This window comes from Bradyrhizobium sp. JR4.3 (assembly GCF_040547695.1).
Lineage (GTDB): Bacteria > Pseudomonadota > Alphaproteobacteria > Rhizobiales > Xanthobacteraceae > Bradyrhizobium > Bradyrhizobium canariense.
In genome coordinates this window covers 1-57,671 of sequence record NZ_JBEPQF010000042.1, presented here as the reverse complement: position 1 = coordinate 57,671, position 57,671 = coordinate 1, and the positions used below count along the sequence as shown (strand labels likewise).

Annotated in this window: 47 protein-coding genes and 7 pseudogenes (1 of these 54 running past the window's edge); 30 read left to right on the top strand and 24 right to left on the bottom strand. The window is 59.5% G+C overall.

The features are described 5' to 3' along the window. The 3 genes from ABIB91_RS36705 to ABIB91_RS36695 all read right to left on the bottom strand — a co-directional run. Positions 1 to 2,781 carry the 5' portion of an NAD-glutamate dehydrogenase gene (locus tag ABIB91_RS36705; protein ID WP_354171719.1) on the bottom strand. It extends 2,046 nt beyond the left edge of the window, so 2,781 of the gene's 4,827 nt are visible here — the first part of the coding sequence; it begins with the start codon at positions 2,779 to 2,781; its stop codon lies beyond the left edge, outside the window. Positions 2,782 to 2,950: 169 nt separating this feature from the next. Continuing rightward, a complete protein-coding gene (locus ABIB91_RS36700) occupies positions 2,951 to 3,370 on the bottom strand; it encodes a CBS domain-containing protein (RefSeq protein WP_354171727.1) in 420 nt (139 codons plus the stop codon). A 233-nt stretch (positions 3,371 to 3,603) separates the two neighbouring features. Next, positions 3,604 to 4,074 (bottom strand): aminoacyl-tRNA deacylase, encoded by a 471-nt coding sequence (locus ABIB91_RS36695; protein WP_354171717.1) that lies wholly within the window; start codon positions 4,072 to 4,074, stop codon positions 3,604 to 3,606. 406 nt (positions 4,075 to 4,480) lie between these two features. Here ABIB91_RS36695 and ABIB91_RS36690 point away from each other — a divergent pair, with 406 nt between their 5' ends. After that, positions 4,481 to 7,213: a UPF0182 family membrane protein gene (locus tag ABIB91_RS36690; protein ID WP_354171715.1), complete on the top strand. Its 2,733-nt coding sequence runs from the start codon at positions 4,481 to 4,483 to the stop codon at positions 7,211 to 7,213. Positions 7,214 to 7,354: 141 nt separating this feature from the next. Here the strand turns inward: ABIB91_RS36690 and ABIB91_RS36685 are convergent, their stop codons facing one another. From ABIB91_RS36685 to ABIB91_RS36675, 3 genes are all read right to left on the bottom strand, one after another. After that, positions 7,355 to 7,522, bottom strand: coding sequence for a helix-turn-helix domain-containing protein (locus ABIB91_RS36685; protein ID WP_354171713.1), 168 nt, complete (start codon positions 7,520 to 7,522; stop codon positions 7,355 to 7,357). A 90-nt stretch (positions 7,523 to 7,612) separates the two neighbouring features. Then, entirely contained in the window at positions 7,613 to 8,476 is an 864-nt protein-coding gene (locus ABIB91_RS36680; RefSeq protein ID WP_354171711.1) for a complex I NDUFA9 subunit family protein, read from the bottom strand. Positions 8,477 to 8,509: 33 nt separating this feature from the next. Continuing rightward, entirely contained in the window at positions 8,510 to 9,406 is an 897-nt protein-coding gene (locus ABIB91_RS36675; protein ID WP_354171709.1) for a DUF2189 domain-containing protein, read from the bottom strand. A 531-nt stretch (positions 9,407 to 9,937) separates the two neighbouring features. On the opposite strand from ABIB91_RS36675, the gene coxB reads away from it, so the two are divergent. From coxB to ABIB91_RS36645, 6 genes are all read left to right on the top strand, one after another. Continuing rightward, entirely contained in the window at positions 9,938 to 10,771 is an 834-nt protein-coding gene (gene coxB, locus ABIB91_RS36670) for a cytochrome c oxidase subunit II (RefSeq protein WP_354171707.1), read from the top strand. Between the two features lie 74 nt (positions 10,772 to 10,845). Further along, positions 10,846 to 12,621: a cytochrome c oxidase subunit I gene (gene ctaD, locus ABIB91_RS36665; RefSeq protein ID WP_354171705.1), complete on the top strand. Its 1,776-nt coding sequence runs from the start codon at positions 10,846 to 10,848 to the stop codon at positions 12,619 to 12,621. Then, positions 12,618 to 13,322, top strand: coding sequence for a cytochrome c oxidase subunit 3 (locus ABIB91_RS36660; protein ID WP_354171703.1), 705 nt, complete (start codon positions 12,618 to 12,620; stop codon positions 13,320 to 13,322). The genes ctaD and ABIB91_RS36660 overlap by 4 nt, the downstream gene beginning before the upstream one ends. Before the next feature lie 15 nt (positions 13,323 to 13,337). Further along, positions 13,338 to 14,060 carry a heme-copper oxidase subunit III family protein gene (locus ABIB91_RS36655; protein WP_219684592.1) on the top strand — a complete coding sequence of 241 codons (723 nt, stop codon included), beginning with the start codon at positions 13,338 to 13,340 and terminating at the stop codon, positions 14,058 to 14,060. A gap of 9 nt (positions 14,061 to 14,069) precedes the next feature. Continuing rightward, positions 14,070 to 14,471 carry a cytochrome C oxidase subunit IV family protein gene (locus ABIB91_RS36650; protein WP_354171701.1) on the top strand — a complete coding sequence of 134 codons (402 nt, stop codon included), beginning with the start codon at positions 14,070 to 14,072 and terminating at the stop codon, positions 14,469 to 14,471. Positions 14,472 to 14,505: 34 nt separating this feature from the next. Further along, entirely contained in the window at positions 14,506 to 14,799 is a 294-nt protein-coding gene (locus tag ABIB91_RS36645; protein ID WP_219684590.1) for a GYD domain-containing protein, read from the top strand. Between the two features lie 106 nt (positions 14,800 to 14,905). Here the strand turns inward: ABIB91_RS36645 and gspG are convergent, their stop codons facing one another. Continuing rightward, entirely contained in the window at positions 14,906 to 15,379 is a 474-nt protein-coding gene (gene gspG, locus ABIB91_RS36640) for a type II secretion system major pseudopilin GspG (RefSeq protein ID WP_354171698.1), read from the bottom strand. Between the two features lie 136 nt (positions 15,380 to 15,515). Then, a complete protein-coding gene (locus ABIB91_RS36635) occupies positions 15,516 to 15,821 on the bottom strand; it encodes a hypothetical protein (protein WP_354171696.1) in 306 nt (101 codons plus the stop codon). Positions 15,822 to 16,068: 247 nt separating this feature from the next. On the opposite strand from ABIB91_RS36635, the gene ABIB91_RS36630 reads away from it, so the two are divergent. Further along, positions 16,069 to 19,419 carry an AAA family ATPase gene (locus ABIB91_RS36630; RefSeq protein WP_354171694.1) on the top strand — a complete coding sequence of 1,117 codons (3,351 nt, stop codon included), beginning with the start codon at positions 16,069 to 16,071 and terminating at the stop codon, positions 19,417 to 19,419. 117 nt (positions 19,420 to 19,536) lie between these two features. Here ABIB91_RS36630 and ABIB91_RS36625 read toward each other — a convergent pair whose 3' ends face one another. Continuing rightward, complete coding sequence (locus ABIB91_RS36625; RefSeq protein ID WP_354171692.1) at positions 19,537 to 20,811, bottom strand: patatin-like phospholipase family protein; 1,275 nt, start codon at positions 20,809 to 20,811, stop codon at positions 19,537 to 19,539. 1,102 nt (positions 20,812 to 21,913) lie between these two features. After that, positions 21,914 to 22,090 carry a hypothetical protein gene (locus ABIB91_RS36620; protein ID WP_354171690.1) on the bottom strand — a complete coding sequence of 59 codons (177 nt, stop codon included), beginning with the start codon at positions 22,088 to 22,090 and terminating at the stop codon, positions 21,914 to 21,916. Between the two features lie 1,352 nt (positions 22,091 to 23,442). Between ABIB91_RS36620 and ABIB91_RS36615 the strand changes: the two genes are divergently transcribed. After that, positions 23,443 to 23,664 carry a hypothetical protein gene (locus ABIB91_RS36615; protein ID WP_354171688.1) on the top strand — a complete coding sequence of 74 codons (222 nt, stop codon included), beginning with the start codon at positions 23,443 to 23,445 and terminating at the stop codon, positions 23,662 to 23,664. A 141-nt stretch (positions 23,665 to 23,805) separates the two neighbouring features. On the opposite strand, the gene ABIB91_RS36610 is transcribed toward ABIB91_RS36615, so the two are convergent. Both ABIB91_RS36610 and ABIB91_RS36605 read right to left on the bottom strand, forming a co-directional pair. Then, on the bottom strand, positions 23,806 to 23,961 hold the full coding sequence (locus tag ABIB91_RS36610) for a hypothetical protein (protein WP_354253293.1): 156 nt from the start codon (positions 23,959 to 23,961) through the stop codon (positions 23,806 to 23,808). 809 nt (positions 23,962 to 24,770) lie between these two features. Then, entirely contained in the window at positions 24,771 to 24,914 is a 144-nt protein-coding gene (locus tag ABIB91_RS36605; protein WP_354171725.1) for an alpha/beta fold hydrolase, read from the bottom strand. 62 nt (positions 24,915 to 24,976) lie between these two features. On the opposite strand from ABIB91_RS36605, the gene ABIB91_RS36600 reads away from it, so the two are divergent. The 3 genes from ABIB91_RS36600 (at position 24,977) to ABIB91_RS36590 (ending at position 27,401) form a co-directional block, all read left to right on the top strand. Beyond that, positions 24,977 to 25,174, top strand: a complete 198-nt coding sequence (locus ABIB91_RS36600) for a hypothetical protein (RefSeq protein WP_354171683.1) — start codon at positions 24,977 to 24,979, stop codon at positions 25,172 to 25,174. Positions 25,175 to 25,415: 241 nt separating this feature from the next. Continuing rightward, a complete protein-coding gene (locus ABIB91_RS36595) occupies positions 25,416 to 26,012 on the top strand; it encodes a phasin family protein (protein WP_354171681.1) in 597 nt (198 codons plus the stop codon). Positions 26,013 to 26,999: 987 nt separating this feature from the next. After that, entirely contained in the window at positions 27,000 to 27,401 is a 402-nt protein-coding gene (locus ABIB91_RS36590) for a response regulator transcription factor (RefSeq protein ID WP_502917068.1), read from the top strand. A gap of 123 nt (positions 27,402 to 27,524) precedes the next feature. Here the strand turns inward: ABIB91_RS36590 and ABIB91_RS36585 are convergent, their stop codons facing one another. After that, complete coding sequence (locus ABIB91_RS36585) at positions 27,525 to 28,289, bottom strand: outer membrane protein (protein WP_354167009.1); 765 nt, start codon at positions 28,287 to 28,289, stop codon at positions 27,525 to 27,527. Between the two features lie 951 nt (positions 28,290 to 29,240). Further along, on the bottom strand, positions 29,241 to 29,432 hold the full coding sequence (locus tag ABIB91_RS36580; protein ID WP_007601712.1) for a hypothetical protein: 192 nt from the start codon (positions 29,430 to 29,432) through the stop codon (positions 29,241 to 29,243). A 527-nt stretch (positions 29,433 to 29,959) separates the two neighbouring features. Here ABIB91_RS36580 and ABIB91_RS36575 point away from each other — a divergent pair. After that, a complete protein-coding gene (locus ABIB91_RS36575) occupies positions 29,960 to 30,109 on the top strand; it encodes a hypothetical protein (RefSeq protein WP_354171679.1) in 150 nt (49 codons plus the stop codon). Between the two features lie 705 nt (positions 30,110 to 30,814). Here ABIB91_RS36575 and ABIB91_RS36570 read toward each other — a convergent pair. Then, entirely contained in the window at positions 30,815 to 31,207 is a 393-nt protein-coding gene (locus tag ABIB91_RS36570) for a hypothetical protein (protein ID WP_219681328.1), read from the bottom strand. Positions 31,208 to 31,515: 308 nt separating this feature from the next. Here ABIB91_RS36570 and ABIB91_RS36565 point away from each other — a divergent pair, with 308 nt between their 5' ends. Further along, complete coding sequence (locus ABIB91_RS36565; protein ID WP_219681330.1) at positions 31,516 to 31,815, top strand: hypothetical protein; 300 nt, start codon at positions 31,516 to 31,518, stop codon at positions 31,813 to 31,815. Between the two features lie 386 nt (positions 31,816 to 32,201). After that, positions 32,202 to 32,402 (top strand): cold-shock protein, encoded by a 201-nt coding sequence (locus tag ABIB91_RS36560; RefSeq protein WP_007601715.1) that lies wholly within the window; start codon positions 32,202 to 32,204, stop codon positions 32,400 to 32,402. Between the two features lie 104 nt (positions 32,403 to 32,506). Here the strand turns inward: ABIB91_RS36560 and ABIB91_RS36555 are convergent, their stop codons facing one another. Next, the gene (locus ABIB91_RS36555) at positions 32,507 to 32,719 is read right to left on the bottom strand and encodes a hypothetical protein (RefSeq protein WP_354171674.1); all 213 of its coding nucleotides are present in this window, start codon (positions 32,717 to 32,719) and stop codon (positions 32,507 to 32,509) included. A 1,568-nt stretch (positions 32,720 to 34,287) separates the two neighbouring features. On the opposite strand from ABIB91_RS36555, the pseudogene ABIB91_RS36550 reads away from it, so the two are divergent. Together ABIB91_RS36550 and ABIB91_RS36545 are read left to right on the top strand one after the other, a co-directional pair. Beyond that, positions 34,288 to 34,524: pseudogene (locus tag ABIB91_RS36550) on the top strand (DDE-type integrase/transposase/recombinase); the annotation flags it as partial. Between the two features lie 357 nt (positions 34,525 to 34,881). Further along, on the top strand, positions 34,882 to 35,391 hold the full coding sequence (locus tag ABIB91_RS36545; protein ID WP_354171672.1) for a hypothetical protein: 510 nt from the start codon (positions 34,882 to 34,884) through the stop codon (positions 35,389 to 35,391). A 596-nt stretch (positions 35,392 to 35,987) separates the two neighbouring features. Here the strand turns inward: ABIB91_RS36545 and ABIB91_RS36540 are convergent. Continuing rightward, positions 35,988 to 38,477, bottom strand: coding sequence for a bifunctional diguanylate cyclase/phosphodiesterase (locus tag ABIB91_RS36540; RefSeq protein WP_354171670.1), 2,490 nt, complete (start codon positions 38,475 to 38,477; stop codon positions 35,988 to 35,990). Between the two features lie 371 nt (positions 38,478 to 38,848). Here ABIB91_RS36540 and ABIB91_RS36535 point away from each other — a divergent pair, with 371 nt between their 5' ends. Further along, positions 38,849 to 39,652 carry a PstS family phosphate ABC transporter substrate-binding protein gene (locus tag ABIB91_RS36535; protein WP_354171668.1) on the top strand — a complete coding sequence of 268 codons (804 nt, stop codon included), beginning with the start codon at positions 38,849 to 38,851 and terminating at the stop codon, positions 39,650 to 39,652. A gap of 30 nt (positions 39,653 to 39,682) precedes the next feature. On the opposite strand, the gene ABIB91_RS36530 is transcribed toward ABIB91_RS36535, so the two are convergent. Together ABIB91_RS36530 and ABIB91_RS36525 are read right to left on the bottom strand one after the other, a co-directional pair. Continuing rightward, on the bottom strand, positions 39,683 to 40,693 hold the full coding sequence (locus ABIB91_RS36530; protein WP_354171666.1) for a 2Fe-2S iron-sulfur cluster-binding protein: 1,011 nt from the start codon (positions 40,691 to 40,693) through the stop codon (positions 39,683 to 39,685). A gap of 147 nt (positions 40,694 to 40,840) precedes the next feature. After that, positions 40,841 to 42,547: an ethylbenzene dehydrogenase-related protein gene (locus ABIB91_RS36525; RefSeq protein WP_354171664.1), complete on the bottom strand. Its 1,707-nt coding sequence runs from the start codon at positions 42,545 to 42,547 to the stop codon at positions 40,841 to 40,843. A 404-nt stretch (positions 42,548 to 42,951) separates the two neighbouring features. Here ABIB91_RS36525 and ABIB91_RS36520 point away from each other — a divergent pair. The 9 genes and pseudogenes from ABIB91_RS36520 to ABIB91_RS36480 all read left to right on the top strand — a co-directional run. Beyond that, positions 42,952 to 43,083: pseudogene (locus ABIB91_RS36520) on the top strand (SOS response-associated peptidase); the annotation flags it as partial. Further along, a complete protein-coding gene (locus ABIB91_RS36515; RefSeq protein ID WP_007601725.1) occupies positions 43,080 to 43,340 on the top strand; it encodes a hypothetical protein in 261 nt (86 codons plus the stop codon). The pseudogene ABIB91_RS36520 and the gene ABIB91_RS36515, both read left to right, overlap by 4 nt. Positions 43,341 to 44,397: 1,057 nt before the next feature. Then, a complete protein-coding gene (locus tag ABIB91_RS36510) occupies positions 44,398 to 44,619 on the top strand; it encodes a hypothetical protein (protein ID WP_007601727.1) in 222 nt (73 codons plus the stop codon). Positions 44,620 to 44,636: 17 nt separating this feature from the next. Then, complete coding sequence (locus ABIB91_RS36505; protein WP_007601728.1) at positions 44,637 to 45,059, top strand: hypothetical protein; 423 nt, start codon at positions 44,637 to 44,639, stop codon at positions 45,057 to 45,059. Positions 45,060 to 45,451: 392 nt separating this feature from the next. Next, positions 45,452 to 46,315: pseudogene (locus tag ABIB91_RS36500) on the top strand (transposase); the annotation flags it as partial. A gap of 1,017 nt (positions 46,316 to 47,332) precedes the next feature. Then, entirely contained in the window at positions 47,333 to 47,707 is a 375-nt protein-coding gene (locus ABIB91_RS36495; RefSeq protein ID WP_007601732.1) for a response regulator transcription factor, read from the top strand. 175 nt (positions 47,708 to 47,882) lie between these two features. After that, the gene (locus ABIB91_RS36490; protein WP_198288278.1) at positions 47,883 to 48,053 is read left to right on the top strand and encodes a hypothetical protein; all 171 of its coding nucleotides are present in this window, start codon (positions 47,883 to 47,885) and stop codon (positions 48,051 to 48,053) included. Between the two features lie 604 nt (positions 48,054 to 48,657). Continuing rightward, positions 48,658 to 49,185: a hypothetical protein gene (locus ABIB91_RS36485; RefSeq protein WP_007601733.1), complete on the top strand. Its 528-nt coding sequence runs from the start codon at positions 48,658 to 48,660 to the stop codon at positions 49,183 to 49,185. A 303-nt stretch (positions 49,186 to 49,488) separates the two neighbouring features. Continuing rightward, positions 49,489 to 50,877, top strand: coding sequence for an OpgC family protein (locus ABIB91_RS36480; protein ID WP_354171660.1), 1,389 nt, complete (start codon positions 49,489 to 49,491; stop codon positions 50,875 to 50,877). A 207-nt stretch (positions 50,878 to 51,084) separates the two neighbouring features. Here the strand turns inward: ABIB91_RS36480 and ABIB91_RS36475 are convergent, their stop codons facing one another. The 4 genes from ABIB91_RS36475 to ABIB91_RS36460 form a co-directional block, all read right to left on the bottom strand. Then, positions 51,085 to 52,083 carry an ABC transporter substrate-binding protein gene (locus ABIB91_RS36475; RefSeq protein ID WP_219681342.1) on the bottom strand — a complete coding sequence of 333 codons (999 nt, stop codon included), beginning with the start codon at positions 52,081 to 52,083 and terminating at the stop codon, positions 51,085 to 51,087. A gap of 301 nt (positions 52,084 to 52,384) precedes the next feature. Further along, positions 52,385 to 53,434 (bottom strand): HD-GYP domain-containing protein, encoded by a 1,050-nt coding sequence (locus ABIB91_RS36470; RefSeq protein WP_354171658.1) that lies wholly within the window; start codon positions 53,432 to 53,434, stop codon positions 52,385 to 52,387. A gap of 86 nt (positions 53,435 to 53,520) precedes the next feature. Further along, a complete protein-coding gene (locus ABIB91_RS36465) occupies positions 53,521 to 53,844 on the bottom strand; it encodes a PilZ domain-containing protein (protein WP_354129119.1) in 324 nt (107 codons plus the stop codon). Further along, positions 53,841 to 54,917: a DUF2336 domain-containing protein gene (locus ABIB91_RS36460; protein ID WP_354171655.1), complete on the bottom strand. Its 1,077-nt coding sequence runs from the start codon at positions 54,915 to 54,917 to the stop codon at positions 53,841 to 53,843. Before ABIB91_RS36460 ends, ABIB91_RS36465 begins: the two co-directional genes overlap by 4 nt. A gap of 787 nt (positions 54,918 to 55,704) precedes the next feature. Here ABIB91_RS36460 and ABIB91_RS41825 point away from each other — a divergent pair. Both ABIB91_RS41825 and ABIB91_RS41820 read left to right on the top strand, forming a co-directional pair. Then, a pseudogene (locus ABIB91_RS41825) lies at positions 55,705 to 55,971 on the top strand (IS110 family transposase); the annotation flags it as partial. Between the two features lie 9 nt (positions 55,972 to 55,980). Beyond that, positions 55,981 to 56,298, top strand: a pseudogene (locus ABIB91_RS41820) (transposase); the annotation flags it as partial. Positions 56,299 to 56,386: 88 nt separating this feature from the next. On the opposite strand, the pseudogene ABIB91_RS36450 reads toward ABIB91_RS41820, so the two are convergent. Next, positions 56,387 to 56,574: pseudogene (locus ABIB91_RS36450) on the bottom strand (hypothetical protein); the annotation flags it as partial. A 799-nt stretch (positions 56,575 to 57,373) separates the two neighbouring features. Between ABIB91_RS36450 and ABIB91_RS36445 the strand changes: the two are divergent. Then, positions 57,374 to 57,576: pseudogene (locus ABIB91_RS36445) on the top strand (DDE-type integrase/transposase/recombinase); the annotation flags it as partial. Positions 57,577 to 57,671 lie beyond the last annotated feature (95 nt).

The following is a 57,671-nucleotide window of genomic DNA, read 5'->3' as shown; positions in this document are numbered from 1 at the left end:
GGCGATGTCGGAGAAGGTCGCGGTGCCCTTGTCGGCGGCGACGACCAGATAGGGGTCGTCGCCGTCATGCCGCACGGTCGAACCGGGCGGCACGATGATGTCGCCGTCGAGATTGTCGGTGAGTTCGAGCAGCGAGCGAACGAAGATGCGATAGGCTTCGGTGCCCTCCGCGAGCCAGGCGTCGCGATTGGAAGGCGGCGGCAGGCGCTTGGGCACGAAGCCGCCCTTGGCGCCGACCGGCACGATTACGGCGTTCTTGACCTGCTGGGCCTTGACCAGGCCGAGGATCTCGGTGCGGAAATCCTGCGGCCGATCGGACCAGCGCAAGCCACCGCGCGCAACCTTGCCGAAGCGCAGGTGAATGCCTTCGACACGAGGCGAATAGACGAAGATCTCGTAGAGAGGTCGCGGCGCCGGCAAATCGTCGATCCGCCGCGCGTCGAACTTGAAGGAGATTACCGGACTCGGATGACCATCCTCGCCGATCTGCCACAGATTGGTGCGGATGGTCGACTGCACCAGATTGGTGAAACGGCGCAGGATGCGGTCTTCGTCGAGCGAGGCGACGGATTTGAGCTGCTCCTCGATCTCGGCAAGGAGAGTTGTCTCGCGCGCGGAACGCTCGCGATCGGTAAGGTCAAGGCGCGGATCGCAGCGGGACTGGAACAGCGCGACGAGGTTGGCTGTGATCCCGGCGTTCTTGCGCAAGGTCTCCCACATATAGTCCTGGGTGAACGGGGCGCGGATCTGGTGCAAATAGCGCGACAGTGCCCGGATGGTCGAGACTTCCCGCCAGCCGAGGGGCGTGCGCAGTATCAGGGCGTTGTATCCGTCAGATTCGGCGCGATCGGCGACCACCGCCATGATCGAGGCTTCCAGGCGATGGCTGAAGTCCGGGCTGATCTCGATCGGCTCGCCGTCGCTGGTCTCGATCGTCATGTCGTGCAGCCAGACCGGCTCGGGCCTGTTACCGGGCACGATCTGATAAGTGCGTTCGTTGACCACGCGCAGGCCGTGATTTTCGATCACCGGTACGCGATAGGATAGCGATAACGGTGCGGCGTCGGAGAACACCTTCAGGCCGAAGCGCCTGGGATCGTCCTCGCCCTTGTCGCGGTGCACCGAAATCGTCACCGGGCGGGCTGGGGTCAGCCTTTCGATGGTCGCGATATCGGCGATGGCCTGCTCCGCTGTGAAAACCTCGGTATAACCGCCGCTAAAGGATTGGGCATAGCGGTTGGCGAGCATGCGCGCCCGCATGCCGTCGGTCGACGCGGTGAGCGCGGCTTTCAGCTTGTCGGCCCAGGTCGCGGCAATGGCGCTGATCCCGGCTTCGAGCGTGGCGCGCTCGACGACGGGCGTCTTGCCATCATAGCGCCCGATGATGAAGTGGACGCGCGCAAGCGCGCCTTCAGGGAACGATACGTAGGAAGCCGACAGGGTCCCCTTGTAGACCTGCGACAGGAAGGCTCCGACGCGCGTGCGGACGTCGGTGTCGTATTTGTCGCGCGGAATGAAGGTGAGGATGGAGACGAAGCGATCGAACTTGTCAACGCGCGCTAGCGCCCGGACGCGTGGGCGCTCGTAGAGGATCAGGACCTCGATGACGAAATTGTAGAGCGAGTCGACGTCGATCTGGAACAGCTCGTCACGCGGATAATCTTCGAGGATATGCATGAGCGCCTTGCCCGAATGGCCGTTCGGGTCGAAGCCGGCGCGCTGCAGCACCCGCGAAACCTTGTGGCGCACATAAGGGATCTGCCGCACCGAGCGGGTATAGGCCCCTGAGGTAAACAGGCCGAGGACGCGCAATTCGCCCTCGAGCCGGCCGTCGGGTGCATAGAGCTTGATGCCGACATAATCCATCCGGATGCGGCGATGGACGAGGCTTGAGACATTGGCCTTGATGACGATCAGCAGCGTCGGCTCGTGCATGAACTCGCGAATTTCCGATGTCATCACCACCATTTCGTTGCCGCGTCGCAGGACCTTCGTATCCGGATCGCGGAGGATGCCGAGGCCTTCGCCGGTCGTGATGTCGTCCGACGCATCGCTGTCGGGCGAGAAGCGATATTCGCGCACGCCGAGGAAAGTGAAATTGTCCGCGCAGAGCCATTGCAGGAACTGGTTGGCTTCGGCGACCTCGTCGATCGGCAGCGGCGGCGGATTGGAAGAGAACGTCTTGATCGCTTCCTCGACGCGGTCACGCATGGCGCGCCAGTCGGTGACGCAGGCGCGGACGTTGTTCAACGCCCTGGCGAGTCCGTCGATCAGCTTCTGGCGATCGGCGTCGGCGTCCAGGCGGGTGATATGGAGGTGAATCAGGCTTTCGCGTGCGCCCCTTGCTCCCTCTGGCAGTGCTTCGCCGTAGAAGCGCAGCAGCTTGCCCTCAGCATCGCGCTCCACGGCGATGATCGGGTGGGCGACGAGTGTGACTTCGATACCCTGCTCGGCGAGCTCCGCCATCGTGGAGTCGTACAGGAAAGGCATGTTGTCGTTGAGAATCTCGAGCACGGAAATCTCGCGCCCGTTCGGCAACGTCGGATTGACCACGCGGATATCGGCGCAGCCCGACGTGCGCCGCTGTACATGCTCCCAGGCGTGCTCCGCCAGGAGGGCAAGCGAGGCGGCATCGTAATTGTCGAGATCCTCGATATTGCTGTAGCCGAACAGAGGCCCGGCAAAGGCCCGGGGGCTCTTTCCCGGCGGCACGCTGCCTGCTGCGTCGCGGATCAGGGTTGCGCGGGCCTTGTCGTCACGCCACGCCATCGTGTCCTCCATTTGCCGCGCCGTGTCCGCATCATTATCATTTTGCGGTCACACCGACGCAAAGTAGAGCACGTCGGGCCGCCGCTTTCGGGCCGCGCGATGGGTCCTTGTTAAACGCATGGCTCGGGCTCAGCTCAACGTCGGACCGAGCGGCGATCGCGAGAGGAGCCCTGGCCCTACTTCAGTGATGCGCCGCAACACTCCTGACGGTGTCGGTCAGCACATCACCGGACGCGGAATGGCTGACGTCACCCAGACTGATGATGCCGACCATCCGCTTGCTCTTGTTGATCACCGGCAGCCTGCGGACCTGCAGCTTCTCCATATGATGCATCGCCTTCGCGAGGTCATCGTCCTCCCTGCAGCAATGGATGCCTTCGGTCATCACATCGCGCGCTGTCGCGCGGCCGGCATCGAAGTTGTGGCTTGCGAGCCCTTTGCAGACGATGTCGCGGTCGGTCACCATCCCGACCAGCTTGTCGTCCTCGCCAACCGGAATGCAGCCGATGTCGTGCGCCCGCATTAATTTGGCAAGTTCGGTGATAGGGGTGTCAGGGCTGACCCAGTCGACACCCTTGTGCATCACGTCTTTGACCTTCATGGCGAGTCTCCGTTCCTGGGTTTCAGGTGCGTTGATGCAATGCAGCAGCGCCGCCATTTTCTGAACTGTACAACCGATCGGGTGCGGGGTCGCAGGAGAAAGCATCACTCCTTGGCGATCCGGCAGACAAACGCCGACGCTGTCGCCGTCACCCTTCCCAACGATTTAACGGCGACGTCGCGAGCCGCGTTCCCGCCCAGGATTGCAAAGGCATTGGGCGGTGCGCAGATTCCTCAGTCGTGCGCGCTAAAACGCCCGTGCGGTGCGTTGCTCGTCAGGCGCGCAAACTGCGCGTGACCCATATGAAGCAGCGTCTCATGATCGCCGGCTTCCATATAGATGTCCTGCTGTGCCTCGATGCTGTCGTCGACGATGATATCCAACCCGTAGCATTTGCCGACGGCAGGAACGGCACCGTGTGCACAGTCACTGAACAGCCGATTGATCTCGGTTGCATCGGCAATGTGGACGTTGTCGCCGAGACTTGTCCTCAGGTCCGACAGGCGAAGGTGATGCGATGCGGGCAAGATGGCCAGCATGTATTCGCCGTTGCGCCGCAACACGATGCCTTTGGCGAGGCGGTCGCCCGAGATATGGCAGGTCTCAGCCGTTCGCGTGGACGTCATGCTGAGTTCGTGCGGGATCAGCTCGTATTGGATGTTTTCAGCGGCCAGGTATTTCTGGAGCGTGGGAGCAATCGCCATGACATCACCTCCGATGCAGAATGCAAACCATCCACCCCCGGCAGACTCTCGCCATAGGATGGGCGGCTGCCTATAGACCCAACACGGGTCTTCCGTCCGCAATTATATACGGGTTCGCAATTTTATACAGGGTGGCGCGCCAAGTTGCGCTATTCCGATATGATGCGGTGCGGCGCCGCTTCGAGAGCGCCATGTTGCCTGACGACCGACTGGCAGCGCCGGCTGCTTCAGCCGACCTCGCCCATTTGCGCTGCCGCGATGGCGGCGATGCAGGTTCTGGCAGCCCTGTCCTCGCTCGAGGCGCTAATCCCGAATCGGGCGGGCGGGCGTCTCTCATTTCCGCTATAATGAAACCATGACGATCGGGATTACCGGACCCGGAGGCAAGATACCGAGGCAACGTGCCATGGTCGGGTTGATTGTTGCGGCCGTCGTCATTGGGATTTGCCTCGTCCTGCTTGCGCTCGCGAGCGACCTCCTGGTCGACTGGCTGTGGTTTGCCTCGATCGGTTATCTCCAGGTCTTTTGGACCACAATCGGCGCCGAAGCCGTCGTCTTTCTTGCAGTCTGGATCGGAACCACCGTCATCCTCTGGCTGAATGGATGGCTCGCGCTACGCTCTGCCCGACAGCGGCCGACGCAGTTCGTCGCCGCTCCGGCGTGGAGCGCCGCGGGCAACGCGCCGCCGGATCTGCTTGTGCTTGCGCGCGATCGATTGTCGTGGCCCTGGTTGATCACAGGCGTTGCGGCTTTGCTCGCTCTTCTTGTGGCGGCAGCCCAGGCCGGCAACTGGGGCGTCTTCCTGCGATTTGTCTATCAGGTGCCCTACGGCGCAGACGATCCGCTCTACAACAAGGACATCGGCTTCTACCTCTTCTCACTGCCCGCCTATATCCTCATCAAGAACTGGATGATGCTCGCGCTCGTTCTGAGCGGGCTTTTCGCCGCGGCGATCTACTGGGTGCACGGCGACATCGAATACGACGTTTACCGTCGATCAATATCGCCGACAGCGATCGCTCATGGTTCCGCTCTGCTTGGTTTTCTCTTCGCGGTAAAAGCCTGGTCCTGTGTTCTCGACCGCTATCTGCTGCTCTACGGCGACAATAGCGTCGTCGTCGGCGCAAGTTACACCGACGTGCATGTGGGGCTGCCGGCGTTGTGGCTAATGATCGGACTTTCGATCATCGCGGCGCTTACCGCCTGGGCGAACATCCGGGTTCGCACCTACCGGCTTCCGGCCGTGGCGATTGTGCTCGTCAGCGCCGGTACGTTCGTGCTGTCCGGCGTCGTCCCTGGGCTGTTCCGGCAGTTCTTCGTCAAACCAAGCGAGTTGGAGCTGGAGAAGCCCTACATTGAACACAACATCGCGCTCACCCGGCAGGCATACAATCTCGATCAGATCGCAGCCAGGCCGTTTACCGCCGAGCAGAAGCTTACCCCCGAGGCGCTCGAAGCCAACAAGGCGACAATTGAAAATATCAGGCTGTGGGACTGGCTGCCGCTGTCGGATACCTACGCGCAACTGCAGGAAATCCGCACCTACTACAAATTCCATGACCTCGACGTCGATCGTTACTGGCTCGATGGCTCCTACCAGAGCGTGATGCTCTCCGCCCGCGAACTGCGGTCCTCCCTGCTGCCGCCTAACGCCCAGACTTGGGTCAATCGCCACGTGCTGTTCACCCACGGCAATGGCGCGGTGATGAGTCCGGTCACACGCAAGAGCGCCGAAGGACTGCCGATCTTCTATCTGCGGAATATTCCTCCTGTCGCAGACGTCGGCCCCAGGATCGACGAGCCGCGCATCTACTTCGGCGAGCAGACCGACGACTACGTCGTCGTCAAGAGCAGCATCCCGGAGTTCGATTATCCGAAGGGCAAAGAGAACGCCTATGCGGCCTATGGCGGCGCCGGTGGCATCTCGATCGGGGCAATGGCCACGCGAATGCTGTTTGCTTACTATTTCAACGATCCGAACCTGCTTCTCTCAGGCTACATTACGATCGACAGCCGGATCATGATCCGGCGCAATATCAAGGAGCGGGTGAGCACGATCGCGCCGTTCCTCAGGCTCGATCATGATCCTTATCTGGTCGTCAGCAGTGGGCGCATGTTCTGGATGCAGGACGCCTACACGACGAACGCCTATTTCCCGTATGCAGAGCCCGCACAGGGGCTCGATCTCAACTACATTCGCAATTCGGTGAAGGTTGTCATTGATGCTTATAATGGGACTGTCGACTTCTACCTTATTGATTCAGGCGACCCGATTGCAGCGACCTACCAGCGCATCTTTCCGAACTTGTTCAAGCCGTTCACGACGATGCCGCCGGACTTACGGAAGCACGTTCGCTATCCGGAAGACCTGTTCATGATTCAGGCCCGACTGTACCAAGCCTACCACATGGAGGCGGCCGACGTTTTCTACAACCGCGAGGATCTCTGGCAATTCCCTCGCCAGCCGGGCGGCGACGGCATCTCGACGATGACCCCCTATTACATCATCATGCGCTTGCCCGGCGAACCGCAGGCCGAATTCTTCCTCATGCTTCCCATGGTACCGAGCCGCCGCGACAACATGATCGCGTGGCTCGCCGCGCGCTGCGACGCGCCCGACTATGGCAAATTGATTGTCTACGAATTCCCCAAGGAGAAGCTCGTCTACGGACCGTTCCAGATCGAGGCGCGGATCAATCAGAATACGGAGATCTCGCAACAGCTCACGCTGTGGAATCAGATGGGCTCGCGGGTGATCCGCGGTGCCAATTTGCTTGCGATTCCGATCGAGAACTCGATCCTTTACGTATCACCGCTCTATCTGCGGGCACAGCAAGGACACCTGCCTGAGCTGAAACGCGTGATCGCAGCCTACGGCGAACGTGTGGTGATGAAGGAGACGCTCGACGAGGCCTTGTCAGCGCTGTTCATCGAGCCTGGCGCGATGCGGCCGTTGTCGAGCTCGAAGGAGGAAATGCTTGTCACACGCCCGTCGGCAAGTCAGGCCCGGGAGGCGCTCGATCGCTACAATCAGGCCGTTGAACGATTGAAGTCCGGCGACTGGAAAGGCTTTGGCACGCAGTTCGACGCGATGCGCGAGCTTCTGGAGGACATGAGCCGGCACTCCACGGGCCATTAGCGCCGCGGCTCCTTTGGCGCCGGAATGACGAACGCGACGCCGCGCTTGGGCTCTGCTCGAAATCATGTTGTGATTTCAATCGCATAAGAGTTCGCAGTTTTGTTCTGGGTGGCGCGCCATTTTCCCAAACACGTGCCCGTCTCATGTTTTCCCATCACCGAAGTCGACCGCCTCCGCGACGCGTTCGACCGGTTCTGCAGTTGTCTCTATGTGGCCTCGCGCCAGATCGGCGCGGAGGCGTTCAACCGTGCGCGCGGGTGTGGCGCCGGTCCGCGCCCGGAATGCGCGGTTGAACTGGCGCCGGCTCATGGTCCAACAGCCCAGCTGCCGCGAGCGCGAATGCGCCCGTGCAGACGCTCGCCACGCGCCGTTAAAGCTGGATTAGCTGGGACGCTTCTCTCATCTTCGATTCGATAGCATCCCCTGAAGGATTTCCTCGATCGAATGTGGCGAGATGCCAAGCTCGGCAAATCCAGACATCTCCGGTGATGACACCGAGTCGATCCGCATCAGCTCCACTTGGTTACGCGTAAGGGGCAGGCCAGGGAGTATCTCGGAGGCCCAGGCCAGCGCGTGCCAAACGGCAAACGGGATTGGAATCAGGCGTGGCGAGAGGCCAGCCTGTTGCGCGATCGCTCTGAGCAGTTGCTCGTAGGAATAGCGGTTCGGGCCGCCGAACTCAAAGACCGTCGGGTGGGGCTCGGCTCGCTCGATGATTCGGACAACCGCCTCCGCAACATCTTCGACATGGGCCGGTTGCAATCTGGTGCGGCCGCGGCCGAACATCGGATAGATCGGAAGCCGACGAAGGAGCTTGAGGACGGTGCCGAGAAACGCGTCATCCGGTCCGAACATCACAGCCGGGCGGACGATAAACGCATCGGCGAATTCCGCGCGGACCGCCCGTTCACCTTCACCGCGCTTTCTGATGTAGAGGGATGGCGAGGCGGCGTCGGCCCCGATCCCCGAAACGTGAACAAGCCGTTCGACTCCCGCCCGGCGGGCCTGGGCTGCTACAAGTTGGGCCGCCTCGACGTGAACAGAGTGAAATGTCTCCCCTCCGCGCTCGCGATAAAGGCTGACCGCGTTCACGGCGCCGTAGGCGCCGACCAACGCATTCGCGACGGATCGCTCGTCATGAATGTTGGCCGCTACGGATTGAAGTTGCACGTCCGGATGCCGTGACGCGATCCGGACGGGAAATTTATGACTGCACAGATGGCGAGCGATGCGGCTGCCGAGAAAGCCGGTTCCGCCGAACACAGTGATGGTGCGACCGTTCGTTGCTGCCTCCGGCTAGCGTTCGCGGCTCCACGGGAAGAGTGAGGCCGGGAAATCCGCCGCATAGCGGTGACCAATCGGCGGGCGCGGCTGTTCTTCCGGCGGGTTCGGGTCAGGCTCAATGACCTTCCGATAAAGATGCCAGGTGGCATGACCGAGCACCGGCAAAACGACGGCGAGACCGACGAAGAACGGTAGCGAACCGATCGCCAGCAGTGTCGCAACAACCAGACCCCATACCGCCATCTCAATTGGATTTTCCCTCACGGCCCGCAGCGACGTCCGGATTGCGTCGATCGCAGTCGCATGCCGGTCGAGCATCAGCGGAAACGACACGACACTGACGCACAGGGCCACGACGGCGAACAGGGAGCCGACGCCACAGCCGACGATGATAAGCGACCATCCTTCCGGCGTCGTCAAAACACGCGTTGCGAAGTCAGGGATGCTTGCAGCCGGGGCGTGGCCAAAGGTTGCAACGTAGATCGCGTTCGCGGCGCCGATCCACACCCCGAACAGAACCAGCAGGAGGATGCCGAGTTCGAGCATGGCGCCGAAAGACGGTGCGCGCAGCACCTGCATGGCATCCCAAGCCGCTGCTTCCTTTCCGCGCTCGCGGCGGCGGCTGAGCTCGTACAGGCCGAGCGCGGCAAAGGGACCGATCAGCGTAAAGCCCGCAGCCAGCGGAAACAGCAGCGGCAGCACGGAATAGCCGATGACAAGTCTAAATAGGACAATTCCGAGGACGGGATAAATCGCGCAAAGGACGATGGCGTGAGTTGGGATGGCGTTGAAGTCTTCCCAGCCCAGTCGCAACGCGTTGCCCAAATCGGAAAGGCTGATCTTGCGTACGACAAACGGGGTGGAGACGCCAAACACTTGCAGTCTGGGTCTTGCGAATACGGTGGTCATGGCGCCGGCCTCCTTGCTTCTGATCGCAGGGGAAATGGCGCGCCTTCAAGTCGCGCACATTCGCCTCATGCGCGAAAATCGCGATTGAGCCCGGCAAACCAGATTCGACGAGAAGGAGCTTTGCCGGACGACACCTGTCGCGACCGGTGCCCCCAGCTTAGCGCGATGGGTGGAAGAAACAAGACAGCGCTTGCGGCTGGGTGAATTGTGCATCTGCACAGTTCGTTTTGTTGCGTTGCGTCACCAAGCGATCGCTGCCGGCCTCTACCGCCGGCTTGAAATGATGCCGGAGACGCTCGCGGTGCGACACACTCTACTATTGACGCCCGGCTCGACGCGGACCATGTTGAATCCAACGCCCCCAGCTCCGTTGAGACTTGTGCGGTCGTAACGTGCACTCGGCGTCGCGACCGATTGAATGGGCGAGGCAAGAGGCATGACGGCGGCGGATGTGATTCCGCCATCGCAGCAGACGTGAGCTCCGCCCTCTGGTTCGTATCCGCAGCCTTTAGCGGCAAGGATGCATGAGGGATGGCTGTAGCAATCATACTGCTGTTGGTCGCAATCGCCTCGGTGCTGTTTCACATTTTCAGCCCGTGGTGGTGGACCCCGCTCGCCTCAAACTGGCGCTACATCGACGACACGATCACCCTGACATTCTGGATAACCGGGGCGGTTTTCTTCGCGGTCGTCGCGTTCATGGCCTATTGCGTCTTCCGCTTTCGACACACGGAGGGAAGGCGCGCAGCCTACAATCCCGAAAACAAGAAGCTCGAATGGTGGCTCAGCGTCGGTACTGCAATCGGCGTCGCAGCCATGCTGGCACCCGGCCTGGTCGTCTGGCACCAGTTCGTCACAGTGCCGGCCAATGCGACCGAGGTCGAGGTCATGGGACAGCAATGGCAATGGAGCTATCGGCTTCCCGGAAAGGACGGCCGGCTCGGGACTTCCGATGCCCGCAATGTCAGTGCCGAAAATCCCATGGGGTTGAATCCCGACGATCCCGCCGGCCAAGACGATGTCGTCATTCAAAATGACGACTTGCACCTGCCGCTCGGGAAACCGGTGAAGGTGTTGCTCCGCTCGATTGACGTCCTGCATGATTTCTATGTGCCCGAGTTTCGGGCGAAGATGGATATGATACCGGGCTCGGTCACATATTACTGGTTCACGCCCACGCGCACCGGAACATTCGAGGTTCTCTGCGCGGAACTCTGCGGTGCCGCGCACGCGCAGATGCGGAGCAAGGTCGTCGTAGAGGAAGAGAAAGACTATCACGCGTGGCTGGACAAGCAGCGGACGTTCGCCGAGCTTTCCGGGCAGCGGGATGTCGCGAAAGCGGCTTACACGAGAGAGAGCGAATGAAAACATCGGCGAGGAGCGCCGCATAGCAGAGGGCGAACTCTTCGTTGAAGAGAGAGACCAAGGAGGGGATTCCGATGGTCGATGTCCCGTTTGACACAGTCGCAGGCGTCCCGCCCGCCGAAGTGGGCGAGGTCGAGCTCTATCATCCGAGAAGCTGGTGGACGAGATACGTCTTTTCGCAGGACGCCAAGGTCATCGCCATCCAGTACTCGATCACGGCGATGTCCATTGGGATGGTTGCGCTGGTGCTGTCATGGCTGATGCGGCTGCAACTCGGATTCCCCGGCACGTTTTCGTTCATCGATCCGAACCAATATCTCCAGTTTATCACCATGCACGGCATGATCATGGTGATCTATCTTCTCACCGCGCTGTTCCTTGGTGGCTTCGGCAACTACCTTATCCCGCTGATGGTCGGCGCCCGGGACATGGTGTTTCCCTATGTGAACATGCTGAGCTACTGGGTCTACCTGCTCGCGGTCGTGGTGCTGGCCTCGACCTTTTTCGTACCCGGCGGGCCCACCGGCGCCGGCTGGACGCTGTACCCGCCGCAGGCGATTCTCTCCGGTACTCCCGGGCAGGATTGGGGCATCGTTCTCATGCTGGCCTCCCTGATCCTGTTCATCATCGGCTTCACCATGGGCGGGCTGAATTACGTGGTGACAGTGCTGCAGGCGCGCACGCGCGGCATGACGTTGATGCGTTTACCCTTGACGGTGTGGGGCATCTTCACGGCCACCGTCATGGCGCTGCTGGCCTTCCCGGCGCTGTTCGTCGCTTCGGTGATGTTGCTGCTCGACCGCCTGCTGGGAACCAGCTTCTTCATGCCGACGCTAGTCGAGATGGGCACGCTGACGAAATACGGGGGTGGTAGCCCGATCCTGTTCCAGCATCTGTTCTGGTTCTTCGGTCATCCCGAGGTCTACATCGTCGCCTTGCCGGCCTTCGGCATCATTTCCGATCTGATCAGCGTCCATGCCCGGAAGAACATCTTCGGCTATCGCATGATGGTCTGGGCGATCGTCGCGATCGGCGCCCTCAGCTTCGTTGTGTGGGCGCACCACATGTATGTGAGCGGCATGCACCCGTATTTCGGGTTCTTCTTCGCCACCACGACGCTCATCATCGCCATCCCGACTGCGATCAAGGTTTACAATTGGGTGCTGACCCTTTGGCGCGGCGACATTCATCTCACCGTCCCGATGCTGTTCGCGCTGGCGTTCATCATCACCTTCGTAAACGGCGGCCTGACCGGCCTGTTTCTCGGCAACGTGGTCGTAGACGTTCCGTTGTCCGACACGATGTTCGTTGTCGCTCATTTTCACATGGTGATGGGTATTGCGCCGATCATGGCGGTGTTCGGCGGAATCTATCATTGGTACCCGAAAGTCACCGGACGAATGCTCAATGAGGCGCTTGGACGATTCCACTTCTGGGTCTCGTTCCTCGGCGCCTATGCTATTTTCTTCCCCATGCACTATCTGGGCCTGTTGGGTATGCCCCGCCGCTATCACGACATCGGCGAAACGGCCTTCGTTCCGGCATCCGCCCATGACCTCAATGCGTTCATGAGCGTCGCGGCCCTGATCGTCGGCTTCGCCCAGCTCGTGTTCCTGTTCAATCTGATCTGGAGCCTGTTCAAAGGAAAAGAGGCCGGCGGCAATCCCTGGGGCGCCGCGTCGCTGGAATGGCAAACGCCAGAGACCCCGCCGGGGCATGGCAACTGGGGCAAGGAGCTCCCGATCGTCCATCGCTGGGCCTACGATTACAGCGTCCCCGGCGCCGCCTTGGATTTCGTGCCGCAAAATGAACCGCCGGCAGGATTGTCGGCGCAAGGGCCCCACGCATGAGCGCCATCATCCTGTTCATGGCTGGAATAGCCGCAATTGCGGGATGGTGGCTCTCGCAACAGCGGCTGGCAGCCAAGCCATGGCTGGAGGAAGGCGTGATGGTCGATCTTCGCGAGGAGAGTACCTCGTCCCTGCCGGCGGCGAAGCTCGGATTGGGCGTATTTCTCGCGGTCGTCGGCTCGCTATTCGCACTCTTCATCAGCGCCTACTCGATGCGCATGAACATGGTGGACTGGCGGACGCTGCCGGTGCCAGCGCTGTTGTGGTTCAACACCGGCGTCCTGGTCTTGAGCAGTGTGGCACTGCAATGGGCGTATATGGCCGCGCGCCGCGACGACATCGACGGCATAAGCATCGGCCTGTGCGCGGGTGGAGCGTCCGCCATTACATTCCTTGTCGGGCAACTGCTGGCGTGGCGCCAGCTGAGTGGCGCCGGATACTTCCTGGCGTCCAATCCAGCCAATTCGTTCTTCTACCTGATCACCGCTGTGCACGGGCTGCATCTGATGGGCGGTCTGGTGGCGCTCGGTAGAACGACTGCCAAGGTATTGCGTGGCGCCGAGGCGAGCCAAATTCGTCTGAGCGTGGAACTCTGCACTATCTACTGGCACTTCCTGCTGTTGGTCTGGCTGGTCCTGGTCGGCCTGCTGACAGGTTGGACAGACAATTTCGTCGACATCTGTCGCCAGTTGCTGAACTAGGGAGGCAAGGACCAGATGGCAGAAACGGCGCTGATAAACAACGTAGAACCGCCGGCGCGGCCTGCAGGTTGGCGAGGCATCGCCGCCGATTGGTCCTCGGATCAGCGCGCCTTCAAGAACGTTTCCTGGGGGAAAGCCATGATGTGGATCTTCCTCCTCAGCGACACCTTCATCTTCAGTTGTTTCCTGTTGTCGTACATGACGGCGCGAATGTCCACGACCGTGCCGTGGCCCAATCCCAGCGAGGTCTTCGCCCTCACGATCGGGGAAAAGAAAATCCCGCTCATCCTGATTGCGATCATGACCTTCATCCTGATCAGCAGCAGTGGGACGATGGCGATGGCCGTCAACTTCGGTTATCGCCGCGACCGCGTGAAGACGGCGGCCTTGATGTTGGCCACAGCAGCATTCGGCGCAACGTTCGTCGGAATGCAAGCCTTTGAATGGACCAAGCTGATCGTGGAAGGCGTCCGGCCCTGGGGCAATCCCTGGGGTGCGGCGCAGTTTGGTTCGAGCTTCTTCATGATCACCGGCTTCCACGGCACCCATGTGACGATCGGCGTGATTTTCCTGATCGCCATTGCGCGAAAGGTTTTACGGGGAGACTTCGATGTCGAGAGGCGCGGTTTCTTTACGAGCAGAAAAGGGCATTACGAGATCGTCGAGATCACCGGCCTCTACTGGCACTTCGTCGATCTCGTGTGGGTGTTCATCTTTGCACTTTTTTATCTCTGGTGAGGTCGCAGCATGACAAACGTCGCGGTACATCTGGAAGCAAAGCAACACGCGCTGCAAGCTCACATGGATGACGCATCTGCATCAGGAGCCACGCACACAAAGGGCCAGCAGCATCCGATCAAGCTTTACCTCGTGGTCTGGGGATGGTTGTTCGTTCTCAGCACCTGCTCCTATCTCGTCGACTATTTTGGCCTCCACGGCCATCTGCGATGGTCGCTGATCCTGCTGTTCATGGTGTTGAAGGCTGGCCTGATCGTTGCGGTCTTCATGCACATGGCCTGGGAGCGGCTGGCTTTGGCCTACGCGATCCTGCTGCCGCCGGTGCTGGTGCTGGTCTTCGTGACGATCATGGTGTTCGAATCCGACTACACGCATCTGCTCCGGGTCTTGTTTTTCGCCCCAACGGCGTAGCTACCATTGCTTTCGTGCCAGAAGGAGGACGGCAATGACCACCTATGTCATGCTTGCAAATTGGACCGAGCAAGGCATCCAGAAGGCGAAGGACTCGCCACGCCGTCTGGACGCTGCGAAGAAGGCTCTCAAGGATATGAGCGGCGAGATCAAATCCTTCTTCCTGACCATGGGTGACTATGACATGGTCGTGATCCTGGAAGCCCCGGACGACGCTGTCGCAGCGCGTTTCAGCCTGCAGCTGGGGATGCAGGGAAACGTTCGGACGCGCACGTTGAAGGCGTTTCCCGAAGCCGCCTATCGGGAAATCATCAACTCGCTCGGCTAGTCGGCTCGGGGACTATCCCGGCCGGATGAAGTTCGCAAGGACGCGTAACGCGGACGATGTCGTCCTGGACGCAGAGGACGCGCTCGCGGCCACGGTGCGGCGCTCACTATTTCTGCCAGTTAGCGATATCGGCTGCCTGCTCGGTGCCTCCTTCGCGACCGTCGGCTCCAAAGGACGCCAGGTCGTAGGCTAGCCCATGCGTCCCCGGAGATGCATACTCATATGGTTTGCCCCAAGGATCGTTCGGAACCACGCTGCCTTTCAAGTAAGGCCCGTTCCAGCGTTCGACGTTGTTTGGCTTCTGCACGAGCACGGCCAATCCAACACCCGTCGCCGGATATGAGCCATTGTCGAGATAGTACAGGTCGAGCGCCTGCGCAAAGCCCTCGATCTGAATCCTGGCCGCTTTGGTTTTCGATTCCGACAGATGGTTGAGCACACGCGGGCCCACCAGACCCACGACGAGACCTATGATGGTAATCACGACGAGCATTTCGACGAGCGTGAAGCCGTCCTGCTCCAACAAAACACGCTGGAGGGAGCGGTTCGACCGATTAAAACTAAGCTGATGCTGGCGCATTGCTCAACCTGGACTTGCTCTTCCTCTCGTATCGTCAAAACATCAAACGACCAAGATGGCGGGCTATCAGGGCGCGAGGTCGGGAGTTAAGCTGCCCTCCGGTAAGAGAACAGCGCCTCCACAGTAGTGGGTCATCTCAAGCCTTGGCGTCCTTGATCTCATCGTGGTGAGACAGGCTCGAGACGTGGTTCGGAAACCGTGGGCACAACGAGAAGGATACGTATTGACCGATCCTTCGATTGACGGCCGGGTATCGCAAATCCCAGATCAAACTCTTGAACGTGCGGACGGCTAAAGCGGGGCTGATGCAATCGTTCCTCTCGGCGAACAGATGAGCCGCCGCAAGCACTGCCTTATTTTTGGCAAGCATCGCATTTCGGGGAACGACGACGCTCGCCATTGATCCCGGGGCGCCATCGATTTCGATGGCCAGTGCCTTCAAATGCCTGCATCTCCGGCGCTACGGCTTCCGCTTCTGGCGCCTCAGACGTGGAAGAGCGGAAGGTGATCGGCATCAAGGCGAACGCCACCATAGACCTTCAGACCGTGCTTGACCGCGCCGAGCCTTAGCCAGGAGGAGTGCCGGTTTGCGTTGCGGGAAGATCCGGGCTTCATGCCTTCGTCTCAGATGTGCCTACGCTTACGTTCTTGACGTGCTATGCTAATTATAAACAGCCAATAGGTGTGCCATGTCCGGTATTGCAGAATGGCTATCATCGATCGGTTTGGGAGAGTACGCTCAGCGCTTTGGCGAGAACGCCATTGACCTATCAGTTGTTGGGGATCTCACCGAGCAGGACCTGAAGGACCTCGGTGTCCTGCTCGGCCATCGCCGCAAGATGTTGCGTGCTATCACGGAGCTCAAGGGCGACATTGCGCGCACGCCTCAAGCGGGCGGCAAGGCGGCGCGGGACGGAGCCGAGCGGCGTCAACTCACGGTTATGTTTTGTGATCTGGTCGGCTCGTCGGCGCTCTCGGCCCGTCTTGATCCCGAAGATTTGCGAGGGGTTATTGGCGCCTACCACAGCTGCATTGCGGAGGTGATCGCTCGGAATGAGGGTATCATCGCGCGATACATGGGCGACGGAGTGCTCGCCTATTTCGGTTATCCACATGCCCACGAGGATGATGCCGAGCAAGCGGCGCGCGCCGGGCTGGCGCTGGTCGATGCCGTGGCCAACCTCCAGACATTCCCGTCCACGCAACTTCGGGTCCGCGTCGGGATTGCTACCGGGATGGTGGTCGTAGGCGATTTGACGGGAGAAGGCGCGGCGAAAGAGCAGGCGGTTATTGGCGAAACACCAAATTTAGCTGCGCGCTTGCAGACGCTCGCCGATTCGGGCGCCGTCCTGATCTGCGAGAGTACTCACCGGCTAACCGAAGGACATTTTGAATTCCGGAATCTTGGCCCCGTCATCCTGAAAGGTTGGGCGGAGCCAACACAAGCATGGCAGGTGCTGGGCACCACCGGCATCGACAGCCGCTTCGAGGCCCAGCACAAAACTCAGTTGACGCAGCCAATTGGACGCGAGGAGGAGATCGAGTTGCTGTTGCGTCGCTGGCAGCGCGCCATGAGCGGCGAGGGTTGCGCAGTAATGCTTACCGGAGAGGCGGGCATCGGTAAATCGCATATCGCCTTGGCGCTCGACGAGCGGCTGCAAGGAGAGGAGCACATCACGGTGCGCCAATTCTGCTCGGCGCATCATACTAATAGTGCGTTGTACCCGTTTATCCGGCAACTCGAACGAGCCGGCCGGTTCGAGCGGAGTGATTCGCCGACGGCTAAATTCGCCAAGCTTGAGGTCCTGCTCGGTCGATCCGGAGCTGACGCAGATCGCGTAGTCCCTCTGGCCAATCTCTTGTCCTTGCCACTCGGTGAGCGTTACCGGCTGCAGGAGCTGAGCCCGCAAAAGAGCAAAGAAATGACATTAGCGGCGCTATTGGCTCAGCTGAAAAGCCTGGCAGCACTGCAACCAGTGTTCGTCATTGTTGAGGATGTCCATTGGGCGGACCCGACTTCTCTCGAGCTCCTGACGATGACCTTGGAACAAGTACCACGGCTTCGGGTGCTGCTGCTCATCACCGCGAGACCGGAATTCACGCCGCCCTGGCCTGGTCATGCGCATGTTACGACGCTCTCTTTGACGCGACTTAACCGTCGCAACGGAGCGGCGCTGATCGAGCGGGTCACCGCCGGCAAGGCGCTCCCGAAGGAGGTCTTGGATCAGATACTCGCCCGTACTGATGGCGTACCACTCTTCGTAGAGGAACTGACCAAGACCGTGCTCGAAACCGGGTTCTTGCAAGAGCGGGACGATCATTACACCCTAAGCCGCCCTCTCCCAGCGATGGCGATTCCGACCACGTTACAGGCATCGCTGATGGCCAGACTCGATCGATTGGCCCCGATAAGGGAGGTAGCTCAGGTCGGCGCCGTGGTGGGTCGCGAGTTTTCGTACGAACTGCTGAGCACGGTGGCCGGGTTGCCAAGAGAGAGACTGGAGGAGGCTCTTGCCCAGTTGGTCCGATCGGAGTTGATCTTCCGCCGCGGCGAGTTACCGCAGGCGGTGTATACCTTCAAGCATGCACTTGTGCGGGACGCTGCCTATTCAGGGCTCCTGAGGAGCCGACGCGCAGCGCTGCATGCCACGATCGCGGAGGCCTTCGAGCAACGGTTCCCGGAAATTGTGGATGCTCAGCCCGAAACGCTCGCGCACCACCTCACTGAGGCCGGACTGTTCGAAAAAGCGGAGGCATACTGGCTGCAAGCCGGCAAGAAGGCAGCCATGCGCTCCGCCAATCTTGAGGCTATTGCGCACTTGCAACGAGGGATCGAGGCCACGAGCCATCGGCCCGATGACGCACGAAATGACAGGCTTGAACTTGACCTCCAGTTCGCTCTGGGGCCTTGCCTGATCGCTACCCAAGGGCCAGCCTCCAACGATGCGATGGCTACCTTTGCTCGCGCGCGAGAGCTATGCGAGCGCCTGCGAGATCCTCCCGAGCAACTTCAGGTCATGTTCTGGTTAACCACTGCGAGCGTCATTCGCGGTGAACTGCCGCTGGCCCAGGAAACGATCGCCGCTTTACTTCATCTCTCCCAAACGCGCGGCGATCGGCCAGCCTTGCTCAATGCGATGCGCGGGCAGGCGATGATCCGCCTGTTCATGGGACAGATCACCGGAGCCCAGGAAGCGATCGAACGGGCTTTCGAAGCCTTCGAGGCGAGCAGCGAGGAGGATAGACTGGCAGCGCGTGTGGCCGGCCAGGATGCCGGCGTGGCCGACCTTGCGCTGATGTCGTGGCCACTCTGGCTGCTTGGCCGCGATGATACGGCCACCATGCGAATGAACGCTGCAATTCAGCGCGCCGATGCCATTAGCCATCCGCATTCGCAAGCATACGCATTTTATTATGCGTGCATTCTCCAAGCTCTCCGCGGCGAGTTCCTGATAGCGCAGAGTTATGCCGAGCGCTGTATCGCCCTGTCGGAGGAGCATGGATTCCGCCAGTGGCGTTTGGCCCGCGCCGTTCGCGGCATATGCATGGCATCGCTCGATCGCTCACCCAACGCGCTTGGGGAAATCCGTGCTGCGTTGGACGAGTACCGTCACGCAGGTTATCAGTTGGCCATCACCGCACTCTTGGTACTTTTGTGTCAGCGCCTGTTGATTGATCGCGACTACGAGCCCGCGCTGGAGTTGATCGAGTCGGGCATCGCTATAAGTACCCGCAACAGCGAACGAATTTTGGAAGCCGAATTGTACCGACTCAAGGCACGGGTGCTCATAGGCCGCGGTGGGCCAGATGCCGAGGCTGTGGCACAGTCACTGCTCGAACAGGCATTGGCGATGGCAAGAGGCCAACGCGCCAAGGCCCTTGAGCTTCGGGCCGCGACAGATCTTGCGGCGCTGTGCATCGATCAGCAAAAACGCGAGCAGGCGCTCGATTTACTTGCCCCGATCTATGAATCCTTTACCGAGGGCTTCGACACGAGAGATATGAAGCAGGCGAAGGCGCTGCTCGACAAGCTGCGGTGACTATCGCAAAGCGCCCGGTCGTTGCGTCTGGCCCGGATGATTGGCCTCAAATCATTATTTCGAGGTTGAGGAGTTCCGTTCGGAAGACTTCCGCCTGTCCATATCATGCTCGAGCCTTTATGCAGCGGCTCGCTTCAGCTCCTTGTGATATTCACACACGCTTTGCCAAGCCGGCCCCTCTGGTTTCTCGTTGATGAAATGCGGCCCGTTGTGCGCAGGGAGCGCCTGATGCCTTCCGAATGCCTCGATCGCCTGCTCTGCAGCGGCCTTTCCCAGCTTGCGTCCATTATCGAGATTGCTGTGATTCCATTTGAAATTGATGTGACCCGGAACGTGAATCTCTATGATCTTGATTTTCTTGCGCCGTACCTCCTCCTGTTTCGACGTTTTGTCACATCGGATGTGGTATTTGAAAAGCTTGACGTCATCCTCGCCAACTGTCGAGGCGAATAATTGGCAAAGATTTGCCAGCGCGTCATGAAGGTTCTCCGGCTTGCGGATTTGCTTTGAATCCACGATCCGGCTCACCCATATCTCTTCCACGTCTGGGTGCTCCTCCAGCATGCTTTCGAAGTTGACAGTATCGACAAGCGCCCCTTCGCAGTAGGTCACTCCGCCAATCTCTACGGTACCTTCGACGAAGGGAAGAGCCGAACACGCACACAAGGTGCTTGCGTCGATAGGGCCCTCAAACATAAACTTTTCGCTCGCCCTTTTCATAGGACGATTGGAAAATAATGCGAGCTTCTGCTGATCAAGGTTCCAAGCGTTATGGAAAATTGCTGGTTTTCCAGGCTTTTTCAGCTGTTCGAAATCTATGCCCTTCATGAACTCGCTATCCGGATAGTTGATCCTTGACAGGCCGTTGACGTCGGAAAGGTACATTAAGGACGTCAAATAACGGATGAAGGGATTGGTTGCCATCGCTTGATTGAGAATCCATCTATTGAAATCCCCTTCATCCAATCTTGTGAACTTCTTTTTTCTGTCTCTGTCAGGCAGCTGATTGAACAAAATCTCCATCGAATCCTGGAAGACGTCCATCATCCGGTATGGATCCCATAGGAAGTCCTTATAGTTGTCGGAATCGCCGACGAAGTTGTTCAGCGCCTTTATGTTGCTGCGCCAATCCGGACCGAAGACTGTGTTTATAGGAAAACGCTTATAGCTTTCGTCGTCCCGAAAGACGCCATTCCTGAAGAATTGGTGAGTCTTTTCGACTTTGTCTTCATGATCGTCCCATTGGTTGTAGACGATCCCGACCCATGCGCCGATGCAGGACAGTGCCCAGACGTCGAACGTTATGTTGTGTGCGGCGAGAGCTTCCAGAACCCCGATGTGCAGCCCTGCCGCCGGTCCACCACCGCCGAGCGTTATTGCTCTCTTCGCCATCGCATCCTCCGTTGAGTCTTGTGTGGTTATGCTCCGATCGAATTTCACTGCCGCGGAAGACTAGTAGTTTTCATGCCCATTGAAAAGCGTTCGGACTCTCCGTTGGCCGGACTTTGGCAGAACGATGCGCGGGAGCCGCGGTGGTTGATCCGAGACCCCGAGCGACGCGAGTTAGACGTCGCGGCAGGCGATCGCCAAGCTCTCGCAGATAGAAGCGAACGCTTTCGTTGTGTCGGTGTCCTCGAAACAGAATTGGGTGCCGGCGTCCGCACGTTCTACCCACCAGTCGATCTTCCTTCCTTTTGATATCCGGGACGCCTCTGAGCGGAGCTGATCCAACTGTCGTCCATAGGCCCGAACTATTACGCAATCTGGCTTAGTCATTAATCAATGTCCTTTCCGTAAAAAAAACGCATAAGCGCTGATCGCGCGACCTTATGAAGATGCGCTCCGATCAAGAGCCTAGCGTCGAGACTGTTCATCTACCTCGCGCGCGGCCAAGGTAAGCTCTATTTCGGTGAGCTGTTCCAACAAACGATGCACGATGTCGACGCAGTCTGATGACGGTATGGATCTCACGCCTCGTGCGTTAAGCTCCGCTTCGAGGAGCTTCGCCAGTACAAATTTGACACCCATTGGATTCCTAAAATGCGGGCCGGATGAAAACCCAATACTGCACCCTTTGGGAAAAAGTTGCAATTGGAGGTAGATCACAGAGCCGCGATTCAATGCCCTGTCCAAGCCTGCGAAGGCGCATCGCATCTAGGAGGATTCGCAGATCCGGCCTGAGCGAGAGGCCCTGCGGTTCACTCCATCGGCGCGGCTATCCGCTGGTGGATCGAGACCGGTGCGGAGCGATTGGCCTCCTCACGTCATTGGTTTGCCGACAGGCCACCAATCGTCAGTGCTTCCTTCGCTCCATGTCTCTGAGGAGCGCGTGGAGAAAGTCGCTTGCATGGTCATATTTTGCGGTGCCATCTACGATCTGCTGGGCGCGCGTGCCAAGAGTGGTGCCAACGAGTTCGGGACCGAGCAGTTCAAGCGCGGTCTGCCCATAGCTGAAGCAAATTAGCGGGAATGTCTTCCATAGATCCAAACAGGTTCAGTAAAGATGTTCGCCATCGTGGTTGTGGTCTTGATGCGCCTTCGCTGCATAAAAAGCAAAAAAGCCACGAAAAGCTTCACGGAAAACGATAGGTTTGCCATCGCAATGTCCCCCAATAAAAATCGAGCCATCTAATTCACGAAATTTGGAGCTCTCGTGGAAATCTACTGGCATTTAGTCGCTCGGCTTTGAAGAATCGGTCAGCAAAACTGTCTTGATTAATGCAGCCGCCGTGACAGCCAGGCGCCATCGCCGCGGGCTCTCTTCCTATAATGCTTTAATGTCTCTGCCGTACCGCAGCACCACCAGTGACAACCTGATAAGGAGGGCTGTCAAAGAGCCCTGAGGGACCCGAGAGAGCTGAGGCTGAAGACTACCTGAACCGTTCTGTGGTCTGCAAACACGCTCAGTCCCCCTTCTAAATAGGTATGAGCGTCGCCCTGCGTGCGCCTGCAAGCGTCCGGAGCTTATTCCGATCTACTGCTTGAGTGAGCACAGGTGGTCACGAGCAGCATGGTCCGGGTGCATTGCCAATCGGTTCCCAACATCGGTTCATAGACTCCACGAGGAGTACCGATGGCCATAGTAGTACCAGCCGCCATCAAGACAACGGCGGTCAGCGCGAGCATTCGATAGGTTGTCAATTTCCACTTCATTGCGCTTCCCTCAAGCGCACACGCTACGCTCGGTGATACTTGCCGCTTGTGAACTACTTCACACAATGCGCATCACAGCCGTGTGCAGGAGGCGCGCCAGCGTGAACTGACGGGCCTCTGATCGTGTCGGCAATCAGATTCAGTTCATCGGCTGCCCCTTTGCAGAACAATCACGGTTCGCCGAAGACGACGTCACTGACCTTCATCTTGATCGGCAAAAGTGGGTCTCCTCAGAAAGCGGAGCGGCGGACGTCATCGCCGGCGCTGCGGTACGGGGACATGATGGTTATCGCGACGGGCAAGCCGCGGCGCTGCCGCCGGTTCCCTCAATCGATGAGGTTGCGTCAGGTGAGACCTGGCAGGGCGCCGTTCACTGAGATGGTGTTGTTGGTCATCTGTGTTGGCTTCCGCTAATACCGGTTGCGGACGATGTGGTGGCGAGTTTTTCGTAACAGCAGTCTCCACGGTCGTGAAGGCGATGCCGACTCCCGGTCCAACCAGAGCTACAGGTTGGTCACGTTATACCGAGACATAGGTCCGCCATGACGTCGTCCAAGCGGCGTTTGAGGGCTCTCGGCATTCGCTGCTCCGGCCAGGCTGCTCACCGGTTGGATGACGCGCCGCGTATGACATCGTTCCGGCAACGCGGACTTTCCCGGTCGAGGCAGCCCAACTGACCCGTTTTCGAAGGCGCAAAGCGGAGGGAACGATAACGCGACAATATCTTTGACTCGGGTGGACCACCGCCCGCCGTTTGAGAACGGCGCCTGTAGCGGATAACCAAGGGCTCAAAGGCCCGCTGCTCAAAAACATGCGCTCGCGCGGATAGCCAAAGGCGGTGGTCCCGTTCCGAGCGGTGAAAGAACCAGCTTGAAAAAACCGGCAAAAACGCGCGAAGAACTCGACGCGGCGATCAAGCTGGAGATGGAAGACATCTGCGAGTTGCCCACGGATATCACCATCTCGGTCGTCCCCTGTCAGGATACTTGGAAGGTCGCGATCATGACGGACGGACAGCGGGACGCGGGGCGGTCCGAGATGATCGAAACGATCGCAGACCGGCCGCGCACCGAATTCAACTTGAAAAGCTGAACAATCGGCTCTACCGCCCAGGTCATCCGGCACGTCGCCAAACTTGCTGATCACGGTTGCCTCCGAAGTTGCCCGTCGCCAGATCTCCGCTGCGGCTGAAGGCCAACCGCGCCGACAATGCCGAGCTTCCGCGAAAGCGCCTCAGCTTTCATAGGCGGCGTTCGGGTTGACGTATTCGACCGCCTCGCCGGCGGCAATGCCGTCGTCGGCGGCCACGAAGTGCAGGGCGACGTAGTAGGTGACCTCGGACACCCGATCGCGCTTGCTTTCCATCACGAAAATTTTGTATCGCACCATGCCAGTCCTACCCAAAGGGACCGCTACCGTAATCCGATGGCGGTCTGACGTCGCGCAAAAGCGAAAGGGAGTGCAGTCGTGAGGAACCGTTGTACGCGCGGTTGAGCTCCAGGAGGAGTTGTTCTTGAGAGCTGCGGCAGGTTTGCACCTCGCGCGGACCGGGTCGTTCCCCTAGTCCGCCCCTAGCCGATCTGTAGAGCGCCGCAGAAAAAGCTGGATGTGGACCTCGAACGGACGATCAGCGGAAGCGTCTGACGCCGCGGTCCAACTTAAGAGGAGTTTGCTACCGAATTGACGGCTTGGGCAATGACGGCAGGATCTGCATACGTCACCATATGTCCAGCATTCGAAACCAGATGAAGCAGGGAGCGATGCAGCGCCTGATGTAGATTTCGCGCCTGTGTGGGTTCTATCACTTGGTCCTCTGTTCCGTGGAATATGCGTACTGGGCAGCCGATGCGTGAATAGCAAGCTTGGAATTGCACTGCAGTTGGAACGAGGAGTGCACTTTCCTCCGCAGCCGCTCTCAGTTGTTTGGGCCTGAGCGTTAGAGAAGCTGGAAATTCATTCTTAAATGTTTGCGGGACAGAACGGGGCGCGAAAATTTGCGAATGGTCCCGGGCAAGATGGCCCACGAAATGATCGGTGCGACAGTGTAACTCACCAAGTCGCCCAACACCGGTACGGCCGAACCCGACATCAGCCATACGTCCCATCGCACGGTCGGGAAGTAGTACCCGGACGCAAGCACAAGTGCCCCGGATGGGACAATCCTTTCGCAGGCTGAGAGTGATCGCGACAAGAGCGCCTCAGGAATGGCCCAGCACCACAGGATCGCGAACCCCGAGTTGATTTAGCGCCTTCGCCAGCAAAGCGGCTTGAGCTGCTGCGGTCCAGACTCGGAGCCGCGGCCGTTGACTATGCCCGAAGCCTGGACGGTCGAAGCAGACCACATGATTGCCTTGCGCAAGAAGGTCGACAAGCCCGTTAGTCGTGAGATCATGGATCTGTTGCCATGGAACAGCACGACGCAAGGAGCCGCAGGATCACCCCGCTCGATATAGTGGAGACGCACACCCGCGCATTCGAGGAACTTGCCGACTGGCGGATTCTTCCACTCCGCCAGTTTGGAGAAGCCGACGGTACCGATGGCGAGAAGTACGAACAGCGAAGCCGCGATGAGCAATACGGTTTCCGCAGTAGTCATGACTGAGCCTTGATGACGCGGGTTCGGCAACATCGTGAAGCCGAGCGGTGCCGGACCTATGAAGCCAATTCACAAAATAATTGGAAGTTGAAGCGCTCGTTCCTGCGCGTGATCCCGGAGCATGATTAAAGTTGCCTCGCCCCGGAACGGGCAAAAAGCGAGCACGTTTGCTTGCCTAGGATCGCACTTGTGACGGACACGCACAGGACCCGATCTCACCAACAATAACATCGATGGAGCAACAAAAATGGCCAATGCACGCCCGGAGGAAAAGCCTACTCAAAATGCTGAAGAGACAATCCGACGCGCTGGCGAAAGGAGCACTGAGCAAACCAGACGGATCGGATTAGCCGCGGCTGAGGCCGGCGAGGAGGTGGCTCAAGCTAGCAGCCATTTGCTGCAACAAAATGCCGAGATGCTGAAAAACACTTGGCGTCTTGGCGTCGACATGGCCACGGCGCTGTTGGGTCGCTCCACTGACCAGCTTGGCCGAACACTCGGTGTGACAGGTGACGAAGCGCAGCGGGCAACGGAACGCTCCGCCCGCAACGCCGAAGCCATCATGTACTCTGCCACAGCTGTCGCAAAAGGCGTGAATGGTGTCTCACGCGAGTACTTCGATTTCGTGCGACAGCAGATGGAACTGAGCATGGACCGCATGAATGAACTCTGGCGCTGCCGAACTCCTCACGATCTCGCAGTCGTGCACACCGATCTAGTGCGCGACACGATCAGTAGCGCCTTAGATACTAGCCGTCGGATTGCCGACATGTCCCTCAAGGTGGCTGACGACGCCGGAAACCATATAAGTCAGACCGTCGAACGCATGAAGCGTGCTGCCTAGCTGGAGCTGCCGCTTCGGTGGCGCGAGCGGCCGAGCCGCTCGCGCCTTGCAGAGAACCTGCCAATGGCAACGATACTGACATTTCAAAATGGCGCTGTTTTCATAAGAACAAAGACAGCTAGACGAGGTTAGAGAGCAAACCCGCGAGGTGAGATCATGCGCCGATCAGATATGGCTTCCATCCTGCTCCTGGTCTTTGGTTTGGTGCCCGTGGCTGCCTCTGCTCAGCAAACAGCACCAGATCCCAACGAAGTCCCGGCCCAAGTCCGGCCGGAGCGACCATCACCACAGTCAGGCCAAGGCCAAACGCAAACGGCTCCCGTCCAGCCAGAGCGGACACCGCAGCAATCAGATCAAGCGCGCGACTCAGACCGTCAGAGCGCCGAGGACACACGGGTCAACCGAGATTGGACGGCCCGGCGGCAGCGTAGCGAGGATCGAATGGATATGGACCGTATGCGTCAGCGACAGATGGGCCGTATGATGGAGCAAGATGAGGATCATCGAACCACCGGCCGAAGCTGGCGTCGCAACGATGACGATATGGACCGCGGTTCTAGATATGGGTCAGCGGACCGCAGCGAAGGCCGCTACTATAACGAAATGCGGCCTCATGCTCGCGTCAAGACCTGCATTGAATATGAAAACGGCGACGAGTTCTGCCGGTACCGAGATTGAGGCGGTACTTGGAACCTGCCGCGTGCTGCCGTCGGCGTTGCCCATACGGTCCGGTGTGATCTCCTCGGCATCTTGCGGCGCAACTTGAAGCTCGGCACAAGTGTAATTCAGCACACACCTGTCGTTCGCCGCACGATCGTGGTGCGGGAGCGCGTCCAGGGAGGTGCCGGCGACCGGATCCGCTGGATCGTCTGCTCCGGTTCGCCGTGATGGCCGTGTCGGCCATAAGACGGTTAATTTTTCCTGTCGCCGATTTTGGCGAGTTGAACCGCCCCTGCCAGAAATCGCGGTCCAGAGCTGCAACAGCAATTGAAGGCACTTAACTTCGCGCTACCAATCGTCTTCCTCACTGGCTACGAAGATATTCCCGTGCGGGCCATAAAAGCGGGTGGCGATGACTTCCTCACCAAGCCGGTTACACCGGAGCAGTTGCTCGGCGCCATTGAACAGGCAGTGGCCCGCCACGCAATTATGTTTAACGCGCGACGCGGGCTGCAACAGATGCAGGCGCTGCTGGCGACACTGACTGCGCGTGAACGGCAGGTATTCGAGCTTGTCGTGCGCGGAAGACTCAACAAGCAGATCGCGTCTGAATTGGGAGCGACGGAGCGGACAATCAAGGCACATCGTCATCGAGTGACGGAGAAGATGAAAGTGCGGTCTCTGGCAGAGCTGGTCACGATAGCTCAGCGGCTCGGATTGCTTGCTTAACGAATGTGGCCGCGATGAACGTGCTCTTCCAACTTAGACACCGCAAGGTAGCAAAGGCCAAGAAAATCATAACCACAAAAAAGCCCCGGCGTGCCGGGGCTTTGGTTTGCGAAGATGGGGGGATCAGTATCTGGCCGCGACCGGTGCGCCGTATCCACCGAAGCGGTAGTTCAATCGAAGCGTGACCATATCCACATCTTGGCTGACCCCGCTGCCGGTGAGGACAAACCCTCCGGGAGTGACTACGCCTGCGAAGCCGGCATTATCACGCCCCATCCAGAGATGGTCGTATTCGATACCGAACGACCAATTGGGCGTGAAGCCGTACTCCCAGCCCACGCCGAGGGCGCCGCCCCAGCGCGTGTGGCCCGCCGATGCCAGGCCGACCCCGGTGACGTTGTTGAATATATCGAATCGGTTGCGCGTCACGGCGCCGCCGCCTTTCACGTAAAACAGCGAGGCATTCCACGCCCAGCCGAGCTGCGCCGTGAAGAGCCCGATGGCGTCAATCTTACCGGTTGTCGAAATCAGCGGGTCGATCAGACTGACGCGCGTATTCTTGATTTCTGCCCAATCTCCCTGCGCTTCCAGGCCGAGCACAAACTGATTGGTTTGCCAGCGGTACCCGATCTGTCCGCCAGCGAGGCCGCCGGAGCGATCGGCGCAACCACCTGCGACCGTCCCTGCTGGCGTCACGAAATCCACACAGCCGTGGCTTTGTCCCCAACCGCCGTTGGCGCCGATGTAGAACCCGGTCCAATCATAGATCGGCGCGATCACCGGGGGCGGGGCCTTGACATAAGGTTTAGCAGCCAGATCAGCCGCTGATGCAGGTGCCGCCATGCTCACTGCCAGCAAAGCCACGCCACTTAACAAAAGCTTCTTCATTACTTTCGCTCCATCCACGTTTCAGCCCAAACGACGCCGGTTCTTTTGCTGTCCGGAATTCCAGCAGTTAAGCTAGCTGATTCAATCAGCAGGCGGTGTGCCTAGGCTGCAACAGCCGGGAAAATTCGGCAATACACACGCTTTAGTTGTGTCAGCGCTATTGACCGATCAAACTAAGGATCCAAGTCTTCGAGGCTGCTCCCGCGGTGTCGCCAGTTGGCCCAAACGCGAAGTGCACGATCTCCCCTAGTCGGATCGCGGGGGGAAAAGCGGACGTTGCACAGAATTCGCGGCCGGTCTTACTGCGCTAGAAATCCGACTGCGACAACCAGTGCCACAATGCTCCCGAGAATTAGCAGTGCCGGGAGGGATTTTCGGGTCATTGGCCTCGTCGTATGGCGCGCAGCCGATTGACCGTGTTGAGGTCCAAGCGGTCTCTGGGACCGCACGAGTTTGCCCTCTGTCGTAGGCGTCCGAGCCTTTGGTTCCGGAGCCGCGCCTACGCCTCCCATCTCGCTGTAATAAGCGCTGTAGACCTCGCGAACGGCTAGAGCGGTGGACTCGGCCTCGCTCATTGTCTCGAGCCGAGTTTGATAATTTGTCGGAAAGCTTTGGGCGCTGGACGGCAGGTCGTCCACTCCTCCACATTCAAACGACTATCGCATTGAAGCTTCGTTCTAATTCTGGCTCGATAGTGAGTGCGCTACCGCCTACCTACGGTGCCAACCTACGGGTCATCGAAAAAACTGCCAAGACGCGCAGCATGGTGTGACAATAACGCATTTTTCTTATCGGCCTGCGACCGCGAATACCTGGAGCGATGTTGGTTCAATGCCAGCATTGGGCGAAGCTGGAGGCCGGAACGCTGGAGAGCGATGGGGTGTGAAAATGAAAGCTGCCCCGCCTCAATTGGCGTAGTTGCAATGTACCGAACAACGCTCGTCGGGCGGATCAGGCTGTATGTCGAAGAGAACTTACATAATGCTTGAAGAAGTGATCAAGCTTCACTGGTTCGCCGGTATCTCGCCAGAACAGTTTTTTACCGAGGCTGGCCGCCACCGCGAGGCGGTGGTGGCCGCCGATTAAAGTATGATCATCCGATGCTATGGCGATGACTTCGCCGTCTTCGTCCATGATTTTCATGTGCCGCCTCCAATTCAGCGCCCCGGTCAGCGCCGCCGCGATGGTGCGCAATGTATCTAACCTCTTGCGCGCTCTGGGCGTTCCAACCCATGAAGATCACAGCGGCGGCCATCTGCGGCTTTTGACGCCGGCCCTTATGCACGAGTGAACGCAGCCAGTGCGCCAGCCACTTCGCAACCCACGCCGGTGCGGCGCGCGGATGATGCGTCGGCTGGGAACAGTGTCAGGCGTAATCGCTTGGCAGTCATCAGTCCTTTCAACTCTTGCGAGCTACGATCACCGAGCTGGACGTTTTCGGCAGGGAGACTGCGACTGTAACCGACAACAATGCCGACCTTTCGAGGGAGTTTGCCACTCTTCGAAAGCATGGCGACCGCAGCAAGGCCCTGGCGGGGGTGCAGCAATGAGCGAGGTTGTCCAATTCCCCGGAGCCCAGCTGCCTGCCGCCGGGTATTCCGAAGAGCATATCGAAACTCCACTCGCTGGCGTTCCGTGATTTGGAAGGACGGATTTCCGACTGCGAGAGCATGGCCCAGATCGCCGCGCAACTGATGTGCAAGCACGCCAGCGGTTACGGCAAGCTCGTCTTTGCGGTGTGCAACACGGGACGAATGCTGAAGGCGCTCATGGCCGACTACTATGCCGCTTGGCACAACGAAAAGCCGATCGAGCCATGAAGCGCCGGCAGCGAATGAAGAAGCGCGACCGGCAGCGGCTGAGGACGCATCGCCGAAAGGGGAGGCGGTAACCCGGCGTCAACGAGTAGCGCGGTACGATCGATCATCGCGGACTGGTGACGAGCACCGCGGTACGCATGGGCATTGAGAACCCGTCGGCTACCGGAGCCGGCGGCTTTTTCATGTGTCAGATGTTTTTCAGAGCGGCCGCGGCAATCCATGGGTAACGCTCGGTCCAATCCGTGCCGTGCGCGATAGCAGCCGCACGCGTTTGTCCGCAGATACGTCCTGCTCTCTTGCGAGGTAGCAAAGGATGGGGAACGGCGGATGCGCGCGCTCCAAGGCACGCTGGCGATTTCAAAGCGTTCGGTCATTATTAAAAAAATAAATAATCGGGAAACAAATTAAACGTTGAAAAATATTTAAAATAGAATTAATTTGAGGGTGCCTGGCGCCGGACGAACGCGTCTGGCTACCGAGAAACGGCTCCCGCATCCCGCCCCTGCTTACGCCATGAGATGTGAGGGGCCGTTTCTTGGCCGATGCTGAGGCGGATCATGCTACGCATGGCTGACTTGTTTCTCGTCCTATGACAGCAGCGGTGTTACTGGTTGAAATCGCAATTTTTATTGTTCTCGTGATGATTTAACTGACGCGAGAAACTGAAAGTAGATGAGAAGCGGCACGCGATCGCGCATGATCGTCTCAGTCAGCTCGCCGCCCGTCGTACGGTCGGCGGGTCTTTATGTTGTGGAAGTGGAAAAATGACCCGCCGGTCACACCGGCCTTTTCGTCATTGCTCACGAGCTTGGGCCGCATGCCCGCCAGTTTCATGTAAGCAAGCCGTCGCCAGATCAGGTTCACAAGGGCTGTGAGTGCATTTAGCCGCTCGAGGCGGACTTCAGCGCGGGTGCAAAGCGTTCGGAGAATGTTGCGGCCTTGCCATCCCGGGCTGCAGAAAGGGCCGCCGAGATAATCGTTGAACACCCCACGAATGCGATCGGCAGTAAGGCCGCACCGAAAATAGTTTCCGCATATTACCCTCCTCGAGAGGACGTCAATGCCGTTCAGTTTTGGAGGGCGTTGTTTCAGCGTCATTCCGTGTGAGGCTCGAAACGGTTTCGTGCACGCGGTCGTGACGCAAGCTGGAGTTACGGCGGCAGGACCTGCGTTGAGCGCCGCGCGACAACATATGCTCCGAAAAGACCGATGGCGGAGAGACGGCCCCGGCTTCAGGGTTGGCTCTTGAGGTACGCCGGGGCCGCACCGCCAGCTTGGGCGAGCTAGCGAGACAGCAACGGCGCCGTGAGGACACGGGTTCCTCGCCGCGCAGGTCAGGCGAGGTTTAATTGGCACAATGTAATCCGCCGCGCTTTATTTTCGTTTCTACCCTGCGGCAAGCCACAATGCCTCTGACACTGCGGATGATCGGCCTGGATGATTACACGGTTCACGAGGACCGGCAGCTAGTTGGGCGCATCCGCTACGCCAACGAACGCTCCCCGGGGTTCTGGTTGTGGACGTGCATCGTGACGCTTCCCGGTCCGCCGTTCGGGGAAGCTGGCTCGCTCGATGAAGCGAAGGGGCGATTCATGGTCGCATGGGAGAATTTCAAGGCGAAGCATACGGCGGAAGAGTTGGGGAAGGCCTTCGCTGAGATGAACCGCGCCAACCGACAAGACCATTATCTGCGCTCAGTGCGTTAGCGCGTCGCATTTGATTGCAACAAAATTCGCCGGTTCACACTGACGGCCATTTCCAAGCCGACGAGTTCGTCCCGACTGTGTACGCGCCCAGCAGTGAGATTGCCCCGGCTTCAAGGGGGACTTTTGGGTGGCCGGAGCCGCTCCGCCAGCTCCGCGGGGAGCCGGCAAGATTCTCAAGCTCCCTATTGAGGTGTTCGTTCCCTGCTGGTCCATCGTTGGAAATTCACGGGAGGCGCCGGTTCACGTTGGCTGCCTTCCTCATGTGGGCAACATGACGCCTGTCCCAGTATAAGCGGTCATTTTTAAACTAAGTCCTAAGTTGGCGGGCTTTTCGTTTTTATCAGCTTCTGTCATGTTGCCACGGTCATTTTTCAGGAGAGACGCGCGTGGCAACAGGTATTGTGAAGTGGTTCAACGCGACCAAAGGCTATGGCTTCATTCAGCCCGACGACGGCGGGAAGGACGTCTTTGTCCACATATCAGCAGTGGAGAAGGCTGGCTTCAGTGGTTTGGCAGAAGGTGCAAAGGTGAGCTACGAGATCGTGAGCGATCGGGGCAAGCAGTCCGCAGGTAATCTGAGACTGTAGGCGTGGCTGGGACAGGGCCCGCCGGTTCGCGCCGGCGGGCCGGGCGCGTTGATCACGTGTATCGAAATTGAGTACACGCTTTGGTGCTGCGATCTTCGGCGCTTTCACCGCTCCAGTTCCTTGACGGCATCCTTTAGCAGTTCGAGAAGCCGGATTTCACATGCCCCCATGACGAACTGATCGGCGTCGTCAGGCACGACAATCTGCCCCTGCACGTGTCCATCATGGGAGTGGATGATGAAGTCTCGGGCCTTGCACGCTTCGTTGCGGACGTTCGTTATCGCCTCAAGCGGACCCCATTCAATTCTGACAGCCATTGCTAACCCTCGCTCTTGGGGGAACGCGCGCGAGCTACTGCGGGTCATGCGAGTTGAGGAGCGGTAAAGCCGGCAGATCGATCGGCTCGCCTGGAGGTCGATCAACCCTGTTCGCTTTCTTTCCGCTGACGAGGACACCAATATAGCCGGCACCCACCAGTAGGGCCCCTGCGATCATCAGCCAGTGCGGGAATGCCAAGGACATGGTCGCTGGCCTCAAAAAGCGCTCACGGGCGCCGGTAGGACAAACCTATTCAACCATTTCGTGATTGAAGAAGTCAAATATTTAGTTTATTTAATATATGCATTAACTATTTAATTGTAAAATATTAAGAGCGCGGGGTGCACGATGCCCTCGATCGAGTCTATGCACTTCAGCAGCACAGGGCCTTCCGACCAGCACCCCTATGATCGCGAGCCGGGCGCGCCTCCTGCGTGGCGTCCTTCGGCAAGAGGGCCAGTCGACGCCGAGCCCGAGGCCGCAAATGACACCGCGGGCGAATGGCCTCTGCTACCGTTTCCTGATGGCTCGTGCGCCACCTGCTGAGCTGTGACGCGGCGTCTCCACGCGCCATCGGAGTGACGGCCCCGGCTTGAGGGAGTTTGGGTACGCCGGGGCCGCTCCGCCAGCTTGGGCGAGCTAGCGCGAATTAAATATCCGCGCGCCTTTCTGTTCCTTCAAAGCGTCAACCCGTGGCTCACGTCTCTGCCGGCTGTGTGCAATGGCGCGAAAGGGCTTCGCCTTGCAATTGTGCCGATCGTCTGGTGTATGCTCAGATTGTCGAGATGTTTTTGCGGTTATTATTGAGTATTTCTGATCGTATCCCCTATGCCGCTATCGCCTTGCATCAACGTGTCGCCTTTCTAGAACATCAGATTGCAGAATTGGGCGTGTTGCGACACCGATTAATGCAAGCTGAGTTGCGACGCTACCGGTTAAGGTCGAGCCGGCGAGCTTCCGAAAAATCGCACACTCGCCGTCACGGTAGATAACCTTCCGCGCTCAACCGACAAAGAGTTGCCGGCTCCCGCTTGTAAGCCCAGGCTATGGGAACACGTGAGTCGGGGGATTCATGGAACGGAAGCCGTTTGAGAGCATGTCGGTTGAAGAGCTGTGGCAACTCCACACAGTCGTTAATGACATTCTTGCCGTGAGGCTCGTGGCCAAGAAGCAAGAGCTGGAGCGACGGCTTGGCCTGCTCAGCCGAGAAGACAAGACTCCTCGCAGCTAAGCATTGAGAGAGGGATATAAGGAAGGTGCCCCTCAGTTGCGCCTTTCTGCCGGCGGATTCTTTTTTGTCGACGGATGAAGAGGCAAAAGATCGAGCAGAGAAATTCTAGATGCTCATCGGCCCGTCTCAGCAGCCCGATTTATTGTGATATGGCAGCCAACATCAGAGCGGCTTTGAGGCGAATTTCGTCCCGTGTAGCCCGCCAGGAAGGCTGCACCGAAGGTCTCGCCTTCGCCCTACTCCGCAGGAGAGGTGACGCCCTGCGCTATGAGCGGCGGCAACCGGCCGCAACCTTCGCTGTGGATCCAATGACGACAGATGCAGTCGGCTCACTGAGAGGACGCGCCCAATCAGCTGTGGCAGATGGAGTTCAAGGGCCACATGCCCCTTGCCAGCGGGAGGCGTTGTCATCCACTGACCATGGTCGACGATCACTCGCGCTATGCTGTGTGTCTGAAGGCATGCGTCAACGAGCAGCGTTCCGCCGTGCGGGGGCATCTGACCGATACCTTTCGCCACAACGGCCTGCCGGAGACCTTCTACATCGACAATGGCTCCCCCTGGGGCGATACGTCCGGTGTTCGCTGCAGAGCGGGCTCGCTGTCGTTCAAACCGGCATTGGTCAGGCCGCCCCCGATCTAGCTTGTCGCGTCGCACGGATGCGCATGCACGATGGGCCGGCGGTCGGCGGCAGTGCCGACGCTCGGTCCTCGTGCTGCGGATTCAGGTGCGGATCTCCTAGGCACGGGGCCGACTATCTGCGGGACGGCGCGAGAGACGGCCCCGGCTTCAGGGGGCTTTTGGGTCGGCCGGGGCCGCTCCGCCAGCTCAGGGCGGCGAGCCAGCAAATCTTCAAGCAACATCCCGTGCGGGGGCTTCTAAGGAGCGCGGTGCAACCCAAATTCCTAGCAGTCGTCGTCCAGGCATGACATGATGATCCATATTTGCGTTTCGGAGGGAAAGCCCGATGCGCCTTGTTTTGCCTTATCTCGGGATTTGTCTTTGCGCATCACTCGCGGCGTGGTTGTCCTTCACGCTGCTCTATTGACCGAGCAAATCATCGCCAGGTGTCAGCAGCCGCACGTAGGTACCGCTCTCGTGCAGGTCGAGCCAGCCGCGCTCGACGGCATACTTGATGCCGGCACCGAACTCTGTGCCGCTTCTCTTGAGCGTGTAGAGGAAAGGAGCCGCTTCTATTTTTTTAGGAGCAATCCCATCTCTCGCGCCATCCGCTTCACCGATCCGGTATGCCGCCCGAGGACTGCCGCAATTTCCGACGCGGCGCGCCGACGTGCCATCGCGGCAAGCCTCTTTCGCTCTCGGTCCACTGCTTTGGCTTGGATGATTTCATTTCGAGATCATCCGGCTGGCTCGACGAAATCGATATTGGGAAATTTCCGGGTGGCAACCCTTGACGGCTTGGTGCAGGCCGGAGTCTGATCAGCGGCATGGGGCGACATCAGCACGACATCAACGATCTCGCGCGCATGGAGCGCATCTGCCTGGATTTGGCGGAGGAGAGCAGGGTGCCCAGAGAGGCCGGCGCATTGCGCGAGATGGCGGAAAACTACGGTCGAGAGGCTGCGAAACTGATCGTGGCTAGGACCGTAGATTGCCCGCGACGGGAACGAAAAAAACGAGCGATTTCAGCAAGGTTGACAAGACACCCCTGGTCCCGAACGCGCCGAGGCGTCCAGCGCTTTGCCGACAACCTCAGGGTTGCTGCAGGGGTAATTTTGTCGGCACTGATAAGCTTTGGGCGCAAAGCTTATCAGTTGGAGACACTACGCTAAGCCGATGCGTCAAGGCGGCAGTTACGGTGACGATCACCTCGCGGCCGGCAACTCCTGCGTAAGTTAGCTGAATATCGCGCTGAGCGCTCTAGCGCGGATCGATGTCGGGCTTCGTAGGCGGATCGGAGGTTGTCGCGACCGACTTGGAAGTTCGTCGTGCGGGGACTTTACTCCAGCCGGTCGCGTGAACGCAACGCGGCACCTCGTGAGCGGGCCGTTTGGGCCGGCATCGTCGCCGACGCCTCAGCGGATCATGGTCTTCCGCTCCGCTCCGTCTCGCCTGGGTACCACTTCGAACGCCGAAGCCAAACGGCGCGGCTGGAGCAGGACAGCGAACTCTTCGAGCGGTAAGGGCCGAGAAAAAAGATAACCTTGCGCCATGGTCGCGCCGTTTTCGGCCGCGAACTGAAGGTCTTCGGCCGTTTCAACGCCTTCGACGACCGTTTCGAACCCCAATTCGTCCGCAAGTCCGAGCGCCAGACGAAGGATCGTCTGCTTTTCGCGGTCGTCCGCGACACCCGTTACGAGCGTACGATCGAGCTTCACGGCGTCGAAGGGGAGCCTCGCCATCGTCGAAAGATTCGAATAGCCGGCTCCGAAATCGTCCATTGCGAACCGTATGCCCAATTGCCTGAGCAGGCTTATTCTCTCGCGCACGACGTCAGGATTGCGCATCGCGACCGACTCTGTGATCTCGATCTCGAGCTTTGGCGGCGGGAAGTCGGCCTCGCGAACGGCCGTGATGATATCCCTGATGAACAGCGGGTCTTCTATTTCCGTCGCTGCGACATTTACGGCGAGCACGAGATTCGATCCGGCTCGGATCAAGCCCCCGATTTCGGCGAGCGCGCGCCTCAGCACGAAGCGGTCGATCTCCATGATGAGGCCGATCTCTTCCGCGATCTTGATGAAGCGCGCAGGAGGAATGTCGCCGTCCTTCGGGTGATGCCAGCGCGCCAGCGCCTCCACCCCTAGAATGCGTCCATCCCTGCAGGACACCTTGGGCTGGTAATGGACGACGAGCTCTTCATTGCGGATCGCCAAAGCGAGGTCGGTTTCGAGCGCATGGCGCGCACGCGCGATCTCTGCGAGATCCGGAGTGAAGAACGCGCAGGTATTGCGTCCCGAACTCTTCGCGACGTACATCGCAAGGTCGGCACGGATCAGGAGATCGTCATAGGTTGTGCCGTGGGTAGGACAGATCGCAATGCCGATGCTGACGCCGATGGTCGCATGGTTGCTCTGGAGCTTGAAGGAAACCTGCAGCGTCTCGATCATCTCGCGGGCACTGAGGCTCGCGGCTGCGACCGTCTTCATACCAGCGATGATGGCGACGAACTCGTCGCCCCCGACCCGGGCGAGCAGACATTTGCCGGCAGCGCCTTTGGACGTCAGCAAATTGCTCAAGCGCTCGGCCACCATCCTGAGCAGCTCGTCGCCAGCCTTGTGCCCGAAAGTGTCGTTGATGGATTTGAAGCCATCCAGGTCGAGGAAGAACAGCGCTGCGCCCTCTTCCGCGTCGATGAGCGCCGGCGCATCGATGCGCATCTTCTCCCGATTGGGAATGCGGCTCACCGTGTCGTAGAAAGCGAGCTGCCGAATTCTTCGCGTGCTGGCCCGCAAATGCGTCAGCATTTGCTCGAATGCGAGGCCAAGGCCGCGGACCTCGCCGAGGCCCGTTGCGCGGAATTGAACGTCGAGATTGCCACCCGCGATTTCTTGGGCGGTCTTGGCGAGCGCTGAAAGTCCTTTCGTGAGGTGTCTCACGGCGGCCAATAGCGCGGCGACCAAGGCACCGAGCGCCAGCGCCGCGGATGCCAGGAACTGCCACATCAGCGAACGCGTGTGGGATGCGCCGATCTGGAACATCTGATCGCGTGTCGTCGTCACCAGCGATGCGCTCGCAAACGTGCAAACCTTGAGCGTCGCCTCGTAATCGACACAGCGCGCGACGTAGTTGCCGTCATCCGAGCGCTGCAGCCCGGCCAAACGCGTCCTGGCGCCGCTGAATCTCACCCCTTGAGGCCCCGCGGAAGACACGATCTCGCTGTCACCCGTGATAATGACCACGCCGGCATTGGCCAGCGAAGTGAAGTTCTCGAGAGTCCGTTCCGTGCGGCCGAGCGGTCGGATCGCGGCAAGCGCGCCGACGAGGTCGCCGAAGTCGTCAAACACGGGCTCGATCGCGGTGTGCGCGATGGTCTGGCGCTGCGGCTGGCCGAGCGCCGACAACTCACCCAATTTGAGCTCATAAGTGCCTTCCTCACCCCGCGGATGCGAGCGGCTATTGTCCTTGAGGATCGGGTTGAGATTGATAGAGAGAGCGGTACCTTCGAACGCCCGGTTCAGCGCGAGTAGGTCGAGGGACGTGTTGGCGCCGATCACGCGACCGCTTCCGTCGAAGGCGATCAGCCTTTCGAAGCCGGAGGTCGAAGCAACGATGCTGAGCAGCTCGCGGATGGTCACATCGTTGTTCGAGGCGACGGCCTTGGCGACATCGGCGCGCTGAGCGATCTGACGCAGGCGAGATGCGGTTTCTGCGCCTAGGGCCTCGATTCGCGCTCGCGCCAACTGCGCCTCGCCGTCGAGGCGATGAGCGAGCTGGTCTTCGGAGAGTTCACCCAGTGCCGCAGCCTGGTGCCTCAGTTGCTGCTGCAGGCGTAGCGCCGTCGAGCCACCGATGAGGCCGAGCCCGAGGACGCCGGTCGCGAGCACGACGGCAACAAGGCGCATGGCGATAGACGAGGGGAAGCTCGGAATTCCGGACGCAACAGCCCGACGACGCCAGCGGGGTGGCGCCCTCGATGCCTTTTCCGAATCCGTATCAATCGCCGCCACCGCCAGCACCCTGAACTTGCGGGGCCGGTCAATGTCGCTCGCCGAGGCCCCTGAGCGTGTTCCAGGGCGACATTAGGCGAGCGAAGCATTCAATATCGTCTATTTACCGGCTATTTGTGGGTGAGTAATTAACAATCGGTTTTTCGAAACCATCAAATTTTGCGCTTCTGTCCGCCACAGTTGATTCCGAATGGACGGCGTTGCGACAACAGATGGTTTAGGTTTCTTTGCCAGATTGCGCACCTCGTGGTTCGAAGGGGTCTGCCATGGCATTTTCGAGGATAACGGCGGCAATTCTGGGCCTCTGCCTTGCGGGGGTGAATGCCGCTGGCGCCGAAACACCCAGGCTCGACATCGTCGGGACTGGAGATGGCATCGATGTCCTGCGCGTCATCGCGATGAGCTTCATGCAGCAGGAAGGATCGGCACGGATCGAGGTCCCGCCGAGCATCGGTTCTGGCGGAGGCATCGCGGCCGTGGGGTCCGGCAAGGCGATCTTGGGGCGCGTCGCACGCCGGCTGACCGACGCCGAAGCGGCTTCCGGCATCGTCTACAAGGCGATCGCCCGCCTGCCATCGGCTTTCATCGTCCATCCCGCCTGTGGGGTGAGTGCCGTTACAAGCGATCAGCTCGCTGCGATCTATTCGGGCCGCCTCGCGAATTGGAAGGAGCTGGGCGGCGCCGATTTGCGCATCCGCGTCGTGCGGCGCGAGGACCAGGACAGCACTCTCACCGTACTGCGGGCCAGCATGCCCGGCTGGCATGATCTCGAGATCACCGAGAAATCGAAGACGGCGACCACCACACAGGAAGCGATCGAGACGGTTCGCGATGTTCAAGGCGCGATCGGCTTCGGCCCGTTCTCGCGGCCGTTGGAACAAGGGCTCACAGTGCTTCGCGTGGATGGTCACTACCCGACCGACGCGGACTATCCCTCGAGCGTGGTGCTGGCGCTGATCTATTTGAGGACGTTGCAGGATCCGGACGCCTTGGCCTTTCTACGCTTTGCCGATACGCAGAAGGCGGCCGACCTCATCACCAGCCTCGGTAGTCTACCCGTCAAGCCGTGAGCCGCCGGCGCTGCTGAGCTCCGCGTCGGCTCACAGACCGGGGCGATGAGGCTGCTCCCGGCTTCGCCATAGACGGGTGACCTTGTCCATCAGCGATGAGGTTTGCGAGCTCGGCAGGAAGGGATCGGCGTAGCATTGCGCATTGGCCGAGCGCGCCTTGTTCTTCACGGTATCGACGAGACCAACGGGGCCGGCGACGTAGACCGTATCCTCCAGCCCGAGCAAGGGAAGGTAGTGCGACGGGCGCCCGGGCCTGATCGGCAGGGTGGATCCGATCTCCGTCGTCGCAATGACGTCGCGGACACCGTCGTCGATCAGCCACTGCAACGAGGGAAGCATATAGAGGTTGTCGGCATCCCGGCTGCCGGCGACGACCACCATCTCGCGGTTGCGCTGGGTCGAGCGCGCCGAGCGGGCCAGCGCCCAGATCGGGGCCCAGCCTGCTCCGCCGGCGACCAGCACGAGCGGCCCCTGGCCCTGTCGCAGATAGGCTTGTCCGAACGGGCCTTGCACATGCGCCGCATGGCCGGGCCTGATGGCCTTGCCGAACTGCCCCGACACGGTGCCGTCAGGCTGGCGCCGGATGTGGAAGACGAGTTCGGCTTGCTTGAAGGAACCATCGAGTCTGAAGGTCGGGCTGAACTCGCGCGCAGGATAGCCGGAAAACTTGACGCGCACATATTGGCCCGGCCGAAACTCGAGGGGCGCTGAGGTCGTCAGCACGACTTCGGCGATCTCTGGCGAGAGCTCGTTGATCTCGGTCACGGCGCACGCCCGCTTCATCGGCAGCGGCAATTCTTCGAATTCGATCTCTGCATCGCCAGCGACCGCGGCCTGGCAGGCGAGCACAGTACGGCCGTGGCCCGAGCCGCCGTCATCGACCGAGCCCGACACCACCGTCACCCGGCAGCTCTGGCATTGTCCCGATCTGCAGTCGTGTGGAATCAGGATCGAGCCGCCGAGCGCCGCATCGATCAGGCTTTCGCCGGCGCAGGCTTCGACGAGCTTGCCGTTGAGGACGAGCCGACAATGCCTCGTCATCGCGAGGCCTCCGCGCGCCGCGAATTTCCGCGAGCAGACCGCTGCTCGCCGCGCCAGAATGCGATGCGAGGATGAGGGCGAAGCCATGCTTCAGCGCAGTGACGCCGTGGTGCCCTCCGGTCGAGCTCGCGGCCGCCCGTGAGGTGGCTATTTCTCCGTGACGACAAGCACCGGGCGGTTATGGGTCGCATGCCGCGTCTGTGCATGGTCGAAAACAGCGACCCACATGTAGAGATCGCGGGCTGGCACGAAGGCCTTGTCATATCTGCCATCGCTTTTCATGTTGCGCGTCAGCTCGAGCGTCCAATGTCCGTTGCTCCATTTTGAAACGCCGGTGACATTGGCCCGCTCTCCTTCGGTGTCGCCGGCAATAATCACGCCAGGCAAGATCGTGCCAACGGGAATCCTCGCGTCGGCCTCTGGAGCGTAGGGTTCGCTCTCCCGGTCGAACATGTACCAGCGGCCGTTTTCGTCGTCGCTGCTGTCGGGATTGAGATCGAATTTGCCGAGCGCTGCGACCTGCGCCGTCCAGTCCTTGGGAAGCCGCAGAACCGTCACGGGCCCCTTGTCGTCCCTGTGGATGAACTTGAAATTATACGAATAAAGAGAGCGACCTGGCTTGTTCCAATAGCCGCCTTGGTAGCGGGCATCGTAATTTTGCTCGTCCAGGGTCGGGGCGTAGGGCGGGCCGATATATTGGCTGTCGACACGGCCGAGCATGCCCCCGCGCGACGCCTTCCACTGCCACATGTCTATGTAGCTGCCATCCGTCGTGAAGTGGAAGCCCCGGCCGTTGATCGGCATCGGTTTGCCGGGCAGCGGGTTGGCGCCGAGATCCGTCGCGCCTGCGCCGCCGAGCGATGGGTTATCCGAGAAAATAACCGCCAGTTTGTCCTCGTAGAAGTCGACGGCGTCTTGCAGGCCCGCACGCTCGTCGAGGACGTGCCAGCCGTCCTCCTTCTTGATGATCGGAATGCGGCGCAGGGAGCGGGTGGGATCTTCCCAGCGGAAGGCGAAATAGATCTTCTGCCCGTCGTGCAGGGCGCGCACCTCCACGAGCGATTCGCCCGATCCGCTGAGATTGGCACCCTGCTGGGCGCGGATGAAGACCGGGCGCGCGCGCGACCAGGCGGGATCGCCCATGGCGCCATCCAGCTTGGGCGCGTCGCTCACCCGCGCGATGACGAGCGTATCGCGCGTCGCCCAGTCGAGCCCGGCGACGCCGCACGCGATTGCCACCCCGATTGCCGCGGCGACGAGAAGAGGCCGCGGCCGCACGGCCTTCGTGATCGCGAGCGGGGTGGGCCGAAACACGCGGAAAATCTGCGGCCACCCGCCATAGAGATAATGCGCGGCGACATGCGCGAAGATATAGACGAGCGAAACGAAGGCGGCGGTCGAGTGGAGATAAGCCCACCAGCCGCCATAGCCGAGATACATCATGACGCCCGTCGCCGTGAGGAAGATCACGAGCGCATAGACGAACCAGTGCAGGATGACGTTGACAGCTCCCCATTTGAGGCGAGCCGGAGCGCGCATCGCGAGAATCCGCGTCTTTTTGGGGCTGTTGCGCTCGACGAGGCCGCTGCGCGCGAGGTAGGCGACGTAGGCCGACCCGCAGAAGAAGACGGCGAGTCCGGCGAGCAAATGCCAGGAGAGGATCTCGCCCTGTGGCAGGACGGGAGCGAGCCATTTCGAGAAGGGGGCGTGCAGCGCGTCCGCTGCGATGCGTAGGCCGGTAACGAGGCTGACGACGAACGCGAGGGCGGTCGCCCAATGGAGCGTTATCGTCCCGACATCCGTGCGTGGCGGGCCATCGTGAGGCTTTGTTTGAGCGAGGCTTCTCTCGGTCAAGGCGTCGGCGTTCGTTCGAGCGGTGTCATTTTTCATTGCGTAAAGCTTACCCTGGTCAACCGGCAGAGCCACAGCGTCCGCTTCTCGCTCTCCCGGAAAAGCGGACAGCTGCGAATAAACTACCTCCGCGATATCATAAGCAAGTTGTCAAGTCTGGCGAGATCGCTCTTTTGGCGACAATTCGTCCCCAGTTGGCTGTCCTCTGGACATTCGAGAAGGCGCGAGCATCGCGAGGTCCGTGGGATTTCTGGCGGGCAGTTTTGCTCCCCCTTGGGGACACCCTGCTGGCGAAGGCAATCAGGCGAAGCATTGGGGATTTGGCGAGATGGACGTGGTCGCCGAAGCAGCCAAAACGGCGGGTGGCTAGACCATGTCCATCATAGCCTCGGCAGAAACCGTTGACCTACACCAAGCCAGACGGAGAGACGTGGATGACCGCGACATGGGATGAAGCCAAGGGCCTACAGCGTCCTCTTGCAGACGGTGCGCTGCGAATCGTGGCACGAGGGGTGAAAGAGGATCGAACTGCTGCATGAAACACACAGAGGCACGTCCCTACGCACGAGAACTCCTTGAACTCGCCGCAGGCGTGCAGCCGATCAACGACCGCATCCACATCGAGAAGATCAATTATCCCTTCCTCTATACACTCAAAGGAAAAGGTACCGGGTTCGGCGCCGGCATCAGGTGCGCTGTTGAAAAGGGTTGGCTCGAGCTGCACGAAAGTGGGACTTACGTGCGGCTGCTGACGGCTGTCGAACGGGCTGCTCAGTCAATAGATCAGCGTGAATGACAACCACGTCGCCAGTGACGCGCAGAGACCAATTCCGAGATAAGGCAATGCAAGGCGCATCGGGCTTTCCCTCCGAAACGCAATTAAGAATCATCATGTCATGCTTGGACGACGACTGCTAGGAATCTTTGGGTGCAGTCCGCGCGCCTTAGGACCCGGCGCCCGTGGAAAGTTTAATTTCGCTGGTTCGATTGAGCCGGCGGAGCGGCCCCGGCATTAACACCGGCGCCCAAGCCGGGGGCGGCAATGCCCACACATCACTCACGGGCGTTATGCTCAGGATGTAGAGGCCCTCATCCAAGGGTAACAAAGCGAGTTCACGAGCGCGGAAGAAAGTTGTCGATGTGACGATCCCGTCCGCTCTACCAACACGCTTTCGGCGCGATACCAACGGCCCTACCAAAAAAGTCACCGGATGGAGACCCCGGAGGGAGCAGCGCCTTGGCTTCGGCGTTTGCCTGCTCAACCATGCCGACTGTGACGCGCCGTCTCTTTCGGTCGAGGGATGAGTGTTGGCCGCGCGGCAACGCCCGATAGCGCTGCCCACCAACTAAGTCAGGTTCGCGCTCCTATCGCTAACCAAGGCGACCCGATATCTTCTCGGGGTGATTAAGTTTTGATCGACTTTTGAACCCTGCAAATTTAACCGCGCTTCCGGTGGGGAGCTTTGTTCATGCAAATCGATTTGAGGTCCGCCGAGCGCAGCCCGGCGAGGGATGCTGAGGTGGAGGACTGCCCCTCCGATATTACAACTGCGAGTAAACCCGCCGCGCGAAAGACAACGCCGAAAACACGCACTGGCCGCTCATTCCATTTCCTGACGGTTGGTACGCGACGTCGTGAAACGGTCGAGATCGGCGCCTTACGCGTTGGCGCGGGTCGGGTCGCGGCGGATCGACCGCGCCGATCCGTGCCGGCGTTAGTGGCGGCGGATCAGGTATTTGTGGAGTTCGAGCGTCGCCAGAAGAACTGCCAGTCATGCCGAGCTTAGGAACACTTTTTGGTGCCGCGAGGTTTCCTTCCTCATCAGAGGCCTAGCATTGCGGAGTTCTCTTCCATGGATACCCAGATCGTGATGGACCACACAGGCGAAAGCAGACATTTCTTTGAACAAACTGATCCGAAGGGGCTCGCCGAGGCTGAACGGCGATTTAAGCAGCTCACCAATCAGGGGTTTACTGCCGCGACGCGAAAGGCGGGCAGTGAACTGAAGGTCACACGGTCGTTTGATCCCACCGCGGAAGAGACGCTATTCTATCCGCGTCTCGTCGGCGGCTAAGCTATCGCGATGCGACGATGTTTCTGTCCAGACGCAGCGACGCTAACAATACGCGCTTCCGCGCCCTCCGTGAGCTTTATCGGAGCTTCACCGAGCAAAATGGCCCGGAAGCGCGTTCGCGGCGTCTGCTGCGGGATTGGTTATCTCCAGAGCAGCGCGCGCAATTCGATGCCAACAACTATTTCGAAGTCACCGGTTCTCACACCGGCAGACGATATCGAGTTCAATATGGTACCCTGAGCAATGTTGTAGAGCTCGACGCATCAGGGCAGCCCGCGATCGGCTGGTGTTTCGTTCCCGAACGTCCTCTGGCGGCTGGCGATGTGATGCTCGCCCAGAAGATCGCGCTCGAAACCGACGAAGCCGCAGTGCTCGCGCTTGCCCACCGGTTTTCTCTGAGACTGCCGTCTCTGCCCCGAGTAGTGCGGCGTGCTTACTAGGTCGCCCAAGGATCTAGGGATGCACCGCCAGCGCCTGGTGGTCGACCTGAAGGCCTGGGAGGGCTTCGATTGCAGGCTGGCGATTGCCCAGATAGAGCAGGACATCGCGGCGATAGACACGGGCTGGAGGCGCTTTCGGGGTCTGAAGCCAGTTAGGCTAACGGGCCAACCCGGTGGCGGCGAGTGCGCAAGGAGGACAAGTGCTGCGATCTTTCATCATGACTGCCCTCGCACTGGGTTGGGGATCCTCGTCCGCGCTCAGCCTGACGTCGGAGGAGATCATCGCTAAGCTTCGCGCCGCCGGCTATTCGCACATCCAGGAACTACCAGCCGGAAAGATAAAGACCTACAAGGCCGTCAAGGAAGGCACCGCGCGCTGGCACAGGGATCGCGATCCAGCCAAGTCTAGACGCGCGGTGAAGGAGTATCTGGCGACCCTCAACGATACGGCGTGGGGCGCCGCCAGCGATGTCGTCCCGAAGTTTATTTCGCCATCCGATCCGGCAGCGCAATGGACCGGGGCTCACAAGGGGGCGGCATTCTTCGCGTACTCCGATAACTATCTGATCGACGTGAAGTTCGGTGTCATCGTTGACGTCGAGGCCTCCCGCGCCATTCGCCAGGCCGAGGTCGGCGCAGCAAAGACCATCGTCGAACGGACCGAGGAGCGCTTCGGTCTCAAGCCAGAACGGCTTATCGGAGATACCGCATACGGGGCTGCTCCGATGCTGAACTGGCTGGTCGAGGAGAAGGGCATCGGGCCGCATATCCCTGTGTTCGATAAGTCGAAGCGGGATGACGGTACCTTCTCGCCGAGCGACTTTCGATATGACCCGGCCGGCGACGTCTATCACTGCCCGGGTGGTAAGCGGCTTGGGACAAGCGGTACCGTGCATGAAGGCAAGACGCTGCTGTATCGAGCAAGCAAGCTCGACTGCGATGTATGCCCGCTTAAATCGCAGTGCTGTCCAAAAGAACCGTCGCGCAAGATCCCGCGCGACATCCATGAATACGCCCGAGACGTTGCCCGGTCGATTGCCGACACCGAAGACTTTGAGAAGTCACGACGTGAGCGCAAGAAGGTCGAGATGCGGTTCGCACATTTGAAGCGCATCCTGAAGCTCGGTAGGCTTCGACTGCGGGGACCAAAAGGCGCTCAGGACGAGTTTGTTCTTGCTGCCATCGCCCAGAACCTGCGGCGGCTCGCGTCGCTGGGCGCTCGTCCACCACCCGCTCGGGCTCTGTGCATTGCGTAGCGTTCGAGTTGCGTAGAGAGCGTCAGGGCCGGCGGATCAAAGCCGGTCGTCCTTAGAGAAATGGCCGAACGATCCATCGCTAACGGCCGACTTCTGCAACAAAATCGGCCAATACCGGAAGTAGCCAACCTGTTCGATCACCCAGTCGACGCGGACGCTGAACGTCGGTGGAAATTCGAGCGATGCCGCTCCGGGCATCAATCTTCCGCACGCTAGGTGACTACCTATCCAAATGCCGCGATTGCAAGCACAACGGCGGCGACGAGGATCGGACCTGCATCGGAGAAAAAGGGAATCATGTGGCTGACCTACGCACTGCCCGATGATCACGAACCTAGAAATATCGCCACGGACAAGCACGCGCAATCTGTGCGCTAGGAACTTTGTTCAATCTCATGATCGTTCTAACATTTGCACTGACGCAGACAGGACAGAAGAACCAAGACTCACTTGCGATTACCCTCGGACCCGGACTGGGATTGTAACCGCACATCGTTCGATGACATTGAAAACCGTCACAAGCATCATAACCCATGAATGCAATTTCAGGGGCGGGATAACCTGAACAATACACTTTCGTTCCAGTCCAGCATTTGCCACCGTTCCCTTTTGAATCACTCTTCACGTATGTCATTCCCAGATCAGTGCAGTCTGCTGGCGACCCATAGCAAAATGGGGCTGTCCCGATCCACATCCCTGACTCCGCAAATGCATCTCTGCTTACCAAGATAGCGGTTAGTGCGAAGACTATCCTGAATAGGATCATAGAAGCCTCCCTACCTGTAACAGATGTGGAGGGGGCACCAGGTGGATACCCTGAGACCCACCGCAGAAGATATTCGAGCAACCAGAGACGCCTGTAAAGAAAAGATCCGCATGTCGCACGACTTACCAGTGGTCAGTCGCACTGCGCGTCGCAAGGCCCAGTGATGACATCAGCGCCCGCAGACTTTCCGTGATCCAGATCAAGGGATTGGCCTACCCCTTGGGGGCCATATACGCCTAGGCAGGCTGGACATGGCTATGATGGCGCAGCGGACAGTTGTGGTCGTGATCGACGACGATGCGAGCCTTCTGAAGAGCGTGGCGCGGCTGTTGGCGTGCCACGGCATTGAGAGCCGGACGTTCGCCTCGGCCGAGGCGTTGCTTGAGAGCGACAGCGTGCAGACGGCAACCTGCTTGCTGCTTGACATTCACCTCGGGGGAATTTCGGGGATCGCGCTGCAGCGCCGGCTTGCGGCATCGGGATCGAAGTGGCCGGTCATCTTCATGACCGCGAGCGACGACGAGGCCACGCGCAATGAGGCGATGGACGCCGGATGCATCGCCTATTTGCGCAAGCCGTTCGCACAGGATGACTTGCTGAATGCCCTATCGAAAGCTCAGGCTTAGCAGGCGCAGCCAGAACAAGAACGTTCGGGGGCGCTACGTCGGTTTGGGGTCCAGAGGGGCGGTCCAACCTTGCGCTCTGCCGGGTCCGGTCTAACCCTGACACCCGACTTATCCACGGGCGGCGGGATGATATGATTATCTGCGGCTAAACGTCCGATGCGCAACGGAGTGTTCGATGGCGAAGGAGATCAAACAACTGCGGAAGCAAGCTGAAAAGGCCGCGCGCGCTGCAAAGGCAGTCGCAGATGCTGAGGTATCTCAGGAACTACAAGCCTTAGCACGCGCCTTCAAAAGCCAAGCCGACGTTCTGAAGTCAAAAAGGCGAGCAGGCAAGAAGAGACGGTGAACTTGATCCTTGAAGAACAGCTGTAGAATACTTGGCGATTGGTTGCGCAAGCAGGCTTCAGAGCGGCAGGTCCGATCCGCAACTAACAGATTGGACCACTTGGCCTTGGGGCCAACAGCGGCCATATCGCACCTGCTCACCTTCACCGGCGGCCTCTGGAAATTTCCAACTACTGCTGAGAATTTTCTCCCGCGCGGCCGGTAACGCGACGAGCCCCGCAAGCCGTTCGATCAGGCACGGTATGCTCATCGTTGAGAATCGCGCCGCAATGTTTTCTACTGTGATATTGTGCGCAATCCACGAGAGTTTCGTCGATACGGTGGGCCGGCGGAATTTTCACACCACCTCGACCGGCAGTCATTAATCATTAGGTCTTGGAACGGAAACGGAGTAGCGTCCTCGTAGCAGTCAAGCGGATTGCTTGCCTGACAGACTGCCAAAACGGCGACGCGCCGAACTCTCCGCCTCCATCTAAATGGCAGCCCAGTGCCGTCGGTAGGCAAAACTTTTTCAAAATTGCTGTTCCAAACACGTGAATGCACCCACGCGTGCGGACTGCTGACCGCGTCGCGCGCCGTAGACTACCTGTTAAGGGAGGAACAACATGAAAATTAGCAATGTAGTTCCCAGCGCATTATCTGTGGCAAAGCATACTTATGTCGCGGCGACCATATGGGTAGCTCCTTCTGCTCTCATCAAATCGGCGCATCTGTTTGAAAGGATTGGACTCGCTACGGTTGGAGGCTCGTGCGGCCTGTACGTGGCCGCAGCATTGATGCGCCTGGAAAACGAACTGTTTGGAAGCGGCTGGTTCATCTTGTTGATGATGCTCTACGGAGCTTTCAGCTTCTATATCGGCATCGATCTGCCTGGCCGTCCTGTTCAGGGAGCGACTTCGAGACTCCCGGAAGAGCGGAACCGTGGCACCGATGCGGCTCAGATCTTCAGTGCGGCAGGTACATTCGTTGCGGCGATTGCGGCGTTTCTGTCTGTCAGCATGATTGTCGTTGATCAGGTCGTATCTGAAGGTTCGATCGTTCTGATCGCAGTCTGTTGGACGATTGGTTCTTCGCTTCAAATTGTGGCCGGCTCCATCGCTCGCAACGGCGTGCTCGAAGATGGTGGCGAGTAACTCCCGCTGCAATTGCTACTGACGCCGCTGGTCTCTTTTTGAGCGCGCGACAGCGAGACGGACAAGACGGAGCAAATAAAGAAAGACATTAGAATCAATAGTCAGCGTGGTGCCTATTCTCCTGGCAGCGGCGTGCCGTAACCAATGTGCGAGAATGACGATGACAGTCCGATCGCGACGTGAAACAGTGGTTTTCAAGTGTCCATTCCGGATCGCGAGTATCGAGCGGCTGTTACCGGCGGGCTCGTATGAAGTCATTACCGACGAAGAGTTGATGGAAGGCTCGTCAATGCCGCTCTATCGGTGCGTCGCTACCAGGATGATGCTGCCTGCCCGCCACGTAGCTCTGTCGTCGAGATGGTAGCGATCAGTTCGACCGATCTATCCGCGGCTCGCGCGATGATGCGCGGGCGTCCCGAAAGTGATGTGCCTGTTGACATCGGCAAACATCGCGACATGCCCTCGCCAGACTTCCGCCGGATGCTGGCGGAGATCGAAAGCAAGGCGTTACGCGGTCAGCAGCCACTACTTGAATCCGAGCTGCCAGCGAATCCTGCGCAGTCATTGGCGGGCGCCCTCCCAGTGCTGAAAGGGTCTGGTCGGGACCTCCGCATCGATGCGTGCCGTGGTATCGCGCTATGGTGCATCTTTCTTGACCATGTCCCCAACAACATCGGAAGCTGGCTGACGCTGCGGAATTATGGTTTTAGTGATACCGCGGAAGTGTTCATGTTCCTCTCGGGTGTGACCTGCGCGCTGGCTTACGGCAAGGCAAGTCGGTGCGATGGTTGGGCGAGTGTGGTCAGCCGTACGCTGTGGCGAAGCTGGGACATTTATGCGGCATTTCTGCTGCTCACTCTCGCTTGCGCCATCTTGGTTTACCTCGCCGGTGGCGGCACGATTGCCGACGAAAGCAACACGCGCATTCTGCTGGAGCAGCCGGGCGCGGCGCTCGCGCATGCAGCGATCCTGCAATACCGCCCAGTCAACTCCGATGTCTTGCCGCTCTTCGTGATTTATCATCTTCTATTCGCCCCGCTGCTGTGGCTGATGCTGCGAATGCCGAATGTAATGCTTGGCGCGTCACTGTTGCTTTATGCGCTAGTGCACGTCTTCGGTTGGTCCGTCCCGGCATGGCCCAATGACGTCTGGTTCTTCAATCCGCTGGCTTGGCAGTTGCTGGTTGTTCTTGGTGCCTGGTGTGTCATCGAGGGCAAGACGTTCTGGCCGTGGGTGACCTCGCGCACGGCGCTTGCAATTGCCATTCTCTATTTGGTTTTTGGCCTGACGTTCGCATTCAGTTGGAGCATTAGACCCCTGGTCCCACAAATGCTGGCGGAGCTGGCTTACCTGCTGGACAAATCGAATCTCTCGCCCTTGCGGCTGCTGCATTTTGTTGCTCTCGCGATTCTGGTTGCGTGGGTCGTGCCTCGCGATTGGCGTTGGCTTACGACTCCGGTGATGCGTGGGGCGATCCGCTGTGGCGAGAACTCCCTGGCAATCTATTGCCTCGGCGTCCTGCTGGCGCTTGCCGGCCGCATAGTACTGATAGATATCTCGGATAGGCTTGCCATGCAGATCACGCTGAGTCTCGCTGGCATCTTGGTCATGATTGCGGCCGCAACGTTCCTGAACTCGATCAGGATCAAACCGGGGGCAAGCACGATCGGCGGGAAAACCATGATCTCCTGAGAATGGTAATGGAAAACGCGGTAACCTGATGAGAAATCGCCGCCGCTTACGACGTAGCGGATGGATGGCAGTTCGCTTGGAAGGGCGGGAGTCCGCCTTGGGTCAAGATGCGAAGAACTCAAGCTGAGCGAATCCCGTCCGCCGTGCCTCAATAAGCGGACCTCATCGAGGCGCGCCGCTAGTTCGGTGAAGGGCCAACAAGCGACGTCATTCGACAACTTGATCGGCGCGGACGAGCAGCATCGCGGGCAGTGCGAGCCCGAGCGCCTTCGCAGTCTTGAGATTGATACTCAGCTCGAATTTGGTCGGTCGGTAGAAGGGGATATCTCCGGGACTGCTGCCTTTAAGAACCTTGTCGACGAGGCTGGCGAGGCGCCGAAAGGTCTCTGGTAGGTCAATCGAATAAGCCATCAGTCCACCGAGTCGCACGTACTCGCCGTAAGCGTACATTGTGGGAATGCGGCCCGCCGCGGCTAGTTCAACAATAGCCGCGCCACTGGCGAGATGCTCGGCCTCATCTGACACCATGAGCGCATCTGCTCGTTCCATCGAACTGAAGATCCGCTGGTACTCTGTCTGGTAGAAGCCGCTGTCCAGCAGGGCGGCCTTCAGCGAAACACCCGCTCGTTGGGCTGCCTCGCGCGCTGCCGCACCTCTCATGTCTTCCCAGTACGATCGCGACACAAGGTAACCGAGAGTGGACAGTCCCGGCATCGCCTCGACCAGTAGCTCGATCCGCTTTCCAATGAGTTCCAATTCCGTCCCGATGGTGACGCCTGTGATGTTGCCGCCCGGCCGCGCGATGCTGGCCACAAGTCCCAAGGCAACCGGGTCGTTGACTATTGTCACAATCGGAATTGTCGTCGTCGCCATTTTAAAATCCAGCGATAGACGCGCGGCCACCGCTAAAATCAAGTCGGGATGTGTGTTGATCACATCCCGAACCAATTCGGAATAGCGTTCCGGTCGACCTTCTCCCGAGTAGCGATCAACCACGAGGTTTTGGCCCTCGACGTAGCCAAGGCGGCTCAGCTCCTCGAAAAAGGCACGGTATTGCGGCGGACCACTCAGGCCCATTTCGTTGACTTTGAGAGCCGGGCTAACGAAGGCGATCCGCTTTAGTCTCGCCGGTTGCCGCGCTCGCGCCGCGAGTGGCCACGTCGCCGCCGTGCAAGCGAAAAGCGTAATGAACTCGCGCCGTCGCATGTGCCCCCTCACGGGAAAACCTGACCGACCACGCAAAGCCTAGCACTTTACGACGGGACAGGAGCGAGAAAAGGTGGAAATCGAACCTCGGCACTCGCGGACCTATTTCAGCTCAGGGACAAAAAGCGACGGTCGAGGCACGCGCGGCTCGACGTCCGGATCACCGGCAAGAGTGGACGTTGCATTCACTTAAACGCCGTTCGGCTTAGCGGCCAGAAGCCGAAGTGCATGGAAATGAGACCGCCTCCGATCACGCCTTGAGTGGAGACGTGGAATATTCCTGCACAGGTTCGAGCAGAATTCATCTGGTAAGCGCGACATCCTTGAAAGAGGCGACTAGCGCCCTGTCCAGCTTTCCCCTCATACCGCAGATAATCTCGTACGCTGCCGCGCGCGGCATTGTCACCTTGTACGGCCGGTGTTCGATCAGCGCCGCAAAGATATCCGAAATGGTGAGAATGCGAACGATGTCGGTGATGCTCTTCGCGCAGAGGCGGTCAGGATAGCCGCTGCCATCGAGATACTCGTGATGGTGCCGCACCGCATCGAGGACTTCCGGTGAGATGTCCCCGTGCCCCTTCAGCACATCGTAACCCGTCGCCGGGTGAGTTTCGACCAACGCTCGCTCGTCGTCGTCGAGGCGTCCTGGCTTGTCCAGGATCGCCAAGGGCACCCTCGCTTTGCCTATGTCGTGGAACATGGCAGCGGTGGAGAGCCGTTCAAGGTCACTTTTACGAAAACCGAGACTGAGGCCGAAATCGACCGCGACGCCGGTCACGAGCAGGCAGTGCTGGAACGTTCCCTCGTGATGGCGCCGCACCGTGGCCAGCCATTCTGATAGCCCATGCTCGGAAATCCGGTTGGTGATCTTGCGGCCGGCATCTTTGGGACCAGCGACGTCGACCCGCTCCCCGAGGGTGATCGAAGTGAACATCGACGCGATGGCGGTTGCTGCGGCCTCAACCGCATTGTCAGACTTCGAGATGCCGCTCGTCGACCCAGTTCCGTGGGCGGCTGGATCGACCAAAGCGGCCAGGAGCTTGGCTGCCTCGATCTTGCCAGGCAACACCAACGTTGCGCCCAGCGCATAAGCTTGCGAGATGCAAAAGTGGGAGGTTTGCTCGACAAGGAAGATGCGCTTCTTTGCTATGGCGAACCGCGCAGCTCTTTTTTTCAGCGCCGCAATGTTTTCGACCGCCCGCAGGTCGGCACGAACGACGACCGCAGCAGCAGCGTGCGGAAGCTTTGCTTCTACATCGAGCCGCTCGCCGGCAACGGTGAACTGCCCTCCAAAAAGCGAGCAGAGTCCGAAGAGCTTCTCGGAAGTGTCGGCCAATACGTGCACGAGCATGACTGGTGCCTTCGTTCGTCGGGTGCCGGGCTGAATGGCCTTCGGTGGTCCAAGGTCATTGGCTCACTTCGACGAGACTGCTCGGCTCAAGTTGATTTGTGCGCGCCTCTGTCGGTCGCTGTCGTTTGGGTCTTCTTGCCATTTGCTTGGATAAAGTGGACGCCAGCCGTGGTTCCGTCGATCCAGACCAGCTCGCAGCGTCGATAGGCCAGTCCCGTCGACGACAGCAGCATGAAGAACTCCTTGGCCGAGAGAACATCGAGCGACCCTTCGACTTCGATCTTGGCGCCGGTGTTCGAGATATCGAGCAAGACGCAGCTTCGCCGCCAAGTGCCGTCGGAGCCCATCAAGTTCACGGGCTGTCTGTTGTCCATGCGCACCCGAGGCGCCTTGCGACCGTCGAATTTCATTGGTTTCCTGCCGGTCTTGCAGTGCGACCGTGGGCGCCCGCGGAGATTTCTCCCCAACGAACGGACCATTGGCTGGTCGAGAGATGAAGCGTTTCGAACAGCTCCTGAGCTCGTGCGCGCTCGCCTAGTGAAAGCCCCGCGCCGCGAGTGTTGAGGACGGCCAGCGTGGTCTGCCAATTCAAGCGCGATGCCCGGCACGCCATAACTGGGCCTTCGTAACCGGAGTCTGCCATAACCTGCTCGATGGCCTCAATCGGTGCTGCCGACAGCACCGACAACGCCGTGAACAGGTTGGCTGTCTCACGCCGGATCGCGAACCGATTGACAGTCGAGTCGCTCAGCTTTCCGCTCCGATTGAGCGATATGATCTCCGGCCTCGCAGCGGCGTACTCAGTGTCGTAAGGTCGCTTCGCTGTCGCTAATACTTGCGAGGACGCGTCTGCGTTGGAAGCCTTAATCGCCGGCCGTGGCGATGCCGACAGCAGCTCCCGAACCACCATGTCCGGGGTGTCTGGCCTCAGCGTCAGCGCTTTCGTGATCTCGTCGTCCTCCACAGCCCTACGGACCAAGTTGGCATAGGCCGCGCCTGAGAATTCAGCGCCCGGATTGCCGATGACGGCCAGACAAGTCTTGCTGTTGCCGCGCTGCAATATTGCCTCAGTCACGGGGCTTTCGATCCTGCGCCGGCCAGCAATGGCGCGAAGGTGATCCTCGCTGCCGGACGTCGCGATCGCCACCAGATCAGCCGGCGACAGGGCGGGAGATTTCATAAGGATCGGGACTGCGACCGCCGGATCGTTGCACGAGGCGAGACGTCGCAGGGTCTTCATCGGAGCAGTACCCAGCTCGGCGAGCGTCGTGCTGAGCTCGGCGAGCGTCCCCGGCGCAATCCACGGTGCTAAGCGAATTAGAACGTCGTCAAGCAGGCCGACCTGCGGCTCTTGCAATCGGTTATTACCGTCGACGAGCAGCTCGGTGGTGCGCCAGAGCATGCGCGCACAACGTTCGGATGAGCTCCTCGCGATGGTGGCATCCAACTCAGTAATGAGATCGGCCGCAGAAACTGCCCTCATTGGCTGGCCCCAAATTCATTTTAATATCGTCACGTCAAATCAAACGTATTACGCGCTGAAGTTGTTAAGATTCCTTATATGCCAAACCGTGACATACGGGAGGCTATTATAATTCAACTGAACGGCGCTCCGTGGCGTATTAAAGTACCTGCTGTCCGATGCTGCGGCCGGCGCGTGGACGACTGCCCAACCTGTAACGCATTCCTTAGGGTGATAGCTGGCACAACTTGCGTGATGGCGGTCCAGCTTTGGACAGCCGCTAAAGTTCGGCATTATGGCCTTAGGGCGAAGAAAGGCTAATGCGGGCGAGCGGTAGCGTCGTTCAGGGACATTGCGGCTGACTCGGCCAAGCAGACGCGCTCATCGCCAGTCGCGAACGTCCGCTACGGGGTCCACAAGCCGACATGCCTCGCATTCAGACGTTAGTCCGCTCTTCGGCAAAGGCCGACAAACCTCCGCCTGTGCATGCGAGACGCTGTCTTGCGACGGAGATCGTAGATTTCATCCGTAGCAATCCGGCTGAGCCGCAAAAGAACGAATGCCATCAAGGCGATTCGGAGGATGGAGTATCCTCGACGAAGTGCATGCTGTTGGGAGGGCCTCCAACACGGGGCGACTCGCGCCGCGGATCGACCCGCGACAAGGAAGTACGCGCGGTGGCTGTCATTCGGCTTGCAATATTGCCCCCTTAAGCCGGGGGATCGGCGTCCAAAATTTGGACGCCGATGAGGGGTCAAATTTGCAAACGATGACGTAACCTCCGTTATCGTTGAGCCCTCGCAATCAAATGATTCGAAGGAGCTCACCCATGAAGCAGTACGTCGGGCTGGACGTCTCACAGAGAGAAACCGCTGTGTGCGTTGTCAACGAGACTGGTCAAGTAATCTTCGAAGGGAAAGCCAAGTCTAATCCTGGTGCCTTGACTGACCTGCTTAACAAACATGCGCCTCATGCCGAGCGTATCGGCTTCGAGACCGGTGCGATGGCGAGTTGGCTATGGCATGAACTCCGCAGGGTTGAGCTTCCGGTGGTCTGCATCGACGCTCGGCATGCGCACGCAGCTCGCTTCCGATCGGCTTCGACGGTCGGCGCCTACCTCGGCCTTACGCCGAGGCGCAGCCAATCCGGCGAAACCGACACCAACGGAAAGATATCTCGATGGGGCGACCGGCTTCTCCGAACTTACTTGTTCGAGGCCGCCACTGTCCTTCTTTATCGAACCAAAAAGTGGTGTTCCCTAAAGGCCTGGGGCATAAAGCTCGCTAAGCGGATCGGCATGAAGAAGGCAAAGGTCGCCATCGCCCGAAAGATCGCCGTGATTCTCCACTGCATCTGGGTCGATGGCACGTCGTTCGACTGGGGCCAGCCGAAGCCAATCTGATATTTGCTCGCAAGTTCCTGGTCCGGTCCGCCGGACTGGCGATGTCCCACCAATGATCTATCCTCTCGGGGCATGAACCCAAGCGGCAGCCGGCGTTCAGGGCGTCGCCAAGGGTTGGGGAGGGCTGCGCCGGCCCCTGGAAGCCGAACATACGGTCCATGCCTGACAAGCGAGGCCGTCCGCGTCCTTGCGGGCATCTCGGGCTCGTTCGGCCAGGATACGCACCGTAGCCCCGAACAGATACTCTCGCGAATTCGTGCCCCATCGCGGATTGATTCTCCAAATGCCAACCTTGAGGTAAAGTGCTTCGGATGCGACACCCATCAGACCGTCGCGCTCGACATTGTCCGGCGGTCGAAGACCCAGATCCACGAGCTGGAGCGCTCCATGCGCCGTACGCGGCTTACTCCGGGGGTTGCAGACCAGGCGAGGTCACCCAATCGCTCAGATGCGCGCTCGTCGCAGCTAAGCGCGCCTTCCTGAGAAGCTGCTCGCGCTCAGCACCAGCGGGGAGCCGGGCAGCTTGTTCTTTGAGCTGGGTGGCGTGCTCGTCCCAAGCGTTCTTCAAGAGACCGGTTGTGCTTCACTCTGCGGCGTCGCTGAGACATGGAGCCATTCCTTGTGCCATGAACGCGAATCCAAAACCGAACAAGGTAAGTTCAGTTCCGGCCCCGGAACGAAGAAGTCCGACAACGAGGGGCGCTTCGTCTAGCGGCAGGCGCGCTGCCGATGTGCGACCCGACTTCAATTGCTCCGGGCTGCTGGTCGCCGCCATGTAATATCGATGACCGGGGCAAAGACGGCCCCGGCCGTGGGGGCTTTTGGGGATCGTGGGCCGGGGCCGCTGGAGGTGCTTGGACCTTGGGAGGCCAAGCGTTCGGAGCCTAGGAAAATTCGGCAATCAGATCTGTTCGCTTTCGCACATTGGCTATACGGTTTCCTTCGGGAGCGGAGTAGCTGCAATGAAAGACATGCAGGCTCAGTTCAAAGCTCCGCAAGGATGCGACAGAGTGCGCGCTGATCCGAGACCTGGCGACCGATCCCAAGAAGCGAGAACTATTCACCCGCCTGGCGGATCTCCGGCATCACCTATGTCGCGACCTGGACCGGCTTCGTCTACGTCGCCTTTGTGATCGACGCGTATGCCCGCAGGATCCTCAGCTGGCGGGCCTCCCGCACGGCGCACGCAGGCTTCGTGCTTGATGCGCTGGAGCAGGCCCTGCACGATCGCCGGTCCATCGCGGCGGCCTCGTGCATCATAGCGATAGGGGCAGCCAAGGCGGATTCAAACGGTCGTCGCAACACCAGTTACTTTCACTCATAACAGAAGATCGTCAAGCGCCTCCGCCGGCGTTTTCCAGCCTAGTGTCTTC

Excerpts from the sequence above, each read along its gene's own strand:
- ABIB91_RS36700 (WP_354171727.1), bottom strand. The coding sequence starts at position 3,370 with ATGAAGGTCAAAGACGTGATGCACAAGGGTGTCGACTGGGTCAGCCCT.
- ABIB91_RS36695 (WP_354171717.1), bottom strand. The coding sequence starts at position 4,074 with ATGGCGATTGCTCCCACGCTCCAGAAATACCTGGCCGCTGAAAACATC.
- ABIB91_RS36690 (WP_354171715.1), top strand. The coding sequence starts at position 4,481 with ATGGTCGGGTTGATTGTTGCGGCCGTCGTCATTGGGATTTGCCTCGTC.
- ABIB91_RS36685 (WP_354171713.1), bottom strand. The coding sequence starts at position 7,522 with ATGAGCCGGCGCCAGTTCAACCGCGCATTCCGGGCGCGGACCGGCGCC.
- ABIB91_RS36675 (WP_354171709.1), bottom strand. The coding sequence starts at position 9,406 with ATGACCACCGTATTCGCAAGACCCAGACTGCAAGTGTTTGGCGTCTCC.
- coxB (WP_354171707.1), top strand. The coding sequence starts at position 9,938 with ATGGCTGTAGCAATCATACTGCTGTTGGTCGCAATCGCCTCGGTGCTG.
- ctaD (WP_354171705.1), top strand. The coding sequence starts at position 10,846 with ATGGTCGATGTCCCGTTTGACACAGTCGCAGGCGTCCCGCCCGCCGAA.
- ABIB91_RS36660 (WP_354171703.1), top strand. The coding sequence starts at position 12,618 with ATGAGCGCCATCATCCTGTTCATGGCTGGAATAGCCGCAATTGCGGGA.
- ABIB91_RS36655 (WP_219684592.1), top strand. The coding sequence starts at position 13,338 with ATGGCAGAAACGGCGCTGATAAACAACGTAGAACCGCCGGCGCGGCCT.
- ABIB91_RS36650 (WP_354171701.1), top strand. The coding sequence starts at position 14,070 with ATGACAAACGTCGCGGTACATCTGGAAGCAAAGCAACACGCGCTGCAA.
- ABIB91_RS36645 (WP_219684590.1), top strand. The coding sequence starts at position 14,506 with ATGACCACCTATGTCATGCTTGCAAATTGGACCGAGCAAGGCATCCAG.
- gspG (WP_354171698.1), bottom strand. The coding sequence starts at position 15,379 with ATGCGCCAGCATCAGCTTAGTTTTAATCGGTCGAACCGCTCCCTCCAG.
- ABIB91_RS36630 (WP_354171694.1), top strand. The coding sequence starts at position 16,069 with ATGTCCGGTATTGCAGAATGGCTATCATCGATCGGTTTGGGAGAGTAC.
- ABIB91_RS36625 (WP_354171692.1), bottom strand. The coding sequence starts at position 20,811 with ATGGCGAAGAGAGCAATAACGCTCGGCGGTGGTGGACCGGCGGCAGGG.
- ABIB91_RS36620 (WP_354171690.1), bottom strand. The coding sequence starts at position 22,090 with ATGCCAGTAGATTTCCACGAGAGCTCCAAATTTCGTGAATTAGATGGC.
- ABIB91_RS36610 (WP_354253293.1), bottom strand. The coding sequence starts at position 23,961 with ATGGTGCGATACAAAATTTTCGTGATGGAAAGCAAGCGCGATCGGGTG.
- ABIB91_RS36600 (WP_354171683.1), top strand. The coding sequence starts at position 24,977 with ATGGAACAGCACGACGCAAGGAGCCGCAGGATCACCCCGCTCGATATA.
- ABIB91_RS36595 (WP_354171681.1), top strand. The coding sequence starts at position 25,416 with ATGGCCAATGCACGCCCGGAGGAAAAGCCTACTCAAAATGCTGAAGAG.
- ABIB91_RS36585 (WP_354167009.1), bottom strand. The coding sequence starts at position 28,289 with ATGAAGAAGCTTTTGTTAAGTGGCGTGGCTTTGCTGGCAGTGAGCATG.
- ABIB91_RS36580 (WP_007601712.1), bottom strand. The coding sequence starts at position 29,432 with ATGAAAATCATGGACGAAGACGGCGAAGTCATCGCCATAGCATCGGAT.
- ABIB91_RS36575 (WP_354171679.1), top strand. The coding sequence starts at position 29,960 with ATGGCCCAGATCGCCGCGCAACTGATGTGCAAGCACGCCAGCGGTTAC.
- ABIB91_RS36570 (WP_219681328.1), bottom strand. The coding sequence starts at position 31,207 with ATGACGCTGAAACAACGCCCTCCAAAACTGAACGGCATTGACGTCCTC.
- ABIB91_RS36565 (WP_219681330.1), top strand. The coding sequence starts at position 31,516 with ATGCCTCTGACACTGCGGATGATCGGCCTGGATGATTACACGGTTCAC.
- ABIB91_RS36555 (WP_354171674.1), bottom strand. The coding sequence starts at position 32,719 with ATGGCTGTCAGAATTGAATGGGGTCCGCTTGAGGCGATAACGAACGTC.
- ABIB91_RS36545 (WP_354171672.1), top strand. The coding sequence starts at position 34,882 with ATGATGATCCATATTTGCGTTTCGGAGGGAAAGCCCGATGCGCCTTGT.
- ABIB91_RS36540 (WP_354171670.1), bottom strand. The coding sequence starts at position 38,477 with ATGCGCCTTGTTGCCGTCGTGCTCGCGACCGGCGTCCTCGGGCTCGGC.
- ABIB91_RS36535 (WP_354171668.1), top strand. The coding sequence starts at position 38,849 with ATGGCATTTTCGAGGATAACGGCGGCAATTCTGGGCCTCTGCCTTGCG.
- ABIB91_RS36530 (WP_354171666.1), bottom strand. The coding sequence starts at position 40,693 with ATGACGAGGCATTGTCGGCTCGTCCTCAACGGCAAGCTCGTCGAAGCC.
- ABIB91_RS36515 (WP_007601725.1), top strand. The coding sequence starts at position 43,080 with ATGAAACACACAGAGGCACGTCCCTACGCACGAGAACTCCTTGAACTC.
- ABIB91_RS36510 (WP_007601727.1), top strand. The coding sequence starts at position 44,398 with ATGGATACCCAGATCGTGATGGACCACACAGGCGAAAGCAGACATTTC.
- ABIB91_RS36505 (WP_007601728.1), top strand. The coding sequence starts at position 44,637 with ATGTTTCTGTCCAGACGCAGCGACGCTAACAATACGCGCTTCCGCGCC.
- ABIB91_RS36495 (WP_007601732.1), top strand. The coding sequence starts at position 47,333 with ATGGCTATGATGGCGCAGCGGACAGTTGTGGTCGTGATCGACGACGAT.
- ABIB91_RS36490 (WP_198288278.1), top strand. The coding sequence starts at position 47,883 with ATGGCGAAGGAGATCAAACAACTGCGGAAGCAAGCTGAAAAGGCCGCG.
- ABIB91_RS36485 (WP_007601733.1), top strand. The coding sequence starts at position 48,658 with ATGAAAATTAGCAATGTAGTTCCCAGCGCATTATCTGTGGCAAAGCAT.
- ABIB91_RS36475 (WP_219681342.1), bottom strand. The coding sequence starts at position 52,083 with ATGCGACGGCGCGAGTTCATTACGCTTTTCGCTTGCACGGCGGCGACG.
- ABIB91_RS36470 (WP_354171658.1), bottom strand. The coding sequence starts at position 53,434 with ATGCTCGTGCACGTATTGGCCGACACTTCCGAGAAGCTCTTCGGACTC.
- ABIB91_RS36465 (WP_354129119.1), bottom strand. The coding sequence starts at position 53,844 with ATGAAATTCGACGGTCGCAAGGCGCCTCGGGTGCGCATGGACAACAGA.
- ABIB91_RS36460 (WP_354171655.1), bottom strand. The coding sequence starts at position 54,917 with ATGAGGGCAGTTTCTGCGGCCGATCTCATTACTGAGTTGGATGCCACC.